This is a genomic window from Lactobacillus gallinarum (assembly GCF_002160635.1).
Taxonomy (GTDB): Bacteria; Bacillota; Bacilli; order Lactobacillales; family Lactobacillaceae; genus Lactobacillus; species Lactobacillus gallinarum.
In genome coordinates this window covers 1-46,433 of record NZ_NFKZ01000010.1, presented here as the reverse complement: position 1 = coordinate 46,433, position 46,433 = coordinate 1, and the positions used below count along the sequence as shown (strand labels likewise).

Here is a 46,433-nt window from a genome sequence, read left to right as displayed (position 1 = left end):
CTTAGAAAAAGGATTAGGCAAGTGGCAGAATCCTAAAATAAAAAAAGCAGCCTAGAAAGGCTGCAGTCCGCTAGCAACTCACGGACTTAAAAGGCTTTGGTAATTAGACGACCTCTATCTGCAATAGTCAAAAGACTACTGCTGGTAAGTCAAGTCCGTATCTAAGCAAGTTGGTGTTCTGGTTAGCACAAGCTAACGAGCCACTAAGCCCTAGACTTCAGTCTAGGGTAGTTGACTATGCATATTTGAAAACTTACTTTCTACACCCGGTTAACTGTTGGCGATCATGTAACAATCATTGGTCCAGCAAACTATTTAACTAATACCATTAAGACAATTGGTTATGAAAAAGTTACTGGAACCAAAACAGATGTTAGCTTCATGTCAATAGGTATCTTGCTTGGTGGCGGTAGTGGTGCATTGTTCGCTGGTCTGAACTTTGGCTAGCTGCAACAAAAGCACCCGATCCTGATATAGCGTTCATTAAAAAGAGAAGCCTAGATCAAGTTGATCTAAGCTTCTTTTTGTATATGCTCATAAATGCATTTTGTTCCAAATAGGGATCTTGATGTCGCCTTTATCGCTCATGGTCATCACGGTAATTGAGGCATTCTTTGGACCGGGTACAAGAGGGATGTTATCGCCGTAACGGTACCACAAGCTTCTAATAGTAAAGCCATGGGTAACCAACAAGATGTTTTCAGCTCCATCAAGTTCACCGATCATCTTTAAACCATTTTCCATGCGAGACCAATATTCTTCAGCATCTTCTGCTTGGTGGTATGGGTCAGCTTCTTTGATCCAATCTTTAATGGTATCGATACTTTCATGTTTAAACATTTCTTGTCTAGTAGCGTAGCCGTGACTGCCACCGATCATGCGCCAAGCCATTTCAGAATCCATTCCTTCAAAATAGCCATAGAATTGTTCTCTGAAAAATGGACTGGCAATATGCTGCAATTCATCTTTGTTAACGTTGTATTTCATGATCGTTTCGCAGGTGTCGCTAGCTCTTTTTAAATCACTAGATAAGGCAATGTCAAAAGAAACGTCGTGCAATGCCTTGCCAGCTTCTTCGGCACCTTCAATTCCTGCAGTAGTTAGTGGGGTATCACACCAACCTTGCATCTTGTTATAACGATTGATATAAGTTTGACCATGACGGACAATATAGATTCTTTTCATAATTTTCTCCTCATCAAAAAACTCCTCTTTATTTTAGAAAAAAGAGAGGAGTAATTAAAGTTAATTGTTTTCGTGGTAGATTTTTCTCAATTTTTTGATATCTTGTGGCTGAATGGTGTAAATTGATCCTTTAGGATACATGACTGAAACGCTGTTGGTGTGATTTAAACCAATCGCATGTCCTAGTTCATGTTCAGCGGTGTTGATAATTCGATTATTGCTGTAACCGTACCACTCATTTTGCAAGTAATAGCGGTTGAGATGAACATCTGCCTTTAATAAATGTCCAGTTGCTGGATTATAAGTTGTAGCCGTTTCACCAGCAGCATTTGTGTCGCTATCATCCACAATGCTGATAACGATTTGTGCCTTCTTTTTATTACTAATTTGGTGAAAAGTGAAGGCTCCGGTTCGATTCCAAGCATTCATGGCATCGATTGCAGCCGAACGTAACTGTAAGTTATTTTTGACATCTAAGTAAACATTTGCTTTCGGTTTTGACCATGTCCGGTTTTCAAAGGTATCATCATCTTTTGCTTTATCAGTTCTGGTAGAAGTGTCTTTATCGCCTAATTTAGGCGGGGTAGTAGTTCCATTTTTTAATAATTGCTGAATGCGATAATTTAATGTAGTCAGAGAATCTTGCGTTGCCATGCGCATGTTAGAATCATTTTTATAAGACCAAACGGCAAAGGCGAGTACTGCAAGCAAGAAAATATTTCTGATGATTCTAAAAAACGTTCTCATAATTTTCAACTCCAATGTTGAAATTATAATCTTCAAATCTTAAGTTTTCATCTATTTTTACTTGTATTTTGCCTATGAGCGTGCAGACTACTATAAAAGCGCTACTCATGATAAAAAAGCGCTACTCATGATAAAATAGAATGCGAGTTTTTAAAGAAAAGGTGATTAAATGACCACAGCAAAAAATGAAAATAGTGAAGAAGCACTTGAACAAAAACACCTTGATAATATTATGAAACAAATCAAGGAACGTGAAAAATCTTTAAAAAAATCAATTAAATCCGCTGAAGGCGAAGCTAGAAATCTTAATTCACACTTCTTTGATGATGTTAAGTTGGATTATGATGGTTACTCGACTTCAATGGAAACCGCCTTGTCGATTCATCAACAGCAGCAATTATTAAGTGAACGCGAACATGCTTGGCAGCATTCAGCTAAGCAATTGGATACCGTTGAAAGGCTGGAAAAACGGCCATATTTTGCTCGAGTTGATTTTAAAGAGCAAGGGGAAAAGAAGCCTGAAACTATTTATATTGGTTTGGGATCTTTTGCAGATAAAAACGATCACTTTTTGATTTATGACTGGCGTGCGCCTATTTCTTCAATTTATTACGATGGTAAGTTAGGTGAAGTATCTTATAATTCGCCAGAAGGCAAAATTACCGTTGATATGACTAAGAAACGCCAATTCATGATTGAAGATGGCAAGATTGTCAACATGTTTGACACCAATGAGTCAATCGGTGACCAAATGCTTTTAGAGGTTTTATCTGAAAAATCATCAACTCAGATGAAATCAATCGTAACTACGATTCAACAAGAACAAAATAAGATTATTAGAAATACTAGTGCTGACTTGCTTTTCGTTCAAGGTGCTGCAGGTTCTGGTAAAACTAGTGCAATTTTGCAAAGAATTGCATTCCTGCTTTATCGTTACCGTGGTAATTTGACTTCTAGTGATGTTATCATGTTCAGTCCTAACCAATTGTTTAATGACTATATTAAGAATGTTTTGCCTGAAATGGGTGAACAAAATATGGTACAGATGACTTACTGGCAATTTGTTGCCCGCCGGCTTCCAGGGATGAATGTGGAAAACCTGTTTAAACAATTTGAAGATCAAAATGCGGATACTAATATTAGTAAATTTAAGGATTCGGTTAACTTCTTTAATTTGGTAACACGTTATGCAAAGCATTTAAATAAACGCGGTGTAGTCTTTAAGAATATTTATTTCCATGACAAGAAGAAGCCTTACTTTGATAAGGAAAAGATCAAGGAAATCTATTACTCATATAACGAGAATTACAATTTGGCTAACCGCATTGATGCAACGCGTGAAGAATTGATTAAGATGCTTAATCGCAAGATCGCGCCAGAAGCTAGAAAAGCTTGGGTTGCTCGCACAATTGAAGGGATGAGTCAATCTGAGTTAAATGAATTGTACGATCGACCTGATCAAGAATTTGAATCAGAAGCTAAGGAAGAGGCATTCTTAGGCAGAAAGATTGTGCTTAAGGCATTGAAGGGCGTGCACAAGCGTATTTTGCACAATCACTTTATCAATATGCGTGCGCAATACTTAAGCTTCTTGCGTGCTGTACCTAAGATGGTTGATTTAGCTAAGTGGAATATCGATGAAGAAGACTGGATGCATCATATTGATGAAGTTAAGGAAAATTTCAAGAAGCATGATATTGCAATCACTGATGTTTCTGCTTATCTTTACTTGTATGATTTAATTACTGGTCGTAGAACTGATTATGAAATGCGGTATGCTTTCATCGACGAAATTCAAGATTATACGCCATTCCAATTGGCCTACCTTAAATATAATTTCCCACGTGCCAAATTCACGATGCTCGGTGATTTGAATCAGGCTATTTTTACTAAGGATGAAAGCCGCAGTTTGCTCAAGCAGATTTCAGGTTTATTTGATCCAGAAAAAATCGATGTGGTCCAACTTACTAAGTCATATCGTTCGACTAAGCAACTGACTAACTTTACCAAGCAGATTTTGCGTCAAGGTGAAAAGATCGAAGCCTTTAACCGTCAAGGTCCAAAGCCTGTGATTTGGGGTAGAGATAGCGATGAACAGGCAATTGATGTTTTAGTCGATGTTTTACGTGATAATGAAAAGCGCAAGATGACTACTGCTATCATTACGAAGGATTTGACTGGTGCTAAATTTGTCCATGAAAAGTTGAGCGAAAAAGGTGAAAAATCCACTTTGATTGCGACGGCTAACCAGCGTTTAGTTGATGGCACCTTGGTTATTCCATCATATTTGGCTAAAGGACTAGAGTTTGATGCTGTAGTTATGTGGGGCGCAAATAAAAAGAATTATCATCAATTAGATGAAACGCAACTTGTTTACACGATTACATCTCGTGCTATGTACAAGTTAGACGTGATTTACACTGGTGAAAAGAGTCCGCTTTTAGATGTGGATCCAGTTACTTATGAAGAAAAGTAATTAATAGATAATTGACAAATACTAATTAATCTTATAAGATTTATAGCAATATTAAAAACAACTTAGAACAGAAGCAGTAAGGCTAGCTGCGGTAATAGAGAGTTTCTGATGGTGGAAATGAAACACGAGCTAATCCGAAGTCACATCTGTGAGTTGATTTTCTGAATTGAGTAGGAAGACCCGGGATAGCCCGTTATAGCTAAAGGTTGATTATTAACTTATTGAGGCAGGTTATGTGAATAGCCTGTGAATATGAGGTGGAATCGCGATTTCATTCGCCCTCGTAGCCAATTGGCTATGGGGGGTTTTTTTTAAGATAATCAACCTAGTGAGGCATTTTGCGTGAGCAGATGCGAAGATGAGGTGGAAACACGATCAGTTCGTCCTCTTAGGTTAGTCCTAAGAGGGCTTTTTTATTAGAAAAATGCAGGTGAGGATATGTCATTAAAATATATTGGAGAAATTTTACCAGCCCTTTTTAACGGCGCAACGATGACGCTTAGTATTTTCTTTTGGACTATTATTTTGGCAACGCCGCTCGGAATCTTAGTTTCACTTGGAGAAATGAGCAAAATTAAGCCAATTAAATGGCTAGTTAATTTTTACGTTTGGATTATGCGGGGGACACCACTATTATTGCAATTGATTTTTGTATTTTATGGTTTACCAATTATCCATATTGTATTTCCACGTTATCAGGCAGCGCTTCTTGCCTTTGTGTTAAATTATGCTGCATATTTTGCGGAAATCTTCCGGGGTGGTTTTCAATCAATTGATAAAGGACAATTTGAAGCCGCAAAAGTGTTACGCTTGAATCGCTGGCAAACAATGACCAAGATTGTCATTCCCCAGGTAATCAAAATTGTCTTACCTTCAATTGGTAACGAAGTGATCAACTTGGTTAAGGACTCATCACTTGTTTATGTGATCGGCTTAGGCGATTTACTTCGAGCAGGTAATGTAGCAATGGCGCGTGATGTAACGCTGATACCATTAGTTTTAGTAGGCGTAATTTATCTACTTTTAATTAGTATTTGTGCTTTTGTTTTGAAAAAGTTGGAAAAGCACTTCTCTTATTACAGATAGTGACAGGTGGATTAAATGTTAGAAGTAAAAAACTTATACAAAGAATTTAAGAATCGACCAATTTTAAAAGATATCTCTTTTACTCTAAAAGATGGGGAAATCATGACCATTGTTGGTCCATCTGGTGCGGGGAAAACCACGCTTCTTAGAATTATTGCCGGTCTTGAAACCAAGGATAGCGGCGAAATTTTAATTGATGGTCAAGCTTATGATTCAGGTAAAGTTGGCGTGGTATTTCAGGATTATAATCTTTTCCCTAACTTGAATGTGTTGCAAAATATTACCCTGGCACCGACGATGGTACTTAAGGAGAGCAAGGAAGAAGCTAATAAGAAGGCTTATGAATTGCTTAATCGTTTGCAAATGAATGGCCGTGAGAAGCAATATCCTTATGAATTGTCTGGTGGACAAAAGCAGCGTGTCGCCATTGCACGGGCCTTGGCAATGAAGCCACGGATTCTCTGTTATGATGAACCAACATCAGCGCTTGATCCTAATTTGCGCAAAGAGGTTGAGAGGATGATCTTAGGTCTGAAAAAATCCGGGTTAACGCAATTAATTATTACGCACGACTTGCAGTTTGCAGAGAATGTGGCAGATCAGATGTTAAAGGTTCAACCATTAAGTGAGGGATAAGCTCATGAAAAAATGGATAATAGCAATTATTGGAATTCTAGTACTGACTTTAACTGGATGCGCTAAGTCCAATAATGCTGATACGTGGCAAACAATGGAAAAGAATAAGCAAGTGGTCATCGGTTTAGATGATAGCTTTGTGCCAATGGGATTTGAGAAGAAAAATGGCCAACTTACAGGTTACGATATTGATTTAGCAAGAGCCGTTTTTAAGGAGTATGGCATTAAAGTTAGTTTTCAAACGATCGACTGGTCGATGAACGTAACGGAACTGCGTAACGGCACTATTGATTTGATTTGGAACGGCTACAGTATTACGCCTGAGCGCAAGAAGAAGGTTGCTTTTAGTCGTCCATATTTGCGTAATCGTCAAGTTTTGGTTGTAAAGAAAAATAGCGGCATCGACAATTTTGCGCAGATGAAGAAGTATGAATTGGGGATGCAAACTGGTTCAACCGCGGAGCAGTGGTATGAGACTAAGCAGAATGTCTTGCATGCTAAAAAAACAATTTTGTACGATACAATTTCTAATTCATTCTTAGATTTAAATTCAGGTCGTATCCAAGGAATCTTGCTTGATGAAGTTTACGCCGATTACTACATTGCACACATGGCTAAGAGTAGCGAGTATAAGGTGATACAAAATGACCGTGTACCTATGGATCTGTTTGCGGTCGGGATGCGTAAAGATGATAAGACTTTGCAAAAAAAGCTCAACGAGGGCTTGGCTAGATTGCAGAAAAATGGTAAGTTAAGACAAATTAATGAGGAATGGTTTGGTAAAGATAGTAATTATTTAGGAAAGTAACGATGAATAATAATTTTTCTTTTAAAAAGATTGATGAAATGACGAGCAGAGAAATGTTTGCCGTAGCTCGCCTGCGTAATGAAACTTTTGTAGCAGAACAAAAAATTACATTGCCAGATTTAGATGATCAAGATTTAACAGCAGTTCAATTTTTTTTGCTAAATGAAAAACAGACGGATGCCCTTGCAACATGTCGTCTGTTTGTGGAAAAAGATAAATGGATGCTGGGCCGCGTTGCAGTTTCAAAGAAAAGTCGCGGCCAAAGCTTAGGTAAGAAAATGCTGCTAGCTGTGCATAATTATTTAAAAGAGCAAAATGCCTCAGCCTTGTATTGTCATGCTCAAATGCATGTTAAGCCATTCTATGAAAAATTAGGTTATCAAACATGCGGCGAGCCATTTGATGAGGGCGGCGTTGAGCATATTATGATGAAGAAGAGCTTGAGTTAATCAAGTTCTTTTTTGATTGCTGGCATAATTTGGTTAACTAAAAATTCGTTGCCTTTGTCTGTTAGATGCTGTCCATCTTTTTGATAGTATGTCGAAATGGCCTTGAGCTTTCTAAAGGCGGGTAAGATATCCACAAATTGTGCACTGTGCTTTTCTGCAACCTTTTTAGCAATGCCGTTGAAAAGATCTAATCTTTCATCTCCGTAAAATTGGTTAATTTCACTGTTGGTAGGATCAGGATAACAGAGGCCAACAACTATGGCTTTGCCTACTTGGGTGAGAACTTCATTTAGATTGCGCTCATAACTTTCTGGGCGAATTCCCCAGCCGGTTGCGGCATCATTATTACCGTATTCAACTACAACTAAATCTCTTTTTTGAGGAATTAAATGCAAATAATCTATTGCTTCAACGGTAGTGGCACCACTTTTAGAGATGTTTTCCACCTGTGCATAATCTTTTAACTCTTTTTGAAATAGATTAGTAACTAAATCTGTGTCTTGACCATCGCGAAAGCCGTTAAAGATAGAATCACCGAATAAAATTATTTTTTTCATAATTTAATGCCTTTCAATTATAATAAGTAAGTGTATGTAAAAGAAAAAATGGATAATAGCAATGAAAAATTATACGAGTTTTGAAAGAAATGAATGGGCTAAACTAGCTCCAAAAAATAAAGTAAATATTACTAAAGAAGAATTAACACAAATCAAGTCACTAGGCGATGTAGTCGATTTGACCGATGTGCATGAAATTTATACTAGCCTAATTAGCTATCTACATTTAGTTTATCAGGATAAACAACAAGCGCGCCAAGCTCAGATTAGATTTTTGCATAAATCTTTTGAACCAGCACCGTTTATCATCGGTATTTCAGGTTCGGTAGCTGTAGGAAAGTCGACTACGGCGCGTCTTTTGCAGCTACTTTTGCAAAGAACTTATCCCAATCTCAAAGTACATTTAATGACCACGGATGGTTTTATTTATCCAAATAAAGAATTGGAGCGTAAGGGATTAATGTCACGCAAGGGATTCCCTGAAAGCTATAATATGGCCTTATTAAGTGACTTTTTGTGGGATGTTTTAAGTGGTAAAAAGGATATTGTTTACCCACTTTATTCACAAGAATTGAGCGATATTGTTCCTGGAAAATATGGTCATGTTAAGAACCCAGATATTTTAATTATTGAAGGGATCAATACTCTACAACTACCGGAAAGTGGACAAGTTGTGACTAGTGACTTTTTTGATTTTTCAATTTATATCGATGCGGAAGAAGATTTAATTGAAAAATGGTATATGCAACGATTCCAAAAAGTATTGAAATTGAATAAAAACAAGCCTGATAATTTTTATTATCAAATGGCTAATGGACCGCTAGATCAAGCGATGCAGTTTGCCGAAGAAGTATGGCAAATGGTCAATTTAGTAAACCTTCGTGAATACATTGCTCCAACTAAAGAACGTGCAAGCCTAATTTTGCATAAGACTGATGGACATTTAATTGACAAGATTTATTTGAGACATATTTAGTTTGTTATAATCTATGTGTAGATAAGGAGAATTTTATGCAAGCAATTAATTTGAAAAAAGGCATGATTTTTAGTCAAGATGGTAAGTTAATTAAGGTTTTAAAGGCTAACCACCATAAGCCAGGTAAGGGTAACACCGTTATGCAAATGGATTTGCGTGACGTTAAGAGCGGTGCTGTTGTCCACAAGACTATGCGTCCAACTGAAAAAGTAGATTTAGTTGATATCACTAAGAGAACTGCACAATACCTCTATGGTGAAGGCGATGTTTATACCTTTATGGATACTGAAACTTATGATCAATACGAAGTTTCTGCTGACCAATTAGGTGATGATGTTAAGTTTTTAATGCCTAACATCATGGTAGATATGGAATTCACTGGTGACAACAAGATTATCGGTATTGAATTGCCATCAACTGTTGAAATGACTGTTAAGGAAACTCAACCAGAAATTAAGGGTGCTACTGTTGCTGGTGGTGGTAAGCCAGCTACAATGGAAACAGGTTTGGTTGTTCAAGTTCCTGACTTCATTAAGGAAGGCGAGAAGTTGATTATCGGTACTGAAAATGGTGATTACAAGTCACGTGCCGACAGTCAACCGAGATAAAAATAGGCAGAAAAAAAGCTCTCGAAAGAGAGCTTTTTATTTTGCACTTTATTGTTTCCAAGCGGCATCAAATTTTTGCTTACCGTTGTCAATTTGGCTGTTAACATTTTGACCTTTTTGAGCTGCGGATAAGATGTTTTGCATAATGCTGTTTAATTGGTTGTAGGCAGCATTAGAGTTCTGTTTAGCTGGAACACTGTAGAGGTGCTTCATTGCTGCTTTCAACTTAGTAGGCATCTTGATGTTCTTGTTATCAAGGAATTCCTTGTCGTCAAGTACGCCATTGTTAACTGGAATGTAACCAGTAGCATTTGCCCACTTAAGTTGTGAGGATTCAGAAGTTAAGAATTTCATGTACTTGAAGGCGGCAGCTCTTTGCATTGATGAAGCTTCTTTAAACATGTAGATGTCAGTACCTTGTTGCATGGTGTATTTGCCAGGACGAGGAGCAACATCGTAAGTAAACTTGTTGCCAACACCTTGTTTTACAAAGCCTTCACCTGCAGAAGTACCGATGAACATTGCGACTTTTTCGTTAGCAAATGGACCAGATAAGTAGTGTTCAGAACCAGCTACACGGAAGTAGCCTTTCTTTACACCTTATGCATAGTAATTGATAACTTTCTTTGAAGCAGCACCAGTGAAATTAATCTTGTCGGTAAAGTTAATGCCTTCATCCTTCATGCCAAGAGTGTAGTAGTTAGCTAATGAATCAAGGCCAGCACCAACTACCTTGTGGTTACTCTTCTTGTAGATAGTTTCAGAAACTTGTTTGAGTTCCTCCATTGTTGTAGGAACTTTTTTAATGCCATATTTCTTGAACATAGTCTTGTTGTAAGTCAAAGATTCGATAGATTTGTTAAATGGAATACCATATTGGGTACCTTTAATTTAGGCACCATCTAACAATTCAGTTCGAATATTAGAAGCTTTGGCGCTGCCCCAACCAACATTTTTATTGTTGATGTAAGGAGTTAAATCAACCAACATCTTGTTTTGAGCGGCATTATATAACCAGCCAGGGTAAGCTTGGGTAATTGTTGGCAAATTCTTAGGTGATTGCATAGTAGAATTGATCTTGCCTTGCAAATTAATGTAAGAGCCTTGGTTTTCCAGCTTGATCTTAATGTTAGGATTCTTCTTTTCAAAATCATTAGTTAATTGCTTAAGAGTATTTTCTTGAGCACCATGCATCCCGTGCCAAAATACTACAGTAGTCTTTTTAGTGATTTTAGATGGAATCTTAGCATCATTTGAAGATGAATTGTTTTTACCATTGGAACAAGCAGCTGTACCTACTAACGCAAGGCCGGCTACAGCAAAAGTGATTAATTTTTACCTAGTCTCATTAGTAATCCTCCGATAAATATTTTTATAAGCACTAGCTATTGTAGCGTATTAAATATTAACTACAATATCTTGCATTTTGATAAAAACGTGTTATGGAGGTGAGGATGTCAATTTAGATTGTATATAACAAAAGCTGATTACAATGCTAGGTTGCAATCAGCTAAAAATTTTTTAAATAATATTTTTGTTTAAAGCATCGATTTTTAATTCGCGTTTTTGATTATTATAAATTAGATTGATTTTCCAAATAGCCTTGCCGTCTTCATCGGTTAATTCCCAAAGAATTGGGGTGGCACCGCGTAATTCTCTGAGTGCAACGGCATTGGCCTCTTGCCGAGAAATGGTCTTTTTAAGATTTAATGCTTCTTCTTTGTTGTAATCGTAATCTAAAAGCTGAGTAGATTGTCCCATGATTTTGTTATTGGTTGCATCGAGCTGAATAGTGCAATCTTTTATGGAATCAAAACCAACAATGGTGTAAACATAAGTATCATTTTTTAAGGCTAAAGTAATGGATTTAATCTCGGCGTTTGAATACAAGGATTTGAATTTTTGGATTGCGGAAACTTGACTCATTCTAATTTGGGGCAATTTGTTGCTAGAATAGTTTACATTTTTTGGTAAAACATTCTTAGTGGTTATTGAAAAATTGATAGGCTTTTGTGGTTGTTGCTTGATCCAGAAAATGGTCGAAAATACACCGATTAAAATTCCTGTAACGCCAATTAAAACGGGTTTGATAAATTTCTTCATAATAGTCCTCTGTTGTGTAGTTTTGTTGAATTTATCTAAATTATAAACTATATAATCTAAAAGTGACATAGCGTTACTGTTTGCTTAAAAATTTATTATGTCTTTTGTTGTTATTTTGTAATGTTTATTTTATTGTTGCATTTGCAACAATAATTAATATAATATTCTTAAGGTGAAAAAATGGAAGAAGATATTTTAAGACGAATCGGAACGATTGCCCGTGCTCTGGATTCAATTGCTAATGTTGAGTTTAAGGAGATTGAGCTCAATCGTGGTCAGTATTTGTATTTGACTAGAATTAAGGAAAATCCGGGGATTATTGCTAATCATTTAGCTGAGTTGTTGAGTGTTGATCGTACGACCACTGCTAGAGCTATTCAAAAGCTTGAAAAAAACAGTCTGATTGAAAAGAAGAATGATCAGAAAAATAGAAAGATCAAGCATTTGTTTGTCACGGATAAAGGCGAGAAGTTAGCGCAGAAAATTGAGCAGGAGAATGCCTATTCAAATGAGTTGGCTTTAACAGGATTAGATTCAGTACAGAGAGCGGAATTAACTGCCTTACTGCAGATAGTAGAAAAGAATGTCAGTGCCAATTGGTATTTTGTTAAAAACGGCGGAAAGAGGGAATATTAATGGATTACACAATTAAGTCTATAACAACTAATGATGTGGAGAAGTTGCAAGAAGTATCACGTGAGACTTTCAAGGATACTTTTGATGACTATACTGCTCCAGATGATATGAAGCGATTTTTGAAAGAAGATTATGAAACCAGCAAGTTGATTAAGGAAATAGAAAATCCGAATAGTCGCTTCTTTTTCTTGATGGTGGGCGATGAAGTAGCAGGCTACTTGAAGATTAATGTAGGGGATGCGCAAACTGAGCATTTAAAAGAAAATGCTTTAGAAGTGGAACGCATTTACTTATTGCCAAGTTTTCAACATAAAGGATTAGGTAATGTGTTGCTAGATTATGCAGAAGATACGGCAAGAAAAGAGGGCTATGATTATATGTGGCTTGGCGTTTACGAAAAGAATATTAATGCCCAACATTTCTACAAGCATCATGGTTTTGAAAAGGTAAGCGAGCATACTTTTCAAGTTGGCAGCGATCCACAAACTGACTGGTTATTACTTAAAAAATTGTAATAGAAAAGAGGTCCAATTTGGACCTCTTTTTTAGTCGTTATCATCGCCATGATCGCGATCAGTTCTCACAACGTCTTTGCTAGTGGCATTAATCTTAACTTCAGTTGACTTAGTGCCATCGCTTACTTCAACATCCCAGTAAGCCTTGCCATCGTCTTCATCGAGTTCAAGATTCCATTCTTTACTTACGCCGTTAGCATGTTTTTCCGCAATCTTAGTTGCTTCATCACGGCTGATTACGCTATCAAGATCAAGCGCTTTTTGGTGACGATCGTCTAAGTCAAGCTTTTCAGAATGTGAATGTAACAACTTGCCAGTATCGGCGTTAATTGTTGCAGTATATTCATTAGTCTTGTCAAAACCGTCGATTTCATAAACGTAGGTACCGTTTTCTTGCTTCAAATCAATACTCTTAATTTTCTTGTTAGGGTATTTTTCATTGAATTTGTTTAAAGCTTCGCTTTGACTGAGATCAATTTTAGTTCTCTTAAGCTTGGTTTCGTTTTGCTTAACTGTCTTCTTAGTATTCTTCTTTGACTTTTCAACCTTAGAAGATTGGGTTGATTCACTGTGATCATTGTTGCTACATGCAACAGTACCAACAGCTAAAGCGCCAATTAAGGCAGCACCAGCGGTGAGTTTAGTTAATTTATTCATACACATTTCTCCTGACACATTTACATCAATATCATTTTCTATATCATGATATTAATTATACGCGCTTACGAGAAATAAGTATAGATAAAAATGACATATTGTCACTGATTTATGTATTTCTTAATGAAATTAAGGGATTGCTTATTGATATTAGATAATGCCGTAGCCGCGAACTGGATTAGAAGAACATTCGTTGAAGTTATATTCAGCAAGTTTTTCAAATTCAGTATTACCATCGATGATCGTGGTTACGCCTTGAGCGATCATCAGATTCATTTTCTTCTCTTTTTCAGGATGCTCAGTAAATGGCACCAAGATTACCGGCTTGTGCATGGCACGCATGAAGCCAATCTCAAAGGCAGAACCATCATCCAATTGATCCATATCATATAAAAATACGCCGCAAGTGGCATTTGAAATACCAGTTAAATCATTTTGGTAAGTCGCATCCCGCCAAACCATGCTTCTGATACCGCCGATTTCAGGATTCTTTTCGTCCGGATCGGTGAAACCATCATCAAAGGGGAAGAAGACATGCGCGATGCTTGGATTCTTTGCTAACAACTCTTTTGCCTTGGCTGCTCTTTCTCTTTGAGCATCGCTGTAAAATGGTGAACCTAAATAAATTTTTCCTGTTGGAACTACTGCTTTCATAATTTTTCTCCATCATAGTTAATTTAAAAATTAGTTTGATTTTAGCACATTTAGATTAAAGAAAATAATCGCTTTTTCTCCGCATTTGAGCAAAAGGCGGCAGTAACCGCGTTTAAATAGAGTTGTTTTTCGTCGGCTCGAGTTAACCCCGTCTTTTCTTCTAACAGTTGGTATTCATGGGGTAAGTCGATGTTAGAAACGGTCATGTCATCAGAATTGAGCGTGACGTTAACGCCCTGATTGAGCAACTTTTTAACAGGGTAGTGGTCAATTTGATCAAATACTTTAGTATTCAAATTTGAGGTAGCGCAACATTCTAACGTGATCTTGTTTTGGATGAGCTCTGCTACTAGCTGCGTATCTTCAATGCAGCGGATGCCGTGGCCGATGCGCCTGGCTCCTAAATCTAACGCTTGGTAAATCGACTCTGGGCCCATCGCTTCGCCTGCATGAATGGTGAAAGGAATGCTGTTTTGACTAGCAAGATTAAACAAAGAAGTATAATTGCTGATGGCAAAGGTGGGCGTTTCGGCTCCAGCTAGATCTAAGCCACTGACGCCACGGTCCAGAAAATGCTTAGCTACAGTGATCGTTTCTAGGTTCTGGTCATAATTATGAGGTAGTCGCATCAGGCACAGCAGCAGATTAGCATGTAGCTCTGGCTGACTAGAGGAATGCATTTTTTGCCAATTAAAAAACTGGTTTAAGCCGCTAATCGCTGCGCGCACTACTTCCTCTTGAGTCAGACCTTGCTCAGTATGAAGCTGGGGCGCAAAACGAATCTCGACGTAAACCAGTCCCTGTTTCTTTATTTTTTTAGCAAACTAAATACAATCAGTTGCAGATCAGCTGCCGTTTGCATTAAATGAACGGGAAAAGCAAATTTCTCCAGAAATTCATTTAAATCACGGCAGTCAGGACCCACCGATAGTTTTTGCCGCAGAATTTGATCATCAATAGTAGGCAGACCATGGATGGTCATTAACTCTTTGATAGTGGTAAATGGTACGGAACCATCTAGGTGAAGGTGTAAATCAATCAGTTTCCTCATATTGTCATCCCCTTAAATATGTTAAATTGTTCTAATTCTAGCATATTAGGGAGAAAAAAGAAGCCCAAATTGGACTTCTTTTCAATCTTTATTCACCTTTAAAAGTGCCGTTTTCAACTTCACGAATGAAGTCAGCTAAGTGCTTGTAGTATACGTCTGGGTTATCAACCATGTGGTGGTGACCACCATCTGGAGTAGTAACCAAGCGTGAGTTAGGAATTTCCTTTTGCATAATCTTAGCAGTAGAAATCGGCATAGTTTCATTTTCACCAAAGGTAAGCAAAGTAGGAACCTTGATGTTCTTCAATTGATCTCTGAAGTGCCAGTCCTTCAACTTACCAGTGATGACAAATTCGTTATCACCTTGGAATGCGTGGTAAACAGCACTACCGCCGATATCCTTCAAGTGGTAAAGCTTAGAAGGTTGCTTACGGTCAACGAAGTTAATGTTCAAGATTTGGACATCATCTTGGTAACGTTGGTTGTCGTAGTCATTGTTCTTTTCGCATTCATGCATAAAGTCGATTTCAGTCTGTGGAAGAATTTCTTGTCTTCTTCTATTAACTGAAGCAACGTATTCATCGATTTCGTCAACCATGGATGAAATGATGGCACCCTTTAAATGTTGACCATATTTAACTGCGTATTCTTGAACAAGAAGTCCACCCCAGCTTTGACCAATTAAATAAAAGTTATCGAGGCCAAGCTTTTCACGGACTTCGTCAACTTCGTCTAAGAAGTATTCGTAAGTCAAATATTTTTTAGCGATTTCAGGATCAGAATAATCAGGTTGATCTGAATAAAGAGAACCCAATTGATCGTACATGGTAACTTGAACGTTAAGACCTTGCTTCTTCAATTGTTCAGCAGTGTCTTCCCAGTATTCGTGGTTGCCGCCAGGACCGCCGTGAAGAGCTAATAAATGAATATCACCTTCACCTTGAGTGTTGGTCCATAAGTGATAACCGTTGTCTAAAGTAATAATTTTAGTACCAGTTTTCATAGAATTTCCTTTCAGTCTTTATTAAAAATAGAATGTATTACATTAATTATCGTATCAGATTGAGAAAAAGACAAGTATGCGGGTATAATGGTTCAAGTATATAAAAAAGGAGAGTTTATGAGTCTTAAATACGCTAAGAAAAGCCAACTAATTAGTTTTACCATTTTGGCTGCAATTAAAGCCTGCAATATTGTCTTTGTAGCTTACATGATCCAAATCATGTTGAATGTGGCTTCATCTGGTTCACATGATTACATGCATTTGATTAGACTGGCTTTATTGACTGCTCTAGGACAAATGTGCTTCATGGCCAGCAACTTTGTTTATGAAACAGTTAAAATGGGAATCATTCGTGATGTCAACATGACTTTGAAGAGAGCTAACCTGCGCTATCTGGTTGATCAGGGGGATCCAGATATTAAGAGTGGCTTGTCACTGATGACCAACGATTTGAAGCAAATTGAAACTAATCGTGTTACTGCTCAATTAGATATGATTTTTCAAGGACTATCATTTTTTGGTGCGATTAGTTTTGCATTTTATAGTTCTTGGCAAATGACTTTAGTATTTTTAGTAGCGACAATTGCACCAGCGTTAGTGCAAATGATTACCAGTCCAATTATTACTAAAAAATCCAAGATCTGGGCTAAAACTAATGCCAATTATACACAGCACGTATCTGATTCATTGAATGGTGCGCAAGCTACTAAGCTTTATAACGTGCGAACAAATATTGTAACGCGTGCCGCAAACGCTGCCCAACAAATGGAAAATGCGTTAAGAAATATGACTTTGACGCAGGCATGGGCACTGGAGTTGATTTATTCAGCTGCGGAACTTTTTTGTTTTATTATTCCATGTACTGTTGGTGGAATATTGATGATGCAAGGCAACTTAAAGGTTGGTACCTTGGTTATGATGGTCGACTTGGCGATGAACTTTATCACGCCAGTCGTAACGCTGTTTAATGAATTTAATCAGGTTAAATCAACAGTGCCGATGTGGGAAAAGACGCAAACGGCTTTGCAGCACGTGATGAAAGATGATAAGCAAAAGATCAGTCATTTTGAAGGCATGGAAGTTGCGGATTTATCTTATGTTACTAATAGCGATCATAAGCGTATTTTTGACGGTGTAAGCTTGCAGATTAAGCCTGGCGAAAAGGTCTTGCTCATGGCCCCAAGTGGTTGGGGCAAAACGACCTTGTTGCGATTGCTTCTTGGATTAAAGAAGCCGCAAGGTGGTAAGATTTTGCTTAATAATAAGAACGTAACGGGTAATTGGGATGCAGCCCATAACTATTATTCTTATGTCAATCAAAAGCCGTTTATGTTTGATGATACACTTCGCTTTAACATCACATTGGGAAGACAAGTTAGTGATGAGCAATTGAAGCAAGTAATTAATGAAGCAGGACTTGATGAACTGGTGAAAGAACAAGGCTTAGACAAACAAGTCGGTGAAAACGGTAGTGAACTTTCAGGTGGTCAAATTCAAAGAGTAGAAATTGCACGTGCGCTGCTTTCTGGCAGACCAATCTTACTGGCTGATGAAGCAACGAGTGCGCTTGATCCTAAGCTGTCACTTGATATTCACAAGACCTTGCTTAAAAATCCTAAGGTAGCTGTACTTGAGGTGGCTCACAAGATATCACCAGAAGAAAAGGCTATGTTTGATGTAATTATTCATTTGGATAAGCATACAGTTGAAACTAAGATGTAAGGGGTGTTAATCCCTTATTTTTATGTAAATATTTATATAATTTAATATATGATATTCACACAAAGAATATTCCTATAAATGATATCTTTTATTGAAATGTAACCACTTCCACTATATAATCAAAGTAACAATGATAATTCTTTTAGGGGGATGAAATTATGGCTGAGCCCAAATGGTTACACAATATGAATTCTGATGAATATTTAAGAGAAGACTTTGAAGCAAAAGGAAAGTCTAGGTATACAGTTGAAGGTATCGATAAAAATGATCCTGACTGGTTAGACAAGGCTGCTAAGAAGGTTCACGCTGCAGAAGGTGATGACTATGTTAAGCTTGATTCAGGTCTTTTGACAGTAAATCAATTGAATTGGATGCTTCGTAATACGATTGGTGAAATGACCTTTGTTGACGATAATAATCAATTCTTGTGGTACAACCGTCCAGTCAATCCAAATGCAAAGATGAAAGCTAAGCGTACTCCTGATCAAGTTGGGGATAACATGGGTGCAGTTCACCCAGATGTACGTGACGTTATTCCTAATGCTAAGAAGGTTGTTCATGCATTGCGTGAAAAGCAAGATGGTCACGATGATGTTTATATGCCCGTGCCAACCGGTAACTTAAAGCAGTTGGTTTTGCACTACTATAAGCGTGTGGAAGATGATAACGGCAACTATGCTGGTATTTATGAATGGGTACAAGATTTGTATCCATTAGTTAAGTACTTCTGTGAAACTACTGGTCAAAAATTGGTAGTTGATGATGACGCAACAACTGGTGCAACTTATCGTAGAAATTCTGATCCAGATGCAGTCAGTGGTGCTTCTACTAAGGCTGAAAAGGTAGAAAAAACTAAAAAAACAGAAGAACCAGATACTACAACAGGTGCTTCACAACATTAATATTTATCAATAGAAAAACTCATCAATTGACTCAATTTTAGAATCATTGATGAGTTTTTTGTTAATTAATAGGATTGATTTCTTTTACTGCAATCATTATTTCTTCAGTAGTGTTATCGCTAGTGATGTCGTGCTGTGGATATGCAAAGTAAGGAACTATTTGATGATTTTCAGGAATATTTGAATCGATAATTTCTTTTAATCTTTTGTTGCTAATAAATATTGCAGCATTAGCTGGTGCAGAATAATATGCACCAACTTTATTACCATAGGGATCGTAATAATTAATCTCTAAACAGTTAGCTGAATTAATATTTTTAGTAATAGAAGAATTTTGTTCGCTTTTTAGCATATTAAAGCCTCCACTTTATTAATGCGGTTACATTTAAATCTATAGTAACAGTAATTTTTAGTTAATTTTTCTTGTTGATGAATGAGCCTAATGCCGTGATTGTTGCAGCAATACTTGCTAAAACAATGCCTGTAGTAATGAGGTTAGTCTTATCTTCACCAGTTTCTGGAAGTCCAACTTCTTTTGAGGTTTCAGTTACATTTTCATTTTCTACTTCTGCTTTCGGTTTAGTTGTTGTTTCACTAGATTTCTCGTTTACAGCAGTAGGAGTTACCATAAACTTGGAAGAAGTTACTTCTTTTTGATTTTTTTCGATTACATTTTCAGGAAGTGGAGCAATAGCTTCTTCTGTTGATTCTTCTCCAGCTGGTGTTTCATTTTCATCTGTACCATCTAGATCCGATACATCTACAGTTAATGGAGGAGTAAAATCTTCTGTATTGTCAGGAGTTTCCTCTGGTTTAGGTTGTGGAGCAGGAGTATCTGGAGTTGGATTTTCAGGCGCCGGCTCTGGTTCAGGTTCAGGTTTAGGCTCCGGCTTAGGCTTTTCAGGTTCTTCAAATTCTACGAATGGTGGTGTTAAGTCCCAACGGTCTGTTTCACCACTAACAGTAACTTTGTTACCAATAATATTACCGTCAATGTTAACAGCATTTGTAATATGAGCGTTGGTTGCTAGAATACTTCCCAAATGGTAGTCTCCAGCAAAATGTAATTTATTAACATCTGTACCGAAGTTCCAGAGCAATTTATTAAATTGATTTGGAGTTTCAGAAGAACCGCCAATATTATTACCATCAGCATATTCCAGTACAAGGTGAGTTTGAACTGTTAAATCTCCACCTTGAATATTAATTACATTTAAAATAATCATTGGAGCTTCAGCACCAGCAGGAATACCTTTGATCGTAATATTACGTTTGTCGCCTGAAAGGTGTGCGGCATCAATTGTTACATAAATAGGTTCCTTACTGTCGCCAGCATTCTTTATAGCCTCAGAAACATCGATCCAACTATTGTTGAGATCATTAAAATCGGCTTTAACTCCTTCGGTCTGTGCTTGACTAGCCCAGTTATCTGACTTTTGACTTAATTTATCTAGTTCGCCTTGAATATCAATTTTTTGATCGGCTTGAACAATGTGGTTATAAGAAATATCTACTTTTCTCCAGTCAGGTTTTTCTGCAGTTCCATAGTTAACTTCAATTGCTCCATCATTCTCAAATGAACGGTATTCAATGTCTGGTCCAAAGATGACTACTTTGTTGTCACCATCGATTTTGTTAAGTCCATTGAGATTGCCAACATAGTGGATATCACCGTTGGTTAAATTATTGGTTGCATTTGAATTGGTACCAAAATTTGTACCAGAAAGTTTATCTGCAGCAATATTACCTGCAATATGACCATTTTGGGTCACTTCATTACCGAAAATATGGAAGATACCAGCGATACCTAAAGGATGTTTATCTGCCAAATCTTTAATATGATTTGCCAATTCTTCCTTGGTCATTTCATTGATATTTGGTTTATCTTTTTTATTTGTACCTTCTTTAGAAGTATTAATATTATTATTTTGAGATACATTTTCTTCAGATTTTGAATTTATATCTTCAACTGGAGTAGTACTTTCAGCTTCTTCTGTTTGAATTGGTTGCTCAGTATTTTCAGAGTAATTAGCTGAAACTTCAGTATTATCAGTAGTTAAAGTGTTTGCTGTATTATTTTCTACAGGAACATTTTCTTCTACTACTGAAGTTGTATCACTTGTTACTTCATTTGAAGTTGTATCACTTGTTACTTCATTTGAAGTTGTATCACTTGTTACTTCATTTGAAGTTGTATCATCAGTCATTTCATTTTGAATTGCTTCAGAGGCTGCTGAGACAATTGGCGCACTAGGACCAGCTAGTATGCCGAAACTTAATAACACTGCAACAGCACCCTTAGCCAATTTGCGAATAGCAAATTGCGTTTTCTTTGTCTTGAACATTTTTAGTATCTCCGTAGCACATAATTAATATATTCTTTTTCTTTTTTGTATGCATTATATGACATAGTGTCACTTATGAAAATAAAAATAAAAGCGCTTTAAAAAAACTTAACAAATAAAAAATTATGGTACTAACGCAAATCAAAAAAATGTCAATCCTTGTATTTAATTTTGAGTCCACTATACTAGATAACGATGCTTTTAATAAAAAAAGCGGATAAGGCACAATATATAGTATTGTGAACCTAAAATAAAAAGGGAGTAGTTTGTTTATATGGAAAGACACGAGAATTATTTCGTTTGGCTATTTAATCAATTAAAGGGATGGCCAATACAAAATTATTGTTTATGGTTTTTTGCTTTTGGTTTTCAATTAGCATTACTTATTCAAGCTAAGGTTACCAGCGTAACTTTAATTACTTTTATTGGTACTTTATTAGGTACGCTTTGTGTATTGGCAATTAATGCTACTAAGGCAATTAATGGATGGTTAGGATTAGTATCAGCAGCTTGCTTTATTTATGCAGGTTGGTCAGCTAAGAATTATCTTTCCATCTTTGAACAAATTGCTTATATTGCAACTTTGGACTTACCAGTTATTTTGTCAGTAAAGTCATGGAATAATGATACTAAGAACCATTTGAGAAAATTTGGCTCAAAAGAATGGATCATCGCTATCGTTGGTACATTGGCTGTTTACTTAGTATCAGGCTTCTTAATTGGTAAGTTCACTAATGATCCACGTCCTTGGGTTGATGCTATCAGTTTTGCTATTTCACTTACTGCCGGTATCATGTGCTTCATGCGTTACAACAACCAATACTTCTGGTGGACTGCAAGTGGTATCTTTCAACTTGTTCTTTGGGGAATCACTTACGCACAAGGTGATGCCAACTTGGCTATGGCTATCAACTCATTGATTTATGTCATTAATGATGTTTTGGCATTTACCGTTTCACCTTGGTTTAACATGGGACGTCGTCATGCTGGGCTTAAAGAAATTTCCAAATAATAAGATTTAAAAAGCAGCGCAAAAAACGCTGCTTTTTTATTATGGTAGAATTAAACAAAAAAGTTGAAGAATAAGAAAATCAGGATGAAAAGCATGGCTTGAGCAAGAAGTACAAGCTGCAGGTTATAATGGAATCAATGATGTGTTCTTAGGTGAATACATCGATGGACAATTACGTTTGACCGGTTATTCTAAATAAGAAAAGAGATAAAGATGGCAGATTTTACTAAGGTAAAAGAATGGATTAAAGATGCGGATGCAGTGATCGTTACTGCAGGTAATGGCATGGCTAAAGAAGAAGGATTGGACATCTTAAGTGAAGAAAACTTCGATGACCAGTTTGGCAAAATTGCCGACAAATACGATGTGCATACAATTGGGGATGCCCTTGATAAGAAATTCGAATCTTGGAGTGAACAATGGAGTTTTTGGAGTGAATTGGTGAATGAATATTCTCTTCAATACGAACCTGGTGAAACGATGCAAGCTTTAAAGAAACTTTTGCAAGATAAGGAATACTTTATTGCAACTAGTACTTTTGCTCACTTTTTTGAAAATGCTGGTTTTAATGAGAATCACATTTTCAATGTCTTTGGCGATTGGACCAGAATGCAATGTTCTAGTGGTATTAACCATGGACAAAAAGATGATCGTGAAGTAGTCAAAAAATTTTTAGTGGGTGAAGGTGAAGTGCCAAAATGTGAAGATTGCAACAGTCCAATGGAGTTGCACATGCCGCTTAATGCTAACTTCTTCCCTGATACAGATGCTAATACTCGTTTTCGTTGGTTTTTAACTGGTAATGAAGACAAGAAAGTTGTAGTTTTAGAGCTTGGCGTCGATGAGACTAGTCCACAGCTTCTTGATCCAATGGTTAAATTGGTAGAACAATTTCCAAATTGGAAGTATGTAGCAGCTGATTTGGCTGATGAAGACATGCTAGATGATTTGAAGAAGAGATCAGCAGGCTTTGCAACTAGCTCGCGTGATATGTTGATGAATTTAACTAAATAGGGTGAACGATGAGTATTTACGTAAAAAACGGGGTTTTGCATGTAGATGGTGCACAAGATAAACTCCGGCAAAAGGGACAAGAAAAACCAGACTTTTTGTCTAATTACACAATGCTTGATATTGAAACAACTGGTCTTAGTCCTTTCCGTGATCGGATTACCGAACTTGGTGGGGTAAAAGTGAGAAATGGTCAAATTGTTGATCAATACACTAATTTAGTAAAATTCCCTAAAAATAATAAAGTTCCTGCTTTTATTACTAAATTAAACGGAATTACTGAAGAACAGTTAGTTAATGAGGGAATTCCTGCAGAACAGGCAATTAAGGAATTTCGTGAGTTTATCAGTGATGACATCATTATTGGTTATAATGTTAACTTTGACTTGAACTTCTTATATGATCTTAGTCAAAAGTACAACTTGCCAGTTTTAAATAATGATTATGTCGATGTGCTTCGCCTAGCAAGAGTATATTATCCGCGCCAGCATAATCGTTTGATTGACTGCATGCAGCGTGCGGGAATTGCTCAAGTAGAACAGCACCACGGCTTGGCAGATTCTCTTGATACAATTAAGGTGTATAACGACTTTAATCAGCATTTTACGGAGGATTTATTAGAGCAGGCAATTGGCAAAATTAAGAATGTCGATTTAACTGGGGATGAAGTTGATTGTTACCAACTTGGGTTCCGTAATCCTGTTCAAGATAAAAATATTGTTTTATCTGGTAATTTACACATGTATCAGCACGATGCGGAAAAAATGATTAACAATATGGGTGGTCAACTTGATCAAAATGTAGAAAATACTACGAATTATTTGATTATGGGTGATCATGATTTCTTTAGAAAAGATAATGATGACTTGAATAGAGCGCGTTTATTGATTAAAGATGGAGCTAAGATTAAGCGTTTATCAGAGAGTTTCTTTTTATCAATGCTTGATGATTGGGCTCGTAGTTAAAAGCTATCTTGAAAAAAGATGGCTTTTTTCTTTTGTTCTATTGCAAACTGATGTTTGAATTAGTATTATTTCTTAATAAATGGAGGATTTTTATGGCAAGAAGAAAACGTAAAAAACAGGGGACAGTTCTGTCATCAGTTATTGTTCTGATAGCAATCGCATGGGGACTTTTTACTAAAGCTGGCGGCGATCCAAGTGGTAGTCAATTTTTGAAAGATTTTACCGGCAATCATGATGAACAGCATGTAACCAATACGATTGGGGATGCTTCTAAAGCGAATAAGGCTTATGGCGGATTGTCTGATGTTGATTATAAAAAGTTAGCTAATTTGAATTTTAAGAGCGGAGATAAAGCTTTTACTGTAGTGAATCACAACCGCTCAACTTTAGTGAAAAATTCATGGAAGGTTAATCGTGTAATTTATTCTAATCTTGATTCACTTAACCGGACCTCTCGTCCTAACACTGCATTTTTAGAAAAGCGCAATGTGGCTAATGATAGTTTGAGAGTACGGCAATTTGTAGAGCCCACTGGCTGGCACTATAATCGTAGAAATGGCACACAAATTTATAATCGCGGCCACTTAATTGCTTATTCTGTTTCAGCTGGTATTGATCAAGATGGTAATTACAGTCCGCGTAATCAGTCAGGTGATCAGAATAACCCTAAGAATTTGTTTACTCAGTCTGCTTTTTCTAATCAAAAAATTCAGACAATTTTTGAAGCAAAGGTGCGTAAAGCATTACGTCAAAATAAGCGGGTAATTTACCAGGCAACCGCAATTTTTAGGGGCAATGAACTAATGGCACGAGGGGTAAATCTACAAGCTGTTTCTACTGATGGCTCATTAAATTTCAATGTTTATCTTTATAACGTGCAACCTGGCTATGAATTCAACTATAATAATGGCAGGGCTAAAGTTAATCAACAAATTCAGGTTAATGAATAGCAAAATTTGAATATAGATTAAAAAAGGAAGTACATGCATGAAAAAAGATAACTGTACCGCGATGCTTGTTGGTAAAGATGCTTCAATTGATGGCTCAACTATGATTGCTCGTGACGAAGATGGTTACGGCGGCATCAATGAAAAGCTTTTTGTTGTCAACAAAGCACGCCACTATGATGAAGACTACGTTTCAAAATACAACGGCTTTAAGATGCATCTTGAAGGTGATGGCTGCAAGTGGACTGCTGCTCCAACTGCAGACGGTTCAGAAGGTCGTTGGGATGAACAAGGTATTAACGAATATAACGTTGCCATGTCAGCTACCGAAACTGAAGCAACTAATGCACGTTGCTTAGGCCATGACCCACTCGTTGAAGATGGTATTAATGAAGATTCAATGGTTTATATCACCTTGCCATTTGTTAAGACTGCGCGTGAAGGGGTATTACGCTTAGGCCGTTTAATTGAAAAATATGGTACTGGTGAAACTAACGGAATTGCTTTTTCAGATAATAAAGAAGTTTGGTACCTTGAAACTGGTGCAGGTCACCAATGGGTAGCTGCTCGTGTGCCAGATGATTCTTACGCAATTTGTCCTAACATTATGGTGATTCAACACGTTGATTTTGATGATCCAGACAACTTTATGTATTCAGAAGGTATTCAAGAATTCGTTGAGAAGAATCATTTGAATAATAGTACTGATGGCAGTTTCTCATTTAGAGATATTTTTGGCACTAAGGATGAAGCTGATGCTTTCTACAACACCCCAAGAACCTGGTATGGTCAAAAGTTGTTTAATCCAAGCATTGAACAAGATCCAACTAGCCAAGAAATGCCATTTACTCGTGTACCTGAAAAGAAGATTGGCGTTGAAGATGTACAAAGATTTTTGACTAGTCACTACAACGGCACCCCATATGATCCAATGGATACCTTCTCATCTGGCACAGAAAAAGAACAAAAGATGTTCCGTTCTATTGCCTTAGATAGAAACCAAGAATCAAGCATTTTGCAAATCAGAAACGATGTTCCAGCTAAGATGGCCGCTATTCAATGGATCAACATGGGCTTTTACGCATACTCACCATACGTTCCTTTCTACACCAACATCGAAGATACGCCACTTAACTACAAGGTTGCTGATCACATGGTTGATCCAGACAGCAGTGCTTACTGGCTTTACAAGACTTTGCAAGTAATCGTTGAACCACGTTACCACCAATACATTTATGAAGTAAATGCTTACCGTGACGATTGCCAAAGTTATGCTATTAGCCGTGTTGACGCTATTGATGAAAAAGCTAAAGATCTTGAAGATACAGAATTGATCAAGTACTTGACTAATGCCAATGATGAGACTGCTGGTGTGATTACCAAGAAGACTAAGAAGTTAATGAGTGATTTGGTAAGACAAGCATTAAACAGCTCTAAATATCAATTCGAACGCGGAGATAATTTATAAAAAAAGGTCATGTTCAACCATGACCTTTTTTGGTGCGTACCACAACATTTAGAAAACGCGAACAAAAAATAAAATATTATAACGCGAAGGCTTGAATACGAACAAAATCCGAATACTGAGAGAAATTTATTTCATCAACACTGAGAAACCACGAATTTTTTAACTGAATCATTTGTGCTTTTTGCCCTTTTAGCTTAGAATTAATAGAGAAATTTATAAACTTAAATCAATATATAGTGGTGTGTGAAACTTATGAATGATGATAAATTTGTTGAAGTAAAGAACCTTAAAAAGGTTTACGACAATGGTCACGAAGCAATCAAGGACGTTAGCTTCTCAGTTAAGAAAGGCGACCTTGTTTGTTTACTTGGACCATCTGGTTGTGGTAAGACAACCATTTTGAACATGCTTGCAGGATTACTTAATCCTACTAGTGGAGATATCCTTTTTGATGGAAAGTCTGTTGTTAACGTAGCTCCAAAAGATCGACAAATCGGTTATGTTTTCCAGAACTACGCTTTATATCCACACATGACAGTACTGCAAAACGTAATGTTTCCTTTAACTGTAGGTAAACAAAAGATGCCTAAGGATAAGGCTAAGGAAATTGCGGAAAAGTACATGAAGACTACCCAAATTATGGAATTAGCTGATCAAAAGCCAGGTAACTTATCCGGTGGCCAACAACAGCGTGTTGCTATTGCACGTGCTTTGGTACAACAACCTAAGATTTTGCTCATGGACGAACCATTGAGTAACCTTGATGCACGTCTTCGTTTGAAGATTCGTGAAGAAATCCGTAACTTGGTTAAGAAAGTGGGCATCACTACTTTATTTGTTACCCACGACCAAGAAGAAGCCCTATCCATTGGTGATAAAATCATCCTCTTCAACAATGGTGTGATCCAACAAGACGATATGGGTCAAAACTTCTACCTTGAACCAAATAACTACTTCGTTGCTAACTTCGTTGGTAACCCAGTAATCGATAACTTCAAGGTTAATGTAAAAGACGGCAAGATTACCGGCTCAGACTTTGAAATTAATGTAGATGATTTAGATAAAAGTCGCTTCAAGCGTGACTTGACTGATGGCGAATACACATTATCTGTTCGCCCTGAAAATATTTTGCCAGCCAAAACTGGTCATGTTTCAGCTAAGATAGACGACGTTGAATTGATCGGCCGTGAACGTATTTTGAAATTTACTCATGATGGCGTTCAAGCTCGTTCACTTGTTGACCTTGAAACCCAAATTAAGAGGGGAGACAACGTTAACTTAAAGATGCGCCTTGATCGCGTATTCCTCTTTACTAAGGAAGGAGAGCGTGTCTACTAATGAGGAGCAATCAAAAGAAGGCTTGGCTTTTTTTAGCGCCAACAATCATTTTTGTTACTTTCTTTAGTATTTACCCAATTTTACGGGCATTTGTAATGAGTTTCCAAAGCGGTCCATTAATCAATTTGAACTGGACTGGCTTTAGCAACTATCAATACATCTTTAGTGATCCCGAATTTTGGCGCGCAATTAGAAACACCATTCTTTATGCGCTAATTTCGGTGCCTGTAGCATTAGCTATTTCAATCATGCTCGCATGGTTTATTTTCAGTAAGGTAAAGCACAAGTCATTCTTTGAAACGACTTTCTTTATGCCTTACGTTACTTCAACCATTGCGATTGGTATCGTGTTCCGTTACATCTTTAATGGTGAATACGGGATGCTTAACTTCCTATTAAGAGCACTTCATTTGCCAGCTCCTAACTGGATTGATGATCCATCAATGTCACTGACAACCATCATTATCTTTGGTGTTTGGACATCACTTGCCTTTAACATCGTTATCTTGATGGGTGCTCTTCGTAACATTGATCCAAACTACTACACTATTGCCGATATGTACGGCGCAACCGGTACCGAAAGGTTCTGGCGTATTACTATGCCACAACTTGTACCAACGATCGCCTTCTTATTGACGATGAACATTATTGCGGCATTCAAGATTTATACTTCCGTATATGCATTGTTCAACGGACAAGCAGGTGTCGGAAACTCAGCTACAACGGCAGTGTTCTACATTTATAACAAATTCCAAATTGTAGGTACGCCAGGTGTAGCGATGGCCGCAACGGTAATTTTATTCCTCATCATTATGTTCGTAACCTTCTTGCAACGTAAGATGATGAAAAAGATTGGGGGACGGTAAAAAATGAAGAAGATTCGTTGGGGTGCTTTAGTTGCTTACATCGTTTTAGCAATCTTTGCGATTATTACTGTCTTTCCATTTGTTTACATGATTTTGGGCGGACTAATGAGTTTTAGAGAAACAACAACGATTCCGCCAACATTAATTCCTAAGCACTTTGAATGGTCAAACTATGCTAAGGTCTTTGCCCAAGCACCATTTGCTCGTTACTTTTTAAACACCTTTATTACGGCTAGTGTAACGACTATCGTAAGTTTGTTTAACGCACTTCTTGGTGCTTTTGCCATGGTTAACTTGAAGTTCAAGGGTAAGGGCGTTGTACAAGTCGTTCTTTTGTCACTCTTGATGGTGCCAGGTGAAGCAATCATCTTCACTAACTACAACACCATTGCCAGAATGGGCTTACTTAACACCTACATCGGTTTGGTATTACCATTCTTGACTTCAATTTTCTACATGTACTACTTACAAAGCTACTTCGGCTCAATCTCACAAACCATCTACAAGGCTGCGATGATTGACGGGGCTAGCGACTGGGAATACATCTGGAGGATTTTGGTACCAATGTCTAAAGGTGGTTTGTTCACTGTAGCGCTTTTGAGCTTCATTTCAGGTTGGAATTCATTCCTATGGCCATTATTGGTAACCAATGAAGACAGCATGAGACTGTTGAACAACGGTTTAACTTCATTTGCCTCAGATGCAGGTAGCGAAACGCAATTGCAATTAGCAGCTGCTACATTAACCGTTTTGCCAATCTTGATCTTATACTTCATCTTTAGAAAGCAAATTATTCGAGGAGTAGTACGTAATGACCTTAAAGGATAAAACAACCGTTACCTTTTATAACGGTTTAACCACAATTGGTGGACCAATGATCGAAGTGGCTTATAACAAGTCACACGTTCTGTTTGACTTAGGCGAAGTATATCGTCCTGAGTTAAAGCTGCCAGATGAAAGTTACCAAACTTTGATTAAAAATCAGTTGATTGGGGATGTGCCTAATTTTTACGATCCAAAAATTACGGGCAAGCCAATCGATACTGAACGCTGGGAACACTCTGCAGCTTACATTTCACACTTACACTTGGACCACAGCAAGGCCCTAAACTTGCTTGCACCTGAAATTTCACTTTATGCAGGTCCAATTACTGCTCATTTACTTCCTGCTTTGAATGAAAATGGCGACTTTCTTTTACCAGCCGCTGGACACGAGAAGAACTACACTCGTCCAATCATTGCGGCTGAGTATAAGAAGCCGATCAAGGTGGGAGATATTACCTTGGAAATATATCCTAGTGACCACGATGCTTACGGTGCAACTGGCTTACTAGTTAAGACACCGGACAAGCAAATCGCCTACACTGGTGATATTCGTTTGCATGGCTACCACCCAGATTGGGTTCGTGCCTTCATGCAAGCGGCCAAAGCTAGCGATATGTTGATCATTGAGGGTACTGGCGTTTCTTGGCCAGAAGAAAAGCACGATGAAAGCAGCGAAGAATTCACTGGTCCTAAGAACGAAGTGGAGTTAACTGAAAAAATCGTGCGCTTGCAAAACGCCCACCCTGATCGCCAAATCACCTTTAACACTTACCCAACTAACGTGGAGCGTTTGCTTAGAATTGTTTCTGATTCTCCACGTAAGGTGGTTTTGCATGCTAAGCGTGCGCATTTGATTAAGGACAGTCTTAACGAAGATTATCCATATTACTACTTGCCAGAAGACAAGAAGTATTCTGATTTGAATCCAGAGCTTGAAGTCAGCTATGACGAGCTTTTGGCGGATAATCATAAATACTTGTGGCAAGCTGTAAGCGATTATGATAAGCTTCAAGTGGGCGGCCTTTACATCCACTCAAATGCCGAGCCATTGGGTGACTTTGACCCTGCCTACAAGCCATTTGTAGAGCAATTCGCTAAAAATAAAATTGAGTTCATTGCATTGCGTTGCTCAGGCCACGCCGATGAAAAAGAACTCAAAGAAATAATTGGTGGGATTCAGCCAGCTATTTTGGTACCGGTGCACACATTGCATCCGGAGCTGGAAGAGAATCCATTTGGAGAACGTATTTTACCTAAGCGTGGTCAAACAGTCACGCTTTAGTAAAATTAAAGATTATTGTTGTTTAGTTTTATTTTTTAGGAGGATTTATCCAAATGAAGTTTAGTAAGAAACTTGCTATGGCTGCCGTTGCTGCTTTAGCCTTAGTAGGAACTGCCGCTTGTTCAAATGGCGGTAGCAACTCTTCATCAAGTTCATCAGAAAAGATTCCATCAAAGATTACTAAGAAGACTACAGTTGTATTTTGGAACGCTATGCCTGGTGTACAAGGTTCTACTTTGAAGCAATTGACTAACGAATTCGAAAAGAAGAACCCAAAGATTAATGTTAAGTTGGAAAACCAAGGTGATTACAATGATTTGCAAGCTAAGATTAACTCAACTTTGCAATCACCAAACAACTTGCCAACTATCACCCAAGCATATCCAGGCTGGCTTTGGAATGCTGCACAAAACAAGATGCTTGTAAACATGACTCCATACATCAACAACAAGAATGTTGGTTGGGGTAGTGCTAAGGCATCCGGTATTAGAACCGAACTTCTTGACGGTGCTAAGATCAAGGGTACCCAATATGGTATTCCGTTTAACAAGTCAATCGAAACTTTGACTTATAACGCTGACATGTTCAAGAAGTATGGCATTAAGAAAGTTCCAACCACTATGGACGAACTTAAGCAAGTGTCAGAAACTATTTACAAGAAGAGTAACCACAAGGTTGTGGGTGCTGGTTTTGACTCACTTTCAAACTACTACACTCTTGGCTTGAAGAACGAAGGCGTTAACTTCTCAGACAAGGTTAACTTCAGTGGTGCTGCTTCAAAGAAGGTTATTAACTACTACGCAGATGGTATCAAGAAGGGTTACTTCAGAGTAGCTGGTTCAGAACACTACCTTTCAGGTCCATTTGCTAACGAAAAGGTTGCTATGTTCATCGGTACTTCAGCAGGTGAAGGTTTCGTTAAGCAAGGTGTAGGCAACAAGTTCACTTACGACGTTGCTCCACGTCCTGGCAAGTACACTATGCAACAAGGTACTGACATTTACATGTTCAACCACGCAACTGCTGATCAAAAGGCAGCCGCATTTAAGTACATTAAGTTCTTGGTATCTAAGTCAAGTCAACTTAAGTGGGCTAATGCTACTGGTTACATTCCAGTTAACGAAAGCGTTGTAACCTCAAGCGAATACAAGAACAACAAGAGCACCAAGCTTCCTGCTAAACTTGAAGACTCAATGAAGCACTTGTACAGTGTTCCTGTTTCAAAGAACTCAAACGCTGCATACCAACAATTGAACAGCATTATGCAAAACATTTTGTCCGCAGCACAAAAGGGTCAAAATGTTAACAGCCAAATTAACGCTGGTAAGCAAAAGTTTGATGCTGCTTGGAAGCAATAAAACTAAATAGCAATTAATGTTAAAAGCAGACCGTGCTGGGCCTGCTTTTTTTTGATGGAAATAATAAGTTTACAGTTCCTATGTGCTTAGAAAAAATGTTAACATTTAAGAAGCGAATAAAAAGTAGAGGTGAGCTGGTTGATTAGACAACAAAATTTCCCCGTACCAACAAAATATAAGTGGTACGACATCAACAACTTAAGTGAAGAAGATAGTGAGAAATTGCAAAGAGACTTCAATTTTACCCCGGATATTATTTCTTATATTTCCGACCGTCACGAACGTCCTCACTATGACTATGATGTGCATACGCATAGTCACCTGTTAGTTTATGATGTACCTATTTGGCCAACTAATACAATTAAACATTTCACTTCACACCCAATCACTTTCTTAGTTGTTGGTGAGAATGTCTTTACTTTCCATACGGAATCAACTAGCTATGTTTTTGATGAATTCAATGATGAACACATGCGTGAACGGCTTTCGGAGGCTAAAGATGTAACAGAGCTGTTAATGCTCTTCTTCCTTTATTCATCACAATATTTCCAGCGTGCTGTGACTCAATTGGATGTTGAGCGTAATAGTCTGGATCAGAAATTATCTGATGATATTAATAATAAAGATCTGGTTGAATTATCTAATATTGAAAAAAGTTTAGTTTATTTATCCAGTTCAATTCAGACAGATTTGATGATGCTTCACAGTTTGGACCATAGCAAATTAGACTTTACTAAGGATGCGCGTGAAAGACTTGATGACGTTCTCATTGAGTCAAGCCAGTCTGCAGAAATGGTTCAGATTTCACAACAAGTCACCAAGACGCTGTCGGCTACCTCAAATAACATGATGAACAATAACTTGAACGATACCATGAAATTTTTGACGGTCTGGTCACTGGTATTAACGATTCCAACTATTTTGACAGGGTTCTACGGAATGAATGTTAGTTTACCTATTTTAAAGAATTCGTTTGACTGGATTTTAATTATTGTCTTGATGGTCGTCTTAATGGTTTGGCTGGTCGTTTTGATGAAAAAGCATCACTTCTTTTAAAGAGGAAATCTTATGAAACATAAAATATTGGTAGGTTCGATTATTTCTACTCTGTTGGCATTCATCTTGTATACGAGCAACATGCGACGAGTTGAAAATGCACAATTGAAGATCGTGGGACCGACAACTAGCAAAGTTAAGAAAAGCAAAAAGAAAACTAAAGAGCCAAAAGTAAAAAAGGTTAAAGAACCTAAAGTTAATTCGATTGAATACTCGAATCATGTTAAGGCTAAAAGCGGTAGTAATAAACAACTGGTTAAGTTGATTAAGAATGTGATGGGACTTGATGATAGTTATCAAGTTGCCGTGCAAGATTTGAATAATTCTAGTCGCTATGCCGTTGTATCTAATACTGCCAAAGCCCATGACGCTAAAGATGTCATGAAATTGTTCTTGTTGATTGCACTTTATGAACAAGAGCAAAAGGGTAAGATGGGATCTAAAACTGCTGTTAAAATTAAAAAAGCAGATAAAGCTAAGGGCGATGGCATGTTCCAAGTTAATATGGCTTATGGCCTTGCCTACTTGCGTGAAGCTATGTTGAAGAATAATAAGACGGCTTCCAATGCTTTGATAAGAGAAATTGGCATTAAAAATATTGAATCAGTTGCTAAAAGAATGGGAGCTGACCAGACTACTATTGCCAAGAACTTTAATGGCGATAATTATGGTAAAACTACTGCTAATGATTTAGCTAAAACCATGATTGGTCTTTATCAAGGACGGGTCTTGAATCGACAATATGCCAGCAGGGTCTTGAGTACTTTAGCTAAGTCAAAAGAGCGAATCAAGATGGTTAAAGGCATCACTGGTGGTGTCTATGCTACAGGTGATAATGATTTTGCTACGGCAATTGTTCAAGGCAGAGGAAATTACTGTATAGCTGTTTGGAGCAGCAACAATAAGAACTTTAATAAGTTAGAAAAGAATGTTAACACCTGGTTTGATAAAAAACATAAATAAGAAATAAAGATAATGAAGCTTGAAAAGGGCTTCATTATTTTTTTATTAGAAAAAGCATTTATTTACACATTGTAGATTGTAATCTTCAAATTGTAGTGATATATTATCTAGTATGCTAGGAAAAGGAGGGACGTTATGGTACAAAAGAGAAATCTTGATTTGGATAAAATAATTGATCAAGCAACTAAGTTGATTAGTGAAAAGGGGTTGAGTGCTACAACTTTACCAGCTTTGGCAAAGGCATTAAATGTGCGCTCGCAGTCGCTATATCATTATGTATCTGGTCGCAAGCAATTATTATCTTTAGTTGGTGCAAGGGAGATTAAAATTTTGCGGCATCAATTAATGGATGACTTGATTGGCTTGTCTGGCAGGGATGCATTGCTTAAGTTTGCTGATACGGTGCGGGATTTTTTATTGAGTGACCAGGCTTTATCAAGCATTTTGTATCACTTGAATGAATATCCCAAGGATGCGGCAATTAGCCAAGAGATTTTGGATCTGATCAAATTGGGCGAGAGGCTTAATTTTAGAAAAGAAAGTGCCATTTCGTTCCATGCTTTAATTGGCGCTGTATTGGGTTACGTTTTTTTGGATAATTCTTCTTCATTTGTTGATGAAACAAAGGATGAATCTAATCGTAATTATCATGAGATGATTCTGCGACTTGTAGAACCAGTACCTGAATTACAAATAGGAAGGAAATAGGAAAGTGCAGAAATTTCTGAAAAACCATGTTTTTTCTTTAATTGCATGGGTTTTGATATTGATAATTTCCATTTTTGCTTTGCCTAATATCAAGGAACTGACTAATGCCCACTCGGACATTACACTTCCAAGCAGTGTACAAAGCAATGTGGCACAATCTATCAAAAACAATTGGGGTGCAAAAAAGAAGAACACCTATGAAGTAGCACTTGTTTTTAACAAGAAACACGGCAAGCTAACGGAGGCTGATAAAGCGGCCATCAACAATACGCTTGACAAGTTTACGAATGATAAACACAAGTATGGAATTAAGGATTCACTTCTTCCAGATTCCAATATTGCTACGAGAAAGAAGCTTCAATCAAAAGATGACACGACTTGGGTAGCGCAATTTAATATCGCTAAGAGTCATGGCACGATTGAGGAAGTTTACAATCAAATGAACAGAGATGCCAAGACGCAAGGTCTTCGCACTTATGTAACTGGTGCTGATATTTTGCAACATGACTTCTCTGCTTCAATCCAGCAAGGAATTAAGAAGACTGAAGCTATTACCGTTGTATTTATTTTCATTGTTTTGGTAATTGTCTTTAAGTCACCAATTGTTCCGCTAATTTCATTATTGACAGTTGGGGTATCATTCCTTACTTCCTTCTCAATCGTTACAAACTTAGTTGAACATGCTAATTTCCCATTCTCAAACTTTACACAAGTGTTCATGGTTATCGTCCTCTTTGGTATTGGTACCGACTACAACATCTTGCTGTATGATAAATTTAAGGAGAATCTAGGGAAAGGGATGGACAAGTACAAAGCCTTACATGATGCGCTTTTCAAAGCTGGTAAGACTATCCTGTATTCTGGTTCATCAATTTTAATCGGATTTACCGCATTAAGTTTAGCTAAGTTCTCAGTTTACCAATCAGCCGTAGGTGTAGCGGTTGGTGTTGCAGTACTTTTGGTAGTGCTTTTAACACTCAACCCATTCTTCATGGCAGTTCTTGGTAAGAAAATGTTCTGGCCAGTTAAGAAATTCACTGGTGAAAGCGATGATAAACTTTGGCATGGGATTTCTGCTTCAACATTAAAGCATCCAATTATTTACTTAATTGTATTGGCTGTAGTTGTAGTTCCATTCATGTTAATGTACTCAGGACACTTGAATTACGATGATACTGATGAAATTGCAGATTCAGTTCCATCTAAGCAAGGTTTATTGGTAGTTCAAAAACACTTCTCAGAAGGTATGGCTGAACCATCATACTTGTACATTAAGAGTAAGCATCGTTTAGATAATGAAGAAAACTTGAAGCTAATTGATCAATTGACCAAGCAACTTCAAAACTCAAAAGATGTTTCATTTGCGACATCTGTAACTCAACCATATGGTGAACCAATTGATATGCTTTATGTAAACAATCAATTGAACACTGTTAACGACGGTGTTGATCAAGCTCGTTCTGGTTTGGGTAAATTAAGTAAAGGTTCTAACAAGGTGGCTAATGGTGCCAACAGCTTGAAGGATGGTGCAGATCAACTTCAAGATGGTACTAGTCGTCTTCAAAGTGGTGCACAACAATTAGTTGGTGGTACTAGTCGTTTGCAAAACGGTGCTCAACAATTACAGAGTGGTGCCGTTCGTTTACAAAACGGTTCAAATCAATTAGTTAGTGGTGCTACTCGTCTTGAAACTGGTGCAGGTCGTTTGGCTAGTGGTACTCACGCACTTCAAAGTGGTGCAAGTAGCTTACAAAGCGGTGCTAACAAGTTGCAAAATGGTGCTAACAGTTTACAAGCTGGTACCAAGACCTTGCAAAATGGTACCCAACAAATGGCTAACCAATTGCAACAATTGAGTACACAACTTTCTAACCAATTGAGTGGATCAAACAAGCAACAACTTGCTGCATTGCAAACTGCTTTGCCACAAATTAACAGCGGTATTCAACAATTGAATGCTGCTTTAGGCAATTCTGTTGACGTTTCATCTGCAACTAGTGGTTTAGCTGCTGTACAAAAACAAGCTGCTCAATTAGAAAGCAGCTTGAAGGAGTTGCAAAGTGCTGCTGGTAGTGTCGGTTCATCTGTAAGTCAAGCAGATGTTCAATTAGCAATTAGTGCTGCAGTTCAATCAGCTGTGAAAGACGTTCCAAGTGATCAAAAGCAAGCTGCTCAGCAAGCAGCAACTGCAGCTGCAACCCAAGCGGTACAATCAGTTGTTCAAAAGGCTCAAGCTGGTGCTAATACTGATAAGTTAAAGTCAGCTATGCAAAATGCAACTCAAGCAGCTCAAGGTTTGCAAGGCTCGATGGCTGCAATGCAACAAAGTGATTTGATGACCCAACTTCAAAGTTTGAAGACTCAAGTGAATACTTTAGCTCAAGCTTCAAACCAAGCACTTCCAGGTGCCGCAACTGCTTTGAACCAATTAAGCTCAGGCTTAAGTCAAGTTCAATCAGCTGCTAGTGCAGGTGTTGCCGGTGCAAACAAGCTTAACTCAGGTGCTGCTGCTCTTAACAGTGGTGCAGGTCGCTTGAGTACTGGTCTTGGCAGTCTTGCAAGTGGTGCAGGTCGTCTTAACGCTGGAGTTGGCCAACTTAACAGTGGTGCAGGTCAACTTCAATCAGGCTTAGGTACTCTTGCCAACGGTGCAGGTACTCTTAACACTGGTCTTGGTACTCTTGCTAATGGTGCAGGTCAACTTAACTCAGGTGTTGGTCAATTAGCAAGCCAAGCTCCAGCTCTTATCTCAGGTATCGGTCAACTTAACAGTGGTGCCGGCCAACTCAGCATGGGTGCTGGCAAGTTAGCTGCTAAGGTTCCAGAACTTACTACTGGTATTGACACTGTAAACAGTGGTTTAGGTCAAGGTGAAACTTACTTGAAAGGCTTAGGCTCATCCGCTGCAGCAGATACCTTCTACATTCCAAAGGAATTCTTGAAGAATGAAATGTTCAAGAAGTCAATGGATGTATACCTCAGCCCTGACAAGAAGTCAGCTCAAATTATCGTAGTTTTCGATTCAAGCCCAAGTGCAACTGAAGCTACTAACGAATCACAAGAATTGAGCGCAATGGCTAAGAAGACTTTCCAAGGTACTGCTCTTAAGAATGCTACTGTTGCTATGGGTGGTCAAAGTTCAAAGATTAAGGATACTAAGACAGTTGCTAGTGGCGACTTCCTTAGAACTGCCGCAATCATGTTAATCGGTATCGGCATTGCCTTAATGTTTGTAACTCACTCACTTCTTCAACCAGTTTACATTCTTGGTACTTTGCTTATCGCATACCTTTGCTCACTTTCAATCAACCAATGGATTGTTAAGGCTGTTCTTGGTAGAGACATGCTTTCATGGAACACACCATTCTTCAGCTTTATCATGTTGATTGCCTTAGGTGTTGACTACAGTATCTTCCTCATGACTCGTTATCGTGAACTTGAGACTGAGGGCTACACAACTCCAAGTTCAAGAATCTTGAAGGCATGTGCTATTATCGGTACTGTTGTTGTATCAGCTGCAATTATCTTGGGTGGTACTTTTGCAGCCTTGATCCCATCAGGTATTCCAACCTTGATCGAAGTTGCTTTAACTGTTGATGTTGGTTTGTTAATCTTGGTATTTATCTTGCCAATTACTTTATCAGCCGCAGTTAAATTGACTTATGAAGGCGTCAACTTTGGTAGGTTGTTTAAGAAAAACAATAAATAATAATTAATGAAAAAGACTCTACAAATCCTGTAGAGCCTTTTTTATGTCCATAAGTAAAGAATAATTAATTACTAATAAAATCCGCTCATATCGTCACTATTTGCCTTCATCTGCATGTTATAATTGTTGTTAAAGAACCAAGAAGAGAGGATTTAATATGACTACGTGTCCAAATTGCGGTCAAGCAATCAATGAAACGGATAATATTTGTCCTAAGTGTAGCTTTAACTTAAAGAAGTATCGTGATGATTTTTTCACAGATCAACATTTAAAGGCTAAACATGAGTCAGCTGATGAAGGACAAAAAATTATCAGTCGTGCAGCATATCGCGCAGAATTTTATCCTGAAAAGCAAAATACTACTGTTCAAGCAATGATCAAATGGATTAGAGAAAATGCAACTTTAGTATTTTTGCTAGGAGTTTTTCTCTTAATTTTAATGAGCTTTTCAAGGGCGATTGGTTGGATTAGTTTTTTAGTTTTAATGATTTGGCTTTATATTATTTGTGATCGTAAGGAAAAGATTGAACGTTATACAGTTGATAAAAGATTAACTGAGAAGATAAATCAGGTTGGGTCTAATCTTTTCAACCGGGTCGATGAACATGAGGATAAAATAAAAGCCAAAAACACTAGCTTTACGCAAAAACATCCCCGCATTGAAAACCAAGTGCATAAAATAAAAAATCATAGTCGAAATCGTTACAACTATGTCCAATTATCAGTTATTCTAACTGCCTTGATTAGTTTGATTGTTCTTTTCACTGATTCTGGTGCAGCTGTTTCAGCTGTTGGCTATACTCAGAGAATGTCAATTTCTAATGTGATTTTTAGCTTGGCTGGAAGACTCTTATCTTCAGGATCATCTTCTATTTATTCAATTGTGCTTTATTTAGTTTGGCTGTTTTTATTCCTGTTTCCAATTTTTGTTATTTACAATGTATTAAAAAATACGCGCTCAAGCCAAATTTTAGCCTTTTCTTTGTCATTGATTGAAACCATCTTTTTAATCTATTTGATTTACAAATTATCTAGTTCGACTCGTGCAGCAACTGGTGTCATGAGTCAATTAACCAGTCAGCTGATTACATATGCTGTATCACTTGGAGCATCTACATATTTCTTGATTTTATCCAGTTTTTTAACTACAGCTTTATCAGGATATAACTTAATCGATAAAAAAGAAAAAACTAAACAGTAAGATAAAAGTGTCTGAAATATACCAATATTGTATATTTTCAGACACTTTTTTGGGTTTAGCTATTGCCGGCATATCTGGAATCTTGAGCTTAGGATTAAACAAGAAAAAGATGAGATAAAAAGAAGCAAAAATGCTTCTTTTTTAGTTTGAACTATTCATTACTCTTAGTAACATCGATTACTAAATGTTCGTTAACAAAAGCCATCATGCCTAAATCACTTAATTCACGGCCATATCCAGACTTCTTAACCCCGCCAAATGGTAATTCAGCAGCAGTAATCCAACGTCCATTAATGACAGTCATTCCAGTTTCGATTTGTGCCGCTACGTTTTGAGCACGCTTGATATCACTACTGATGACAGATGAGCCTAAGCCATAACTTGAATCATTAGCTAATTCAATAGCTTCATCATCATCTTCAACTACATAGATCTCTGCAACAGGGCCAAATAATTCTTGATCAAAGATAGGGTTGTTTTTATCAATATTAGTTAAAATCATCGGTCTAAAGAATGAACCCTTAGCATCAATTTCTGGGTATTGGTAAAAGACTTTAGCACCGCCATCGATTGCTGATTGAACCTGCTTTTCTAATTTGGTCTTAGTTCTTTGTGAGTTTAATGGTGGCAGGGTTGTACTATCATCAAGTGGATCGCCAGCTTTTAATTCAGAGAAGATACTCTTTAAGTCGTCTAGAACTTCATCATAACGGGATTTTTCAACGATAATTCTCTTAGATGAAGTACATACTTGACCGCCATTATAAGTTCTAGCATCCCTTAAAACATTGCGTAATAATTTTGGATCAGCATCATCTAGTACGATAAAGGCATCATTACCGCCTAATTCCATTGTAGACTTCTTTAAGTTCTTGCCAGCTTCTTCAGCTACAGCACTACCGCCGCGCTCTGAACCAGTTAAGGCAACACCTTGAATGCGTGGATCAGCAATAATATTTGCCAATTGATCATAGCTAAGAAAGAGATTAATCAAACTTCCTTCTGGTGCACCAGCTCTTTTAATAATTTTAGCAATTAACGCAGCTGAGCTTGGAACATTATGAGCATGCTTAAGTAAAACTGGATTACCCACAACGAAGTTAGGAGCAAATATACGTACAACTTGATATACTGGGAAGTTCCATGGCTCACACGCCATGATTACACCAGTAGCTTGTTTTAGATAATATGCATTTCTTAAATCACTTTTAATCGGAGTAGGCTCAAGCATTGCAGCAGCGTTATCGGCATAATAATCACAAATAGAAGCACATAACTCGACTTCTTCTTTTGATTCACGCAGCACTTTCCCCATTTCCAGGGTCATCATCTTAGCTAATTCGTCTTCATGCTCGCGAAAAGCATCAGCAATTTTATGTAAAAACTTAGCACGTTCACTTGGGTCTTCATGACGCCATTTTTTGTATAAAGTATGTGCTAGATTAATAGCTTCTTCTACTTGCTCAGCAGTAGGGTTATCATAGCTAGCAAATTCTTCGTTAGTGTATGGATTAATTGATTGATATTTAGACATTTTATTTTCCCCCGTTCAATTAAAAGATTATCCGCATAAATTCTGTTTTTATTATAAAATGTTTACATTAAAAACTCAGCTATTTTACATCGTCTAAATTTTTAATTAGCTTTCGAGCCTTGTTTAGCGTGATATTATTACGGTTGATACGGGCAAAAGCACAGGCGTCATGCAAGTGCTGGCTAATGATTTCTTTATTTTTATTTTGGGCTATATCATTGACACCTTGTTGCAAAAGAATTCTTGCCATGTAAAAAATTACGTGTTTTTCAGTTCCGATCTTGTAGGCATAACGCAAAAGTGAATTAGATTCTTTGTACATTTCGCGTTGACCATAGAATTCACTGGCATCGCATAAAATGGCAAGGGCATGCAAAGTGGTCAGTGGATTGTTGATTTCAACGCTTTTTATATTTTTGAGTACTTGGCTGTAATAATGCTCTGCTTTTTGCATTTCACCTTGGTTTGCATAAATCTGACTACAACCATTGAGTGCGAGCAAGCGATAGATATCGTTTTTAGGTAAATCTTTAGTTGTCAGAATATTATTGAAATAGAACAAGGCACTCATTTCGTTGCGATCACTTTTCAGAGCATATTGTCCCCGTAAAAATTGATAGTGTACCTGATTTTCTTTACGTTTAAGCGTATCTTCACTAACTTCGGACAATAAGTTCAAAATTTTAGTGTAGTCAAAGTTAATAAATGCAAAATCTGCATCAAATAATAGCTGCGTGATTCGTTGCTCATCACTACGGTTAATAATGTAGCCAACTTCAATGTGCAGACGATCGCATAACTGATTGAGAATTTTTAGGGAAGGTACTTGCCCATTATTTTCAAATTTACTTAAAGTTGATTGCGTACAGATGCCATGACAAAGATCAGTTTGTGATAGTTTCTGTGCTTTGCGTATTTGAATGAATTTTTTAATATCGATTATCATTATTTTTGTCTCTTAATTGTTTGATACAAAAAGTCGAGGGATTCATCAATGTAATCCTGACTATAATCCATGGCATGACCATGTCCTGGAATAACCAATAATTGGACGCCATGATTTTGCTTAGCTAAGAATTTAATAAAATCTAGCGTAGTGGATAATGGCGTCAGTTCATCTGCAGAGTTAATCATCATTAATTTATTTAAATTAGAAAAATCATATGATTGAGCATCAAGCTTTTGTAAAATATCAGATTTATCTGAGCCGGTATAAGTTAAAGTGAAGTATTTGTAAAAGGAGGCTCTAATTTGAGTAGGATCAGTGATACCAAAATCTTCTTTTGCTTGTGGTGAAGGTTTAACCTCCTGATGGTTTTTAATCCAATTAGTGTATTCAACAGGAGCAGACCAAGTTACAGTTGGAAAGCCATACTTACCAGCTACGTATAATGCCATTGTCCCGCCGACGCTAGCACCGATCTGGACTATATTTTTGATATCATCATTATCAGTGTAATCAGAGTCTAATAGCCAATCGACAAAATGAAGTGCATCATCATGAGCAGCTGGGAAATGAGCAGCTGGAGCTAAGCTATAGTTAGGAATAAAAGTCATGAACCCTGCATTAGCTAAATTAATGCCGATCTTCTTAACGTCTTTTTTATCTCCGCGGAACCAGCCGCCACCATGCCAAAAGATTAAAATTTTAGTCTCAGAAGTTGTATCATTTGGGTAGTAGATATCAGCTCCTAATTTTTTATTCTCGTCATAAATAATATTATTTTTAATGACAACCATGATTTGTGTTCCTTTCATTTGTACTATCAAGAATATTATATATTAATTAAAAAGCAGATAAGTTAATAAAGCCTTTTTTAGTTTTTTGATAGAATTAGTGCATTAAAGTTATGAAAGAAGGCGAAAAAGATGCATCATTTGTCAGCTAAGGCGAGTCGAAAATTAATTAATATTGCTACAGTGGTTTGCGGATTAGTAATTATTCTGTTGGTCATCTATTGGTATCGATTAGGGATATTTACTGATCAAGATAAGATGCGTGCTTATTTAGCCAATAAACAAATTGTGGGACCGATTATTTTCGTATTGATCCAGATTGTTCAGGTGGTAATTCCTATTATTCCAGGTGGTGTGTCGCTACTAGGCGGAGTAGTCTTTTTTGGACCAATTGCCGGTTTTATCTATAATTATGTCGGAATTTGTATTGGCTCGATTATTAACTTCTTTTTGGCACGGCACTATGGTCGTCCATTCATTTTGCATATTGTGTCGGAAAAAACGTTAGACAAATATATGAAGTGGACTGAAAATCAGAAGAAGTTTAATTGGTTCTTTGCCATCTGTATTGTTGCACCTGCTGCGCCTGATGATGTGCTTTGTTTGCTTGCGGGCTTAACTAAAATGAAGTTCTGGACCTATTTTTGGATAATTGTTTTAGGCAAGCCGTGGACAATTATTGCTTATAGCTTTGGCTTGCAGTATGGTGCAGAATGGCTGCTGAAGTTGATGGGTAAATAATGCTGGAATCAAAGAGAATATATTTAAGAAGATTTGAAGAAAAAGATGCAGAACAATTATTGAAGTGGGGCAGAAATGCCCGCTATCATAATCTGGCTGCCTTTGAGAATTATCAAAATATAGAAGAAGCCCAGCGGGGCGTAGAGCAGTATATGGCCCGTCCAGAGAGCTATATTATTTGTCTGCGTCAAAATGATCAGACGATTGGCTTGATTGAATTATATGAACGTGGTTTAGATGAACAAAGCGGCTTATTAAAAACAAAAGAAGTTGGCTTTTTGCTAGATCAGGCTTTTGAAGGCCATGGTTATATGACGGAAGCGCTGCATTTAATTTTAAATTATGCTTTTAAAAAGAAACGACAAAAAGAAATTTGGGCAGGCACTTTTGTAAATAATGAAAAGTCGCAGAAACTGTTGGAAAAACTAGGATTTCAGTATGTTTATACCGTAGATTATTCGCAGATTAGTACACTTTTTTCGTATCAAGAAAAATATTATTTGCTCAAACAAGCAGAATGGCTTAAAATAGACGCAAACATGAAATCCTAAGACTGCTTCAGAGAGTTCACGGTTGGTGCGAGTGAATGGATGTCGTTTCCAGATTTCGTTAAGATGGGCAATTAATAGTTGCACGGTTTGGCGTCGTTATCCGTCTATTAAGAGGTGCAGTTTATATTAGACTGAAGATGGGTGGTACCGCGAAGCTGTGTAAGAGCCGATTCGTCCCAAGCAAGGGATGAGTCGGCTCTTTTTTTGCATTATGGAGGTTTTTTAATGCTTGATATTAAGGTGATTCGTGAGAATCTCGATTGGTCAAAGAAAAAGTTAGCTACACGTGGCATTAAGCCAGAAGAATTGGATGAATTGGTAGAAATCGATGCTAAGCGTCGTAAGGATTTAACCAAGAGTGAACAATTAAAGGCTAAGCGTAATGACGTTTCTAAGCAAATTGCTGAAAAGAAGCGCAACAAAGAAGACGCAAGTGATGCTATTCAAGCTATGCGTGAAGTAGGTAAGGAAATCAAGGATTTAGATAAAGAAGTTACTGAATTAACTGAAAAGCAAAACTACATTTTGCTTAGATTGCCTAACTTCCCAGCAGATTCAGATCCAATCGGCCCTGATGATAGCTACAACGAAGAAGTTCGTAAGTGGGATGAACCAACTAAGTTCAACTTCAAGCCAAAAGCTCACTGGGACATTGGTACTGACCTTGGTATTTTAGACTGGGATCGTGCTTCTAAAGTTTCAGGTGCACGTTTTGTTTACTACATTGGTGCAGGTGCACTTTTGGAACGTGCTGTCTTTAATTTCTTCCTTGATGAAAACACTAAGGATGGCTACACCGAAGTTATTCCACCATACCTTGTTAACGATGCATCAATGCAAGGTACAGGTCAATTCCCTAAATTCCACGAAGATGTTTACACTATCGTAGATAACGACGATCCAGATAAGCCACGTGATTTGACTTTGATTCCAACTGCTGAAGTTCCTTTGGTAAACTATTTTAGAAATGAAATCATTCATGAAAACAAGTTGCCAATCAACGTAACTGCTTTATCACCAGCATTTAGAAGTGAAGCAGGTTCAGCTGGTCGTGATACTCGTGGTTTAATCAGAATGCACGAATTCCGCAAGGTTGAAATGGTTAAGGTATGTAAGCCTGATGAGTCATGGGATGAACTTGAAAAGTTAACTCACAATGCCGAACACTTATTGCAAAAGTTGGGCTTGCCATACCACGTAGTTGCTTTGTCAACTGGGGATGCAAGTTTCACTAGTGCAAAGACTTACGACCTTGAAGTTTGGATGCCTGCACAAGACAAGTATCGTGAAATTTCAAGTTGTTCTAACTGTACTGACTTCCAAGCTCGTCGTGCACAAATTCGTTACCGTGACGAAGATGGCAAGCTTCACTTAGCACACACTTTGAACGGTTCTGGTTTAGCTGTAGGTAGAGCAGTAGCTGCAATTTTGGAAAACTACCAAAATGAAGATGGCTCAGTAACTGTTCCTGATGTTCTTGTACCATACATGAATGGTATGAAGAAGATTACTAAAGAATCAAGTTTGATTTAGTAGAAGAAAATAATTAGAAAAAGGCCTAAGAATTAGCGTTCTTGGGTCTTTTTGTTCGCCCTGAAATAGCAAAAATGCAAAAAATCAAAATTTTTTTGAAAAAATTTTGATGAATTTAAAACTAAAATACAGCAAAAGACGAACTATTTATTTGAAAAGTAATTAAATTAACAAGATATATGAGATTTGAAAAAGACAATATAAATAGTAATTGTTACAACGTTACCTAGCGTTTCATGTTTAATTCGAACAAAAACTAGGATTTGACGAATAAGGATTGACCGTGTAATATATTTAACTGTCGTCGGGTGATAAAGAAATCGCCTGATGATGAAAAAAACAAATCAAAAAAGTTCTTGACAAAGGATTTGAGATTTGATAAAATATAAAAGCCGTCTGGTTCAGCCAGACGGAGGTAGTACTTTGAAAACTGAACAAAGTTTCGCTAAAAGTGTGCGGGTGTAGAACCCAAACAAGAAGCGAAGTCAATTCGCAAGCAATAAATTTGAGAC

41 protein-coding genes, 2 pseudogenes and 1 other annotated feature are annotated in these 46,433 nt (G+C 37.4%); of the genes and pseudogenes, 29 read left to right on the top strand and 14 right to left on the bottom strand.

Translation table 11 applies throughout. The annotated features are described in order from the left end of the window. Nucleotides 1–534 precede the first annotated feature (534 nt). Both B5E95_RS05340 and B5E95_RS05335 read right to left on the bottom strand, forming a co-directional pair. Nucleotides 535–1,185 carry a histidine phosphatase family protein gene (locus tag B5E95_RS05340; protein WP_087235761.1) on the bottom strand — a complete coding sequence of 217 codons (651 nt, stop codon included), beginning with the start codon at nt 1,183–1,185 and terminating at the stop codon, nt 535–537. Between the two features lie 60 nt (nt 1,186–1,245). Beyond that, a complete protein-coding gene (locus B5E95_RS05335) occupies nt 1,246–1,932 on the bottom strand; it encodes a matrixin family metalloprotease (protein ID WP_087235760.1) in 687 nt (228 codons plus the stop codon). 169 nt (nt 1,933–2,101) lie between these two features. Here B5E95_RS05335 and helD point away from each other — a divergent pair, with 169 nt between their 5' ends. From helD to B5E95_RS05310, 5 genes are all read left to right on the top strand, one after another. Then, nucleotides 2,102–4,408 (top strand): RNA polymerase recycling motor HelD, encoded by a 2,307-nt coding sequence (gene helD / locus B5E95_RS05330; RefSeq protein WP_087235759.1) that lies wholly within the window; start codon nt 2,102–2,104, stop codon nt 4,406–4,408. 54 nt (nt 4,409–4,462) lie between these two features. After that, nucleotides 4,463–4,694: a binding site (T-box leader), on the top strand. Nucleotides 4,695–4,846: 152 nt separating this feature from the next. Further along, nucleotides 4,847–5,494 (top strand): amino acid ABC transporter permease, encoded by a 648-nt coding sequence (locus B5E95_RS05325; protein WP_087176386.1) that lies wholly within the window; start codon nt 4,847–4,849, stop codon nt 5,492–5,494. Between the two features lie 15 nt (nt 5,495–5,509). Further along, a complete protein-coding gene (locus B5E95_RS05320) occupies nt 5,510–6,130 on the top strand; it encodes an amino acid ABC transporter ATP-binding protein (protein WP_087235758.1) in 621 nt (206 codons plus the stop codon). A gap of 4 nt (nt 6,131–6,134) precedes the next feature. Continuing rightward, the gene (locus B5E95_RS05315) at nt 6,135–6,938 is read left to right on the top strand and encodes an amino acid ABC transporter substrate-binding protein (protein ID WP_087235757.1); all 804 of its coding nucleotides are present in this window, start codon (nt 6,135–6,137) and stop codon (nt 6,936–6,938) included. A 2-nt stretch (nt 6,939–6,940) separates the two neighbouring features. Next, on the top strand, nt 6,941–7,387 hold the full coding sequence (locus B5E95_RS05310; RefSeq protein ID WP_087235756.1) for a GNAT family N-acetyltransferase: 447 nt from the start codon (nt 6,941–6,943) through the stop codon (nt 7,385–7,387). On the opposite strand, the gene B5E95_RS05305 is transcribed toward B5E95_RS05310, so the two are convergent. Further along, complete coding sequence (locus tag B5E95_RS05305) at nt 7,384–7,944, bottom strand: SGNH/GDSL hydrolase family protein (RefSeq protein ID WP_087176382.1); 561 nt, start codon at nt 7,942–7,944, stop codon at nt 7,384–7,386. The genes B5E95_RS05310 and B5E95_RS05305 overlap by 4 nt on opposite strands. Nucleotides 7,945–8,005: 61 nt before the next feature. Between B5E95_RS05305 and coaA the strand changes: the two genes are divergently transcribed. Next, entirely contained in the window at nt 8,006–8,920 is a 915-nt protein-coding gene (gene coaA, locus B5E95_RS05300) for a type I pantothenate kinase (protein ID WP_087176381.1), read from the top strand. Nucleotides 8,921–8,955: 35 nt separating this feature from the next. Beyond that, the gene (gene efp, locus B5E95_RS05295) at nt 8,956–9,528 is read left to right on the top strand and encodes an elongation factor P (protein ID WP_025006006.1); all 573 of its coding nucleotides are present in this window, start codon (nt 8,956–8,958) and stop codon (nt 9,526–9,528) included. Between the two features lie 48 nt (nt 9,529–9,576). Here the strand turns inward: efp and B5E95_RS05290 are convergent. Both B5E95_RS05290 and B5E95_RS05285 read right to left on the bottom strand, forming a co-directional pair. Further along, nucleotides 9,577–10,722, bottom strand: a pseudogene (locus tag B5E95_RS05290) (extracellular solute-binding protein). Between the two features lie 327 nt (nt 10,723–11,049). After that, nucleotides 11,050–11,631 carry a PepSY domain-containing protein gene (locus tag B5E95_RS05285; protein ID WP_164480600.1) on the bottom strand — a complete coding sequence of 194 codons (582 nt, stop codon included), beginning with the start codon at nt 11,629–11,631 and terminating at the stop codon, nt 11,050–11,052. 180 nt (nt 11,632–11,811) lie between these two features. Between B5E95_RS05285 and B5E95_RS05280 the strand changes: the two genes are divergently transcribed. Continuing rightward, on the top strand, nt 11,812–12,267 hold the full coding sequence (locus B5E95_RS05280) for a MarR family winged helix-turn-helix transcriptional regulator (RefSeq protein ID WP_025006004.1): 456 nt from the start codon (nt 11,812–11,814) through the stop codon (nt 12,265–12,267). After that, entirely contained in the window at nt 12,267–12,782 is a 516-nt protein-coding gene (locus B5E95_RS05275) for a GNAT family N-acetyltransferase (protein WP_087235755.1), read from the top strand. Before B5E95_RS05280 ends, B5E95_RS05275 begins: the two co-directional genes overlap by 1 nt. Nucleotides 12,783–12,812: 30 nt before the next feature. On the opposite strand, the gene B5E95_RS05270 is transcribed toward B5E95_RS05275, so the two are convergent. From B5E95_RS05270 to B5E95_RS05255, 4 genes and pseudogenes are all read right to left on the bottom strand, one after another. Further along, the gene (locus tag B5E95_RS05270; RefSeq protein WP_087235754.1) at nt 12,813–13,439 is read right to left on the bottom strand and encodes a PepSY domain-containing protein; all 627 of its coding nucleotides are present in this window, start codon (nt 13,437–13,439) and stop codon (nt 12,813–12,815) included. A 150-nt stretch (nt 13,440–13,589) separates the two neighbouring features. Next, a complete protein-coding gene (locus tag B5E95_RS05265; protein WP_087235753.1) occupies nt 13,590–14,093 on the bottom strand; it encodes a nucleoside 2-deoxyribosyltransferase in 504 nt (167 codons plus the stop codon). Between the two features lie 50 nt (nt 14,094–14,143). Further along, a pseudogene (gene add, locus B5E95_RS05260) lies at nt 14,144–15,144 on the bottom strand (adenosine deaminase). A gap of 88 nt (nt 15,145–15,232) precedes the next feature. After that, on the bottom strand, nt 15,233–16,147 hold the full coding sequence (locus B5E95_RS05255) for a prolyl aminopeptidase (RefSeq protein WP_087235752.1): 915 nt from the start codon (nt 16,145–16,147) through the stop codon (nt 15,233–15,235). A 117-nt stretch (nt 16,148–16,264) separates the two neighbouring features. On the opposite strand from B5E95_RS05255, the gene B5E95_RS05250 reads away from it, so the two are divergent. Together B5E95_RS05250 and B5E95_RS05245 are read left to right on the top strand one after the other, a co-directional pair. Then, a complete protein-coding gene (locus tag B5E95_RS05250; RefSeq protein WP_087176376.1) occupies nt 16,265–17,869 on the top strand; it encodes an ATP-binding cassette domain-containing protein in 1,605 nt (534 codons plus the stop codon). A gap of 158 nt (nt 17,870–18,027) precedes the next feature. Continuing rightward, nucleotides 18,028–18,771, top strand: coding sequence for a PAS domain-containing protein (locus B5E95_RS05245; protein ID WP_087235751.1), 744 nt, complete (start codon nt 18,028–18,030; stop codon nt 18,769–18,771). A gap of 61 nt (nt 18,772–18,832) precedes the next feature. Here the strand turns inward: B5E95_RS05245 and B5E95_RS05240 are convergent, their stop codons facing one another. Continuing rightward, complete coding sequence (locus B5E95_RS05240) at nt 18,833–19,123, bottom strand: hypothetical protein (RefSeq protein WP_087235750.1); 291 nt, start codon at nt 19,121–19,123, stop codon at nt 18,833–18,835. 61 nt (nt 19,124–19,184) lie between these two features. Next, nucleotides 19,185–21,116, bottom strand: coding sequence for a cell surface protein (locus tag B5E95_RS10765; protein ID WP_143437028.1), 1,932 nt, complete (start codon nt 21,114–21,116; stop codon nt 19,185–19,187). A 274-nt stretch (nt 21,117–21,390) separates the two neighbouring features. Between B5E95_RS10765 and pnuC the strand changes: the two genes are divergently transcribed. From pnuC to B5E95_RS05160, 15 genes are all read left to right on the top strand, one after another. Beyond that, nucleotides 21,391–22,128, top strand: coding sequence for a nicotinamide riboside transporter PnuC (gene pnuC, locus B5E95_RS05230; protein WP_087235749.1), 738 nt, complete (start codon nt 21,391–21,393; stop codon nt 22,126–22,128). A gap of 213 nt (nt 22,129–22,341) precedes the next feature. Further along, nucleotides 22,342–23,142 carry an SIR2 family NAD-dependent protein deacylase gene (locus tag B5E95_RS05225; RefSeq protein WP_087235748.1) on the top strand — a complete coding sequence of 267 codons (801 nt, stop codon included), beginning with the start codon at nt 22,342–22,344 and terminating at the stop codon, nt 23,140–23,142. Nucleotides 23,143–23,150: 8 nt separating this feature from the next. Then, complete coding sequence (locus B5E95_RS05220; protein ID WP_087235747.1) at nt 23,151–24,104, top strand: exonuclease domain-containing protein; 954 nt, start codon at nt 23,151–23,153, stop codon at nt 24,102–24,104. Nucleotides 24,105–24,196: 92 nt separating this feature from the next. Further along, complete coding sequence (locus tag B5E95_RS05215) at nt 24,197–25,054, top strand: DNA/RNA non-specific endonuclease (protein ID WP_087235746.1); 858 nt, start codon at nt 24,197–24,199, stop codon at nt 25,052–25,054. 37 nt (nt 25,055–25,091) lie between these two features. Next, the gene (locus B5E95_RS05210; protein WP_087235745.1) at nt 25,092–26,519 is read left to right on the top strand and encodes a C69 family dipeptidase; all 1,428 of its coding nucleotides are present in this window, start codon (nt 25,092–25,094) and stop codon (nt 26,517–26,519) included. A gap of 252 nt (nt 26,520–26,771) precedes the next feature. Continuing rightward, nucleotides 26,772–27,857, top strand: a complete 1,086-nt coding sequence (locus B5E95_RS05205) for an ABC transporter ATP-binding protein (RefSeq protein ID WP_087235744.1) — start codon at nt 26,772–26,774, stop codon at nt 27,855–27,857. Further along, a complete protein-coding gene (locus tag B5E95_RS05200) occupies nt 27,857–28,723 on the top strand; it encodes a carbohydrate ABC transporter permease (RefSeq protein ID WP_025006297.1) in 867 nt (288 codons plus the stop codon). The genes B5E95_RS05205 and B5E95_RS05200 overlap by 1 nt, the downstream gene beginning before the upstream one ends. A 3-nt stretch (nt 28,724–28,726) precedes the next feature. Further along, nucleotides 28,727–29,551 (top strand): carbohydrate ABC transporter permease, encoded by an 825-nt coding sequence (locus B5E95_RS05195; RefSeq protein ID WP_013438528.1) that lies wholly within the window; start codon nt 28,727–28,729, stop codon nt 29,549–29,551. Beyond that, nucleotides 29,535–30,830, top strand: a complete 1,296-nt coding sequence (locus B5E95_RS05190) for an MBL fold metallo-hydrolase (RefSeq protein ID WP_087235743.1) — start codon at nt 29,535–29,537, stop codon at nt 30,828–30,830. The genes B5E95_RS05195 and B5E95_RS05190 overlap by 17 nt, the downstream gene beginning before the upstream one ends. 53 nt (nt 30,831–30,883) lie before the next feature. Next, entirely contained in the window at nt 30,884–32,188 is a 1,305-nt protein-coding gene (locus B5E95_RS05185; RefSeq protein ID WP_087235742.1) for an extracellular solute-binding protein, read from the top strand. A 138-nt stretch (nt 32,189–32,326) separates the two neighbouring features. Next, nucleotides 32,327–33,244, top strand: coding sequence for a magnesium transporter CorA family protein (locus B5E95_RS05180; RefSeq protein ID WP_056945472.1), 918 nt, complete (start codon nt 32,327–32,329; stop codon nt 33,242–33,244). Between the two features lie 12 nt (nt 33,245–33,256). Further along, nucleotides 33,257–34,207, top strand: coding sequence for a serine hydrolase (locus B5E95_RS05175; RefSeq protein WP_087235741.1), 951 nt, complete (start codon nt 33,257–33,259; stop codon nt 34,205–34,207). Between the two features lie 135 nt (nt 34,208–34,342). Then, nucleotides 34,343–34,915 carry a TetR/AcrR family transcriptional regulator gene (locus B5E95_RS05170; protein WP_025006300.1) on the top strand — a complete coding sequence of 191 codons (573 nt, stop codon included), beginning with the start codon at nt 34,343–34,345 and terminating at the stop codon, nt 34,913–34,915. Nucleotides 34,916–34,919: 4 nt separating this feature from the next. Continuing rightward, a complete protein-coding gene (locus tag B5E95_RS05165) occupies nt 34,920–38,624 on the top strand; it encodes an MMPL family transporter (protein ID WP_087235740.1) in 3,705 nt (1,234 codons plus the stop codon). Between the two features lie 157 nt (nt 38,625–38,781). Further along, a complete protein-coding gene (locus B5E95_RS05160) occupies nt 38,782–39,825 on the top strand; it encodes a zinc ribbon domain-containing protein (RefSeq protein WP_087235739.1) in 1,044 nt (347 codons plus the stop codon). Between the two features lie 151 nt (nt 39,826–39,976). On the opposite strand, the gene B5E95_RS05155 is transcribed toward B5E95_RS05160, so the two are convergent. The 3 genes from B5E95_RS05155 to B5E95_RS05145 all read right to left on the bottom strand — a co-directional run bounded on the left by B5E95_RS05155 (nt 39,977) and on the right by B5E95_RS05145 (nt 43,099). Further along, entirely contained in the window at nt 39,977–41,359 is a 1,383-nt protein-coding gene (locus B5E95_RS05155; RefSeq protein WP_087235738.1) for an NAD-dependent succinate-semialdehyde dehydrogenase, read from the bottom strand. A gap of 79 nt (nt 41,360–41,438) precedes the next feature. After that, nucleotides 41,439–42,302: a helix-turn-helix domain-containing protein gene (locus B5E95_RS05150; RefSeq protein ID WP_087235762.1), complete on the bottom strand. Its 864-nt coding sequence runs from the start codon at nt 42,300–42,302 to the stop codon at nt 41,439–41,441. Nucleotides 42,303–42,304: 2 nt separating this feature from the next. Further along, nucleotides 42,305–43,099, bottom strand: a complete 795-nt coding sequence (locus tag B5E95_RS05145; protein ID WP_087235737.1) for an alpha/beta hydrolase family protein — start codon at nt 43,097–43,099, stop codon at nt 42,305–42,307. Nucleotides 43,100–43,228: 129 nt separating this feature from the next. Here B5E95_RS05145 and B5E95_RS05140 point away from each other — a divergent pair, with 129 nt between their 5' ends. From B5E95_RS05140 to serS, 3 genes are all read left to right on the top strand, one after another. After that, nucleotides 43,229–43,837, top strand: coding sequence for a TVP38/TMEM64 family protein (locus tag B5E95_RS05140; protein WP_025006305.1), 609 nt, complete (start codon nt 43,229–43,231; stop codon nt 43,835–43,837). Then, complete coding sequence (locus B5E95_RS05135) at nt 43,837–44,388, top strand: GNAT family N-acetyltransferase (RefSeq protein WP_087176362.1); 552 nt, start codon at nt 43,837–43,839, stop codon at nt 44,386–44,388. Before B5E95_RS05140 ends, B5E95_RS05135 begins: the two co-directional genes overlap by 1 nt. A gap of 225 nt (nt 44,389–44,613) precedes the next feature. Continuing rightward, entirely contained in the window at nt 44,614–45,921 is a 1,308-nt protein-coding gene (gene serS, locus B5E95_RS05130; protein WP_087176361.1) for a serine--tRNA ligase, read from the top strand. The last annotated feature ends 512 nt before the right edge of the window (nt 45,922–46,433 follow it).

Bases quoted from the DNA above. Each gene is read 5' to 3' on its own strand.
- B5E95_RS05340 (WP_087235761.1), bottom strand. From the start codon at position 1,185: ATGAAAAGAATCTATATTGTCCGTCATGGTCAAACTTATATCAATCGT.
- B5E95_RS05335 (WP_087235760.1), bottom strand. From the start codon at position 1,932: ATGAGAACGTTTTTTAGAATCATCAGAAATATTTTCTTGCTTGCAGTA.
- helD (WP_087235759.1), top strand. From the start codon at position 2,102: ATGACCACAGCAAAAAATGAAAATAGTGAAGAAGCACTTGAACAAAAA.
- B5E95_RS05325 (WP_087176386.1), top strand. From the start codon at position 4,847: ATGTCATTAAAATATATTGGAGAAATTTTACCAGCCCTTTTTAACGGC.
- B5E95_RS05320 (WP_087235758.1), top strand. From the start codon at position 5,510: ATGTTAGAAGTAAAAAACTTATACAAAGAATTTAAGAATCGACCAATT.
- B5E95_RS05315 (WP_087235757.1), top strand. From the start codon at position 6,135: ATGAAAAAATGGATAATAGCAATTATTGGAATTCTAGTACTGACTTTA.
- B5E95_RS05310 (WP_087235756.1), top strand. From the start codon at position 6,941: ATGAATAATAATTTTTCTTTTAAAAAGATTGATGAAATGACGAGCAGA.
- B5E95_RS05305 (WP_087176382.1), bottom strand. From the start codon at position 7,944: ATGAAAAAAATAATTTTATTCGGTGATTCTATCTTTAACGGCTTTCGC.
- coaA (WP_087176381.1), top strand. From the start codon at position 8,006: ATGAAAAATTATACGAGTTTTGAAAGAAATGAATGGGCTAAACTAGCT.
- efp (WP_025006006.1), top strand. From the start codon at position 8,956: ATGCAAGCAATTAATTTGAAAAAAGGCATGATTTTTAGTCAAGATGGT.
- B5E95_RS05285 (WP_164480600.1), bottom strand. From the start codon at position 11,631: ATGAAGAAATTTATCAAACCCGTTTTAATTGGCGTTACAGGAATTTTA.
- B5E95_RS05280 (WP_025006004.1), top strand. From the start codon at position 11,812: ATGGAAGAAGATATTTTAAGACGAATCGGAACGATTGCCCGTGCTCTG.
- B5E95_RS05275 (WP_087235755.1), top strand. From the start codon at position 12,267: ATGGATTACACAATTAAGTCTATAACAACTAATGATGTGGAGAAGTTG.
- B5E95_RS05270 (WP_087235754.1), bottom strand. From the start codon at position 13,439: ATGAATAAATTAACTAAACTCACCGCTGGTGCTGCCTTAATTGGCGCT.
- B5E95_RS05265 (WP_087235753.1), bottom strand. From the start codon at position 14,093: ATGAAAGCAGTAGTTCCAACAGGAAAAATTTATTTAGGTTCACCATTT.
- B5E95_RS05255 (WP_087235752.1), bottom strand. From the start codon at position 16,147: ATGAAAACTGGTACTAAAATTATTACTTTAGACAACGGTTATCACTTA.
- B5E95_RS05250 (WP_087176376.1), top strand. From the start codon at position 16,265: ATGAGTCTTAAATACGCTAAGAAAAGCCAACTAATTAGTTTTACCATT.
- B5E95_RS05245 (WP_087235751.1), top strand. From the start codon at position 18,028: ATGGCTGAGCCCAAATGGTTACACAATATGAATTCTGATGAATATTTA.
- B5E95_RS05240 (WP_087235750.1), bottom strand. From the start codon at position 19,123: ATGCTAAAAAGCGAACAAAATTCTTCTATTACTAAAAATATTAATTCA.
- B5E95_RS10765 (WP_143437028.1), bottom strand. From the start codon at position 21,116: ATGTTCAAGACAAAGAAAACGCAATTTGCTATTCGCAAATTGGCTAAG.
- pnuC (WP_087235749.1), top strand. From the start codon at position 21,391: ATGGAAAGACACGAGAATTATTTCGTTTGGCTATTTAATCAATTAAAG.
- B5E95_RS05225 (WP_087235748.1), top strand. From the start codon at position 22,342: ATGGCAGATTTTACTAAGGTAAAAGAATGGATTAAAGATGCGGATGCA.
- B5E95_RS05220 (WP_087235747.1), top strand. From the start codon at position 23,151: ATGAGTATTTACGTAAAAAACGGGGTTTTGCATGTAGATGGTGCACAA.
- B5E95_RS05215 (WP_087235746.1), top strand. From the start codon at position 24,197: ATGGCAAGAAGAAAACGTAAAAAACAGGGGACAGTTCTGTCATCAGTT.
- B5E95_RS05210 (WP_087235745.1), top strand. From the start codon at position 25,092: ATGAAAAAAGATAACTGTACCGCGATGCTTGTTGGTAAAGATGCTTCA.
- B5E95_RS05205 (WP_087235744.1), top strand. From the start codon at position 26,772: ATGAATGATGATAAATTTGTTGAAGTAAAGAACCTTAAAAAGGTTTAC.
- B5E95_RS05200 (WP_025006297.1), top strand. From the start codon at position 27,857: ATGAGGAGCAATCAAAAGAAGGCTTGGCTTTTTTTAGCGCCAACAATC.
- B5E95_RS05195 (WP_013438528.1), top strand. From the start codon at position 28,727: ATGAAGAAGATTCGTTGGGGTGCTTTAGTTGCTTACATCGTTTTAGCA.
- B5E95_RS05190 (WP_087235743.1), top strand. From the start codon at position 29,535: ATGACCTTAAAGGATAAAACAACCGTTACCTTTTATAACGGTTTAACC.
- B5E95_RS05185 (WP_087235742.1), top strand. From the start codon at position 30,884: ATGAAGTTTAGTAAGAAACTTGCTATGGCTGCCGTTGCTGCTTTAGCC.
- B5E95_RS05175 (WP_087235741.1), top strand. From the start codon at position 33,257: ATGAAACATAAAATATTGGTAGGTTCGATTATTTCTACTCTGTTGGCA.
- B5E95_RS05170 (WP_025006300.1), top strand. From the start codon at position 34,343: ATGGTACAAAAGAGAAATCTTGATTTGGATAAAATAATTGATCAAGCA.
- B5E95_RS05160 (WP_087235739.1), top strand. From the start codon at position 38,782: ATGACTACGTGTCCAAATTGCGGTCAAGCAATCAATGAAACGGATAAT.
- B5E95_RS05155 (WP_087235738.1), bottom strand. From the start codon at position 41,359: ATGTCTAAATATCAATCAATTAATCCATACACTAACGAAGAATTTGCT.
- B5E95_RS05145 (WP_087235737.1), bottom strand. From the start codon at position 43,099: ATGGTTGTCATTAAAAATAATATTATTTATGACGAGAATAAAAAATTA.
- B5E95_RS05140 (WP_025006305.1), top strand. From the start codon at position 43,229: ATGCATCATTTGTCAGCTAAGGCGAGTCGAAAATTAATTAATATTGCT.
- B5E95_RS05135 (WP_087176362.1), top strand. From the start codon at position 43,837: ATGCTGGAATCAAAGAGAATATATTTAAGAAGATTTGAAGAAAAAGAT.
- serS (WP_087176361.1), top strand. From the start codon at position 44,614: ATGCTTGATATTAAGGTGATTCGTGAGAATCTCGATTGGTCAAAGAAA.